Origin of the sequence: Thiomicrorhabdus indica (assembly GCF_004293625.1) — a bacterium.
GTDB lineage: Bacteria > Pseudomonadota > Gammaproteobacteria > Thiomicrospirales > Thiomicrospiraceae > Thiomicrorhabdus > Thiomicrorhabdus indica.
In genome coordinates, this window is sequence record NZ_CP033040.1 from 2531029 (window position 1) to 2588699 (window position 57671).

Sequence of the window (57671 nt, forward strand, 5' to 3'; positions counted from 1 at the left end):
TTGAATCGGCTAGCCAACAGATTAATGAAATAATTACGCTAATTGACAGTGTTGCTTTCCAAACCAATCTACTGGCTCTCAATGCCGCTGTCGAGGCGGCACGCGCTGGTGAAGCAGGTCGAGGGTTTGCGGTTGTTGCGGGCGAAGTTCGAAATCTTGCCGGCCGGTCTGCTGATGCTGCACATCAAATCAAAGTACTCATCACCAATACGGTCGGTCATATCGATAAAGGAAATGAACTGGTAAACCAATCGAATCAAGCACTGCAAGAAATCGACCAAGCGATTAGCTCGGTCAATGAAATCGTCTCGGAAATCAGCTCATCAACCGCCGAGCAGGCAACGGGAATTAGTCAAGTCAATCACGCAATCAGTGATATGGACCATACCACACAAAACAATGCGCATTTGGTGGAAGAGTTGACGCATCACGCTTCGGATGTGAATCAGCAAGCCGCTGAACTTGAAAAGACCGTAGCTGGCTTCCAAACATTGGAAAGCAAGCGCTTGAAATAAATCCATAGTTACCGGCTGATCGCGCTCATGCTTTAGAGAACAATCCATACCGGCCGGTAACTTTACTCAATTGTTGTAACGCACTCAATGATTATGGAACAGCCGTTTCTTTGACTTCTCTTGGATTAAAGCTCGATAACACACTTGCCATTTGCTCATACACCGCTTTCGCATCGGGTGAATCTGCCGGTGGCGTATGAATCTGCACCACCACATATTGGTTACCTGGGTCTTTACCTAACCCACGACCTTTAATTCGCATTTTCGCACCTGACTGCGTACCTGGAGCAATCGACATACGCACCATCCCTTTAAGAGTTGGAATATCGACCTTCGCGCCCAAAGCTGCTTCCCAAGGTGTTACTGGCAAATCGACATACACATCTTTGCCATCGACACGGAAATCTTTGTGTTTTTGCAGATTGATTTCAATAATCACATCACCATTCGGCCCACCATTAAAGCCTTGATGACCTTTTTCGCGGACTCGAATCTTTTGGTCCTGTAACACACCGGCCGGTATTCTGACTTTAATCGGTTTGGTGTCATACGAATGGCCGTGCGAATCTTTGTGCCCCACTTCAACATTAATGGTTCGCTCAGCCCCTCCAATCGCTTCTTCGAGTGTTACCATGACTTTAATGTGCTGGTCTTCACCTTTTCGAGGTCGAGCTTGACGCTGGCCACCAAAGCCACCCCCAAAACCTCCTGCACCACCAAAGCCACCGCCCTGACCAAACATATCACCAAAAATATCGCCGAAATCAGCGCCTCCAAAACCTCCTGCGCCACCTCCAGCTTGCTGGTAATTCGATCCAAACTGGTCATACATCGAACGTTTTTCAGGATCACTTAACGTTTCGTAAGCCTCAGAAATTTCTTTAAATTTCGCTTCATCACCGGTTTTTTTATCTGGGTGATACTTCGCTGCTAATTTACGGTACGCCTTTTTAATCTCTGCATCGCTGGCAGTTCGTTGGACACCCAGCGTTGCGTAATAATCTTTGCTCATGCTTGTCTTCCTAAGGTTTTCTTTATTGATCGCTCAATATGGGCAAAATTTCACTTTTCAAGTCTCCAGAAACAACAAAACCCCAAAATTGGGGCTCGAAGCACAAGAATCATCACTTTTTGCAAAAGTTACGGCTCGCACGAATACGACTTCCTTGTGAAGTGAATAGTGATGTTGCTTAACGAATTTAAAGGACTTGTAATCTCGTTGTTTAAACTCGCGGAGCGAGTGAGTTCGAGATTACCCTTTGATAAGTTTAGCAACACCCTATAAACGTAACAGGAGCTGTTTTCTTTCTTGGCTCTTCGCCAAGTTCTTCGTTTAGTTCGTTTCTTTTCCAGCGCAAAAAAATGAACGAAATTCTAGAAATCCATTCTTAGATTCAATTTAACATTACGTCCTTGAGCAAGGGCATAACCTTTATAAGTATCCAAGAAATCAACATAATCTTTATCGAACAAATTCTCAACCGAGAACGCTAACTGTAAGTTTTGCTTGTCGAGAGGAAGTTGTGCCGAATAACGTAAGTTCCACAAGTTATAAGCATCCGTTGAAGCCGTCCCAACCGACATTTTGTCAAATTGTGAAAACGGCTCGAAAGGGAATACTGCATCTTTCGACGCAAGAAATTTGCCTTCAAGCGTTAACTTTTGCTTTTTCAGTGCCATGAAGTCACTCGGCAAATAACTGACCGCAGCGCGTAGATTATTTGCTGGAATTAATGGCAAATCTTGTCCAGTTTTGTCATTTTCGCCGTCAATAATTTCCAACGCTAAGTTGGTTTGCCATTGCGGTGTCCATTTATGATCTAGGCTAAATTCAAAACCACGAATGGTCGCATCTGTTTGTTCGGCTTGCATTTCAGCAATCGCACCCGGAGCGGTCTGATCAACGCGTTCACCTTCATTCGGTGCACCTTCTTTGGCACGGTAGAAACCTGTATTTGCCAGATAAATATAGTTATCAATGGTGTTTTGATAAACCGTCGCCACCATCGCGGTTTGTTCAGACTTCCAGCGTAAAGACAAATCTGCATTTAAGGCGATTTCTTCTTCCAAATCAGGGTTACCGATTTGATAAGCCTGCACACCACCATGCTCACCACCGGCATACAATTCAAAAATACTCGGCGCACGGAACCCACGAGCTAAATTCCCTGCTAGGCTCCAATTGTCATTTAAGCGATACGTCGCGCCGAAAGACCCTGACCAAACTGCAAAATCACGTTCATTATTCGAAGCATCAAAAATTCCGGCTTCTTCGGTAAAGTGCTCATTATTGCCATCTAAAGGCGCAGAAACATCCACCCAGTCATAACGCGCACCAAACTGCACTAACCACTGGTCATAATCAGCCTCTTCAAACAAATAAACCGCTTTTTTATCCACATCGGCACTTGGAGTTAAGTGCCCTGAAAGTAAACGCTGTTCTTTTTTCGAAACTTCAAAGCCGACTTCCCCTTCAAAATCACCAAGTTTTGGGTGTTCCGCAGCAAATTTCCAATCGTGGCGCTTCACCTCTAAATCTAAATAACCTTCTTCACCCTTTTCTTCTGCCATCGTTTCAAATGGCATATCATGCGAAGCCTCTCGACTATTCGAGGTATAAACCCAACTCGGTTTAAATACCCAGTCACCTTGATAAAATTCCGCACTTAATTGCGTTTCATCATTCTCTAACGCTTGCCCTGTCGCCACAGGTTCAAAGCTACTCATTGGAGTAGACGCAGTAATCCCCAAATAGTTCTGGTCGGCTTGCCAATGGGTATGGCGTAAAATCACTTGCATATCATCATTTTGATAACCTAGCCCAATATGCGCGGCTTTGTTTTCAAAATTAGTATTGGGCACTTCACCCACAAATAATGGTCGAGAATCAGCCGGTGAGCTTGGGGTAGGACTACTTGCTGTACTGGAATCAGCCGTTTCAAAATTATCACCCTCACGAATACTCACGCCAGCGGTAATTCCCCAATTTGCATTACCGCCTCCAACTTTTGCCCCAAAGTGCTTTTCATTATTGTTGGTGTTATATTCCGTCGCAACTTCACCGTGGGCTGGCTGCCCAAATGGAACTCGAGGACTCAATACATTGACGACTCCGCCTAAAGCATCCGAACCATACAGCACACTCTGCGGACCTCGAACCACTTCGACTCTATCTGCCAAATAAGCATCGACATTCGGCAAATGACGCGTCCCATACGCTTGGTCATCCATTCCTGCGCCATTGGAAAGCACTTTAACCCGGTCGCCCATCAAGCCACGAATCACCGGTTTACCGGATTGCGACCCTGCGGAGAGATTATTCACTCCCGGAATATCTTCTAACATTTCACCCAAAGAACCGCTGTCTTTAGACATTTTGTCATCGCCAGATAGCACATCAATTTGTGAAGGAACTTCAAACGCATCATGTTCATGAATTGGAGACGCTGAAATCGTAATATTTTCTAATGTAGTATTCGGGTTGGTATTGGTCGCCGATTTTTGAGTAGTCGTTTCGGCAAAAACAGTCACAGGTGCATAGGCCAGCACCAACGCTGCAATCAAAGGTTTGCGTTGCATAATATTTCCTAAATTATTTCTTAAATTAAATCGTTAAAAGTGGGTGAGATTCAATTTGAGCTGCTAGAAATTTTATGAATATTCAGCAGCTCTAGGAAAGAGGGGGAGCACGACTTTGAAAAGCCTCAAAAGGCGCAAGATTACCGGCCGGTATCGCGGATAAAAGCGGTTGCGATTGCACACGCTCAACGGTAAAAACAGCAACAAATCCATAATCTGGAAATGCGGGTTCTGCCGCATTCTCGAATGCATCGCAATAAACACCATGATCGTGAAATTCATGAACTTCAGCATGAATGGTTCCTGCCATTTGTGCGGCCACAAATAGCACTAAACCCAAAGACCACTTCCACAGTGGAATCCGGCTTAAAATCACCCGAAAATAGCGTTTATCAAAAATCATAGAAACAAATTATATTGAGTTTCAAAATGAAATGACATCAATGCTTTCACAAATGAAAGCAAAAATATCGAAAGTTAGCGAATATCTAGAAAACCGCTTAGATTCTGCTTTGGAAACAAGCATTACTCATAGAAATTTCAAAACGCCTATTGCAATCAATGCTGAATTGAGACGTGAGATGTTATTGATTCTGATGGATTAAGGATTTTAACTTGTTGACATGCGTATCCGCTTGCCAGTCCGTCGCTCCAAACAGTGCGTAGCGAATCTTGCCAGTTTTATCGACGACAAAACTACTGGGATACGCCATAACTTTCCAACTTTGCGCCGTTTGACCGGTTTCATCTAACAGAACGGGAAAGTTCAATGGGTGCGCTTGCATAAACTTTTCAATGTCTGCTTTAGCCTCACCTAAATTAACAGCCAGTATTTCAAAGTTCTTGCTTCCAAGTTGCGACTTTAACCCTGCCATCGATGGCATCTCATGGACGCAGGGCGGACACCAACTCGCCCAGAAATTCACCAACACCACCTTACCTCGATACGAACTTAAATCGAAAGTTTTGCTCTGCATATCTTGCAAACTCAACGGTAAGTTTTGTGCACCGCGATAAACTTGCAATTCTAAAGACTGGTTCGATTTTTCTTGCTGAGATGACATTTTTACCGGCCGGTCAAGTTCTGCTGACTTTAAAACTTGACGATTTTCCGTTAAATAAGGCGTTAAAGCTTGCATTGCCAGTTCAATGTCCTTCGAAAATTTCTGACTAAATTGCTGTTCAAATGAGTTCGCATCCGGCCGAAAATAGAAACGATCTCGCACCTTGGGTAACATTTTCAAAAACACTTCAGCCCCACCTTTGCCAAGTTCAGATTGCACAGACGCTAATTGCCAACGCCAAGGTGACAATTCTCCTTGCAAAATAAAAACTGGTAAATTCGTTTGCGAAACATGAGGCCAATAAACCGCTTTTTCTCCGGGAGCCGGTGTCTGCGTGAGTAAATCTGGATTAAGCAGAATCACACCGACTGGCGGCTTGGCCGTTTGGTAAAAATCTCTTAAGGCCGTTAAAGCTAAAACGCCAGCTTTGTTCCCTGCGACCACATAATCGAAGGTATTTTGTTCTAGTATCTTGGAAATCCAACCGGCCGGTATCTTTTGTAAAGCACTGGAAGTCGGCGCTAAAAACAACGCCTCAAATGGATCAAAAAAAGTCGTTGCCACACTTTGTTGAGCAAGTTGCTCCGCAATGCGTTTTTCCTGTGGCAATACTCCATATTCTGACGGAACCCATAAAATTTTCTTGGCGACCTCTCCGGTCGGAACAACTTGAGAAATACTTAATTCTATATCATCAATTTCAAGAGCCTGATTTTGCCAATTAAAGGAATCATTCGCATAAACACTCACACTTAACAACCATAAAACGATAAAAACTCTCATCTACTTTTTCACCTTTTGCAACGATTCCAAATCCAAACGTTGACGTTCATCGAATAATTTCCGCGCTGCTAAATTAATGGCGATAATTGTGCCGGTTGCCGTTGACGTCGCAATCAATAACATAATCATGATTTGATACTTCACCGCTTCCATAGGATCCACGCCTGCAAGAATCTGGCCTGTCATCATGCCAGGCAAAGAAATAATTCCCGCCGCCACAAGCATATTAATCACTGGAATCATGGACGCGTGCAAGGCTTGTTGTTTAATAAACTTCATCGACTCTTTGGCAGTATAACCCAGCGCTAATTGCGCCTCAATTTTGGCTCTGAGTTGCTTGGAATTGCGCGTTAAATTATCTAACCCCACACCTATCGCTGTCATACTATTTCCCAGCAGCATCCCTAATAACGGAATCGCATATTGTGGCTGATACCACGGTTCTGGCTGAATAACGACCGTCAACACTAAAATCAACAACACCAAAGCTGTGACCGATAATGACCAAAGCCCAATCAAAATCGAGCTGAGTTTTTTAAAACGGTATTGCTGTCGTTTTGAAATTTCATAGCCGGCGGCGAGTAACATAATCGCCCCAACCAAAGCCACCCAAATAGGGTTATCGGCATAAAACACCCAACTAAGCCATACCCCCATGAATGATAGCTGCACAACGGTTCGAACATTTGCCCAAAAATACTGTTTCACATGAGTAAAACCATTGAGCCATAGCAAAAAACCGGTCAAAAACACCAATACCGATAGAATCGCTAGATCCCAATAGCTAATTAAAATCATCTGGGTTTGCATGCAAAACCTCTATTTTTGGTTAAAACTTGTTTTGATATAAATCTTCAATGGAACAACAAAACGTCGGACAAGCTAAGCGTTCACGCTGTTGCGCATCATGACTAATCCAAATCGCTGCACGATTTTCTTCAGCCTGCAAATATTCTTGTAACAATTTTTCAACCAGCAGAGTGCTCTCAGGATCCAGATTTGCTGAAGTTTCATCCAGCAACAAAACGCTCGGATTAAATGCCAAACCTCGCAACAAAGCCAAACGCTGTTTTTCACCACTGGACAACTGATCTGGATGTTGCTCCAAAATCATCGTTTTCAAACCAATTTTCGATAACTGATCCGTTGTAGGAACTCTAACAAAATGTTCTGCGACCGTTTCCAACCACCAAGCCGTTTCGGCTGAAAAATACATCACTTTACGTCGCCAAACCGGCGCAGGCATAGACTCTACCGGCCGGTCTAAAAGTGTGATTTCACCTTCAGAATCAATTAAATCAGCCAAAGCCTTTAACAACTGCGATTTTCCAGTGCCTGAAGGCCCATATAACAACCACAATTCACCAGCCTTTAACTGCCAACTAATTGGATTTTGCATTCCTTTAGCTTTAAGGTTTTCAATTTTTAATAACATTACAATTCCATTTGTTCAGATCTTTACAATTTTCAAAGAAATTAAAAAGAAACTGAACTGAAAAACTTTTCTATGAATTTCGCCTGTTTATCTTTTTATTGCCTAAACAAAATAGGCAAATAAAATAAACAAAAAAAGAACCTTTGAGATGAAATTTATCTTTCAAGTTAAAGACGAGTCAGATTCGCATAAGCGAGCACCAACCATTTTTGCCCTTCCGAAGCAAAATTCACCTGAATGCGCGCATGATTTCCACTGCCCTCAAAATTCAACACGGTCCCTTCACCAAACTTGGGATGAAGCACTTGTTCTCCCGGAGCAAATCCAGTTTCATTAGTTCGCGCCCCTAGCCCCATATTCGGCTCTGAAAAATTATTATGCGATTGCGTTGGCGAAACCGAACCATTCATGCGAACCCATTCAATATATTCGCTTGGAATCTCCTTAATAAAACGAGAAGGAGCAGGGAAAAACTCTTTACCATGCAAACGACGACGATTAGCAAACGTCATCACCAATTGTTTTTCTGCACGCGTAATTCCGACATAAGCCAATCGACGCTCTTCTTGCATTCTTGAGGCATCTTCTTGCGACTGTTGTGATGGGAATAAACCTTCTTCCACGCCAATCATAAACACCAATGGAAACTCTAAACCTTTCGCCGAATGCAATGTCATTAACTGTACGCACGATTCCCATTGATCGGCTTGCTGATCACCCGCTTCCAAAGCCGCTTGAGCCAAGAAGTCCGCTAAGGGAGACATGGGTTGATCTAACAAAAACTCTCCAGCCGGTTGATTTTCAACTTGAGAATTTGCCGCTGCCTGCTCGGTTTGCATTCCTTCCAACGTTTCGGGTTCCGCGGGCTTAAACAAACTTGCGGCATTAATTAATTCATCCAAGTTTTCTAAACGACCTTGTCCTTGCTCAGATTTGTCTTTCTCAAAGTGCACCTGCAAACCAGAATCTTGAATTACTTGAATGACCTGTTGTTCCAAATCCAAATCATGAATTCGTTCATCCAAGTTTGCGACCAACTCAACAAAACCATTTAAGGCTGTTTTCGCACGAGCAGTTAGTCCATTTTCAACTAATAACTTGGAAGCCTGCCATAGGGACATTTGCTGGTCTCGTGCAACTTGTCGAATACTGTCCGCCGTTTTTTGACCAATCCCTCGTGGCGGATGATTAAACACACGTTCAAATGCAGCGTCATCTTCACGATTTTCAATCAGCCGTAAATAGCCCAATACATCTTTAATTTCCGCTCGATCAAAGAAACGCAATCCGCCATAGACTCGATAAGGAACGCCTTCCTGAATTAAAGATTGCTCAATTAATCGTGACTGCGCATTTGAACGATATAAAACCGCGCATTGATGTCGTTCACCTCCCTGCTGAACCCATTTTTGAATTTGATGCACCACATAACGCGCTTCATCAATTTCATTAAAGGCTTCATAGACTTCAATTGGCGCCCCTTCTTCGCCTTCAGACCACAGCTCTTTTCCCATTCGAGATTCATTATTGGCAATTAACGCATTGGCCGCTTTCAAAATCGTGTTGGTCGAACGATAGTTTTGCTCTAGACGCACCATCATGACATTGGCAAAATCTTGATCAAACTGCTGAATATTTTCGACTTTTGCACCTCGCCAACCATAAATTGACTGGTCATCATCACCCACGACAAATAGGCGGCCATTTGCTCCTGCAAGCACACGCAACCAAGCATATTGAAGACTATTGGTATCTTGAAACTCATCCACTAGAATATGGCGGTAACGGCCTTGGTAATGCCTCAACAAATGTGGGTTTTTCAACCACAACTCATGCGCTCGTAATAATAATTCAGCAAAATCCACCAAGCCGGAACGTTGACACTGTTCCTCGTAATTTCGGTAAATCTCAACCATTTTGGCGACAAACGGATTGTGACCGATTTCAATGTGATGCGGACGACGCCCTTCTTCTTTCTCACCATTAATAAACGCTTGTACCTGCCGAACCGGCCATTGGTTTTCATCCAACTCCATCGCTTTTAATAATCGCTTCAAGACACGCTTTTGATCATCCGAATCCAAAATCTGAAACGATTGCGGTAAACCGGCTTCTTGATAATGCTGACGCAAAACCCGGTAAGCAATTCCATGAAAGGTTCCCATGGTCAAACCATTCGCCGATGGACCAATGAGTTCTTGGACACGCCCTCGCATTTCATTGGCTGCTTTATTGGTAAAAGTTACCGCCAAAATATTATAGGCAGAGAATCCTAAAACCTTGGTGAGCCAAGCGATACGATGCACCAGAACACGGGTCTTGCCACTCCCTGCCCCAGCAAGAATTAAAGTATGACCATCTTCAGCCGTCACTGCTTGACGCTGTGCATCGTTTAAGTCGTCGAGAATGTATGATATATCCATAAAAGCGTTCGAGTCTTCTGTATTTGCGTTCAAAATGCATATGTTACAGAATTCAAAACGAATCTGGGCTAAGCACTCAAAAGTTTTTCAATAAAACTTTTACCGGCCGGTATCTCATATTAGAAAAATAAACTAAAATTTTGCTTGAATTGAGTAATTAAATAATGTAATAATTGCTCAATTCAAATTTTTGAATCAGATAAATTGAATTCTCAAGGATAAAAAATGGCATATCTATCTGCCGTAATTCCATCCTCAAATTTCATAATATTAATTTCATAATAAAAAAATAAACAGGCTCCATACTCTGCCTTACCTTTTGATGTTATTTTCAACATCACGAGCGAGTCTATTTGTATGAGAAGTTTGTCACGAGAAGGAGAAAACATGATTTCGACAAGTGATGCGAATTTTGAAGCGGAAGTTCTACAATCTGATGTCCCAGTACTAGTGGACTTTTGGGCTGAATGGTGTGGCCCTTGTAAAATGATTGCCCCTATTCTAGATGAAATTGCATCTGAATTTGATGGCCGCGTAAAAGTAGCGAAACTAAACATTGATGAAAATCCTGCAACGCCACCAAAATATGGTGTACGCGGAATCCCTACATTAATGCTGTTCAAAAATGGTGAAGTCGATGCAACGCAAGTGGGTGCATTGTCTAAGTCACAACTGACTAACTTTTTGAACGATAACCTATAATCGTTATCCGCACTGGCCAGTGAAAACTGGCCAAAACTAAGTAATTTCAATTTCCCAATCCCCGTCTGAATCTATCCTCCCACACCTGCGTATCCAAGGATTAATGGATTCAACACGCAAATAATAAAACTACGAGACTTATGAATTTAGTTGACTTAAAAAAACGTTCTGCAGCTTCTTTGATTGAATTAGCTAATGAGATGGGCCTAGAAAACGTCGCCCGTCTTCGCAAACAAGATATTATTTTCGCCATCCTAAAATCACACTCTAAAAATGGTGAAGCCATTTATGGTGAAGGTGTGCTGGAAATCTTACCGGATGGTTTTGGTTTTTTACGTTCATCGGATGGCTCTTACTTAGCCGGCCCTGATGACCTTTATGTTTCTCCTAGCCAAATCCGTCGTTTTGGCCTTCGTAAAGGGGATACGATTCAAGGAAAAATCCGTCCACCCAAAGATGGTGAACGCTACTTTGCATTATTAAAAGTTGAAAAAATCAACTTTGAAGATCCTGAAGTTGCACGTAAAAAAATTGCCTTTGAAAACTTAACACCACTTCACGCCGAAGAACGCCTTCGCATGGAATTAGGTAATGGTTCAACAGAAGACATCACTTCTCGAATTATCGACATTGCCTCACCATTTGGTAAAGGACAACGTGGATTGATTGTTGCCCCTCCAAAATCGGGTAAAACAGTAATTTTGCAACAAATGGCGCAATCCATTGCGGAAAACTACCCTGATTGTCATTTGATTGTTCTCCTGATTGATGAGCGTCCGGAAGAAGTGACTGAAATGCAGCGCACTGTAAAAGGTGAAGTGATTTCATCAACCTTTGATGAGCCTGCTCAACGACATGTTCAAGTCGCTGAAATGGTGATTGAGAAAGCCAAACGCTTGACTGAACACAAGACAGATGTCGTCATTCTTTTAGACTCCATTACACGTCTTGCTCGTGCTTATAACACTGTCACACCAGCCTCTGGAAAAATCCTATCCGGTGGTGTCGATGCCAATGCACTTCATCGTCCAAAACGTTTCTTCGGTGCGGCACGTAATATCGAAGAAGGCGGTTCATTGACAATTATCGCAACAGCGTTGGTAGATACCGGTTCAAAAATGGATGAAGTCATTTTTGAAGAATTCAAAGGTACCGGTAACATGGAATTGCATCTTTCTCGCAATATCGCGGAAAAACGCACCTTCCCTGCCATCAACTTGAATAAGTCTGGAACTCGTAAAGAAGAGTTGCTAATGAATCAAGAGGAATACCAAAACATTTGGATTCTTCGTCGTTTCTTGGGCGGCATGAACAACGAAATTGAGGCGATTGAAACCTTAATCGATCAAATGAAAGTAGCCAAAACCAACAGTGAACTGTTTGAGGCAATGAAGCGCTAAACTTTTTTGAAGTCAGCAACGATCTTGCAAGCGCAATCAATCGGCATTAAGTGTTTGTTCAAAAACAAAAAAATTTAAAAGTTGCTTGCTTTTGAATGTTTTATCACTATAATGCCATTTTCTTTTGAAATTAACATTAATGGACCGTCATCATGAAAGCAGACATTCATCCAGAATATAAAGAAGTTGTTTTCCAAGATATCTCAACTGGCGAAACTTTTTTGACTCGTTCGACTCTTGAAAAAACTTCTGGCGAAACCATTACTCTAGACGGTAACGAATACCCGCTAGTTCGTATTGAAGTTTCTAGCGCATCTCACCCTTTCTACACAGGTAAGCAAACGCTTGTCGATACAGAAGGTCGTGTTGAGAAGTTCAAACAGAAGTACCGTCGCAAGTAATCCAGTTTTTACTGCGAAGCTACGAAAAACGCGGGTGTACATCAGTACATTCGCGTTTTTTTATGTCAAAAACCCTTAAACAATCCATTTTTTTCATTTTTTCTGGCTAAGAATTCGTCTAAAATCAAAAGCACACTTTGATTCAATGATTTTTTTTGACCGGCCGGTAAAAACCTACATGAAACTTATTCACACCTTACTAATATTATTCAGCATCAGTTTTTTCTCCCCAAATATTCTTTCAGCGGAAAATTGCCAAAACTTTATGCCGGATAAGTCCGAGTTGATATGGGCCGATGTCGAATTTGCCATCAGTGGTGACACCTTAGTCATTCAAAACCAAAAAGCCCGGCTCATTGGCCTCGATGCTCCTCAAAAAGAACGCAAACAAAAATTTAATACGCCTGGTGAACCTCTGGCCGACGAGTCACAAGAATATCTGAACAAACTGATTGCGAACAAAGACTTAAAAATTGGTGTTTTGTATGACAAGACAAAAGTGGATAAATTCGGACGCCAGCTCATTCACGCTTTTTTTGAAGATGGCACCAATGTACAAACTGAAATGCTCAAAGCAGGACTGGCTATTTATCGTCCAGAATTCAATAACAACCGTTTTGCCAATTGCTTGATAGAGGCTGAACAGAAAGCACGAGATGGAGAATACCAACTCTGGGATCTACTCAAAAAAAACCCTGAACTCCACTATCCTCTTATCGAAAGCAGCGAGATCTTCGCTGAAGATGAAGGCTACAGAATTATTCGCGGTAAGGTCGTAAAAGTCGATAAATCTTCACGCTATATCATTATTAACATGGACACAACGGGCGTTCGCATCCCCAAACGCGCATGGAAAAATTTCAACTACGAAAATTTACAAAGTTTAAAAGATAAAACCATCGAGGTTCGAGGTTTGGTTTACCACTACAAAGGCTCGATGTTCACCGTCATCGAAACCCCTTTCGCAATCAACAATTGCGCTCAACAAAAACTTCGTAAACTCTATCAACAAAAACCGAATAAACCGGCTCTCTAATCAAACCATTGGTAATTATCAGGCTTTAAGCTAGAATAACCGACCAATTTCATTAGATTAGAGAAGGGCCTGAGCATGGCAGAACTACAGAATGACCGCTTTTTACGTGCTTTATTAAGAGAACCAGTTGACCGTACTCCTGTCTGGATGATGCGCCAAGCTGGCCGCTATCTTCCTGAGTACCGTGCTACACGAGCAGAAGCAGGTTCGTTCATGGATCTGTGTCGCAACAAAGAGCTTGCGTGTGAAGTGACTTTGCAACCTTTAGAACGCTTTCCGCTCGACGCTGCCATTCTATTTTCAGATATTCTAACCATTCCTGATGCAATGGGCTTAGAGCTTCGTTTTGCGCAGGGTGAAGGCCCTATCTTCGACAAGCCTGTTCGCACAATGGCTGATGCGAAAAAGCTATTCGTACCTGATATGGGATCTGATTTAGGCTACGTCATGGATGCCGTCTCTACCATTCGCAAAGCTCTGGATGGACGAGTCCCTCTTATCGGCTTCTCAGGAAGCCCATGGACTCTGGCAACTTATATGGTTGAAGGCGGTTCTTCCAAGACTTTTTCGAAAGTCAAAGCCATGATGTATGATCAACCTGCAACCCTTCACCATATTCTGGATGTATTGGCAGACTCGGTTATCCAATATCTAAATGCACAAATCGAAGCCGGAGCCCAAGCGGTTCAAATATTTGATACTTGGGGTGGCGTTCTAACACCACGCGATTACCAAGAATTTTCATTGCGCTATATGCAAAAAATCGTTGATGGCTTAAAGCGTGAAAATGAAGGACGTAAAGTCCCAGTCATTTTATTCACTAAAGGTGGCGGCCAGTGGCTTGAGAATATGGCGGCAACCGGCTGTGACGCATTAGGATTGGATTGGACAACGGATATTGATGCGGCACGAGCTCGTGTCGGTGACAAAGTTGCTCTTCAAGGAAATATGGATCCATCTATGCTTTACGCATCACCTGAACGAATCCGTCAGGAAGTAGGATACATTCTTGAAAAGTTTGGTAAAGGATCTGGTCACGTATTTAACCTCGGTCATGGTATCCACCCAGAGGTTGACCCTGAACACGCGAAAGCATTTATTGAAGCAGTCGTAGAGTTATCGCCCAAATACCACAGTTAATCTTTTAAAAAACGATAGGCATTCTCTAAGACTATCAGAGAATGCCTATCTCAATCACATGTCTTCTGGCACAAATAGATAACCATTTCGCCCGTGAGCTTTCACATAATAAAGTCCAGCATCTGCACGGCTAATTGCATGCTCCAAATCGCTTTCATCTTTTAGTATCGAACCACCAATACTGACCGAGATTGAACCGCTAGGCGACTCTATATTCTCAGAAACCAAACGCCCAATATTTTTCGCAACTTTCTCTAACGATTGGTCTGAGTCTACAGCCATGAGCAATATAAATTCCTCCCCACCCCACCGGACAAACAAATCACTGTCACGAATATTGCGGTAAATTAAGTTACTCATTTCACTCAAAACACGATCGCCTTCTGCATGACCAAAACTATCGTTCACTTTTTTAAAGTGATCAATATCAAGCAATAATACGCCAGCTAAAGCCTTTTCTCTTTTCACAAAACGCATAAAGACGCTAAGATTCATTTCAAGAAAATCACGGTTGTAACAGCCCGTTAGGGGATCATGAGAAGCTTTGTATTGCCAGCGCTGCTTCTCAAGCTGAGAGTCGGTCACATCAAAAAAGCTAATCAAATAAAACTCATCATCAAATTCACTCATTTCCACCTTAAAGGTTCGTTGATGCCCAAGCGCATTCGTCATTGCCACTAAACGCTTATCAGGCGACCACTTTCTCAAGGCCTCAATCCAATTTTCACCCTCTTGCAAACGCCCTAAATGAAAATAATCTGACATCTTCATAAAGTGTTTACCCAAACAACCCGATGCCTGAAGCTTCTCCGTACTATGATCTTCAATATCAAAAAAGTCATAGTAGGCTTTATTCGCATACTGAATCTGTTTAGCGTTCGAGATGATGACTATATTCGACTGTGAGTCGATTAATTTTTGAAGACGATTTAAAGACTCGAAGTGTTCAGTTTGGTCGTTCATCAAACCTTCAATCAACCAACTGCCATCATCTGCACTGACTTTTCGAATCAAGTCGATCACATGGAATATACGACCATTTTTATGTCGAATCCGGTATTCCAACTGAAGAGGTCCATCAGAAAAGTCATGCTTAGACAGCTCTAAGCGGACACGATGCTGGTCTTGCGGATGAATAAAGTCAAACAGCGTTTTGGTTGGCTCATTCAACAACTGGCTTGCGGAATAACCTGTATAAAACTCTATCGCTTGGTTAACAAAGCTCCACTGATAACCTGTTTCCAGTTTGAATCGGTACACCACAATGGGCAAATCTTCTAGCAACTTTTTGTATCGATCTTTCAAACGACGGAGATTTTGTTCATTTCTGCGCAAAGCAGTAATATCGTGAATCGTTCCAACAGAGCGTACAACCTCACCTTGCCCATCAAAAACATGTTCACACTCTTCCACCACGTAGCGCTCATTAGCGCCTGTCGTCATAACACGATGTTCAATCTCATAGTTTTCTTGATTCTCTAACGATTTGTTATATGCCTGCTCAACACGATCACGGTCTTCTGGATGAACACAGCTCAAAAAACGTTCGAACGTCGGTATAAAGCTTTGCGGAGCATACCCCATAATTCGGAAAACTTCGTCACTCCAATAAAGCCTATTGTGTTTAACATTAAATTCCCAAGTGCCAACATGCACAATTTCTTGTGTTTTAGCAAACAGCTCATTCTGGGCTTCAATTAAATGATTTTTGATTTGCAGCTGTTGCTCATCTCGCTTTAGTACATAGAGCAAGAAGGTTAAAATCAAAGCAATAAAAACACTCACAGCCCAAAACCCAAAAAACTGCATTTGAATTTCACTGTGTTCTCCATGCTCTTTGTGCACAATAATATAGCCCACAGTCTCAAGGCTAATTGGATTTTTAACCGGCAAAAAACTCAACAAATGGTCTTGCCCATTTGCGCGGATAAAGCTAGTTTTAATCCTTTCAGAATCTAGCCAGTTTTTTAATTGTGATGTCTTTCCCCAACCCGACAGAATTCGGTTTAAATATTCACAACACTGCTTTGTGTCCAAATTACGTTCATACAGGAAATCTTTCGAAAAAGGCGTTTCAATATAGTTTGATCTTTCCGATTTAAAGACTTTTCTCTCTACAACATCCTTCAAAATGATAAAGCCAACTCGTTGCTTTAATTCCTGCGACATTTCAGAAAGAATCGTGTTCATTGCCACCGAAGTTTCTACTGAACCTGCTGGCTTGTCATTCCAAAACATCGGAAATACAAATCGAAAACCATTGTAAATTCGACCTTCTTCAAATCCAGTAATAGGCTGGCCTGTACGATTGACATAAGCCACCGTGGAACGAATAGCCGTCAGATTATCGCCAAACTTTAACGGCCTATGAAAACGTAAAAAACTCTCGTTGTTGTGCAAATGAAAGTGGAGCTGTTTAAGACGAAAGGATTCCATCGATTCATAGACTGGCAAAAGGCTACGATAAATTTGCTGACGAATTTCATGTTGGCGCTCAGGTGTTGCCTCGTTCGCCTCATATAACGCCTGACGGTACACCGGCCGGTTAACAATATTGTTAAACACCAAAGTTGCACTTTTATAAAACCCTTGCTCAACCGCTTGTTTGGTGACGTTAATCAAAGACTCTTGATTTTTAATCTCTTGTTGATGACGGTCAGAAGAAAGCATATTGAACGCTAGACTCGATAGGATAAAAAATAGCAAGAATGTCCCAACATATAGCCATTTATTGATTTTAACTGGCGTAAAATCATTCTCCAAAACAGGAACATCTGGTGAGTTTCCTAATATCCGACTAATACGGTTTTTCATTTGACCCTTACCTCAATTGGAAGGTATTGGTTAGTAAGCAAACCTTCAAGCGAAGAAGTTTTTTTCATCATTTTACGTTCAAAAAGCATCGCTTGAAGCGCAACCGATGTTTGTTCCAAATCACTACCGGACTTCAAAAGTTCAAAATTTTCATACAAGTTCGGAATGAAAATTCCTCCTAGCGCCTTTTGTAATTCAGCTACCGATAAACCCGTACGTTTTGAAATAATTTCCATTGCTTTAGAATGATTTTTTTCCATAAACTTCAGTGTTGTAAAATGCGCATCTAGCAATGTTCTTACAGCTTTCTCTCTTGATTTAAGCAACTCTGTTCTGACTGCCAGTACATCAACAATCATATTCGGAATTTGGCGACTATCAAAAATACGAACTCCGCCATGCTTTTCAATTGCTGATGAGGTCGGCTCATAACTAATCACGACATCCGCTAAATCATTTCTCCATACACCTTCCATACGATTAATTGGAAAATTTACCAATGAGACATCATCCAACTGCAAACCAGCTTGCTTTAAGAGCGACAACAGAACAATTTCACCTACGGCACCTTCTTCATAAGCAATACGCTTGCCCTTTAAACTAGAAAGCGTTTCAATCGAATGACGAGCATAAACGGAGTCCGCGCCAGCAGACTGATCCATCACCAAAACTACTGTCAAATCCACCCCGCGACTTCGGGCCTGAATCACCTCATCTAATGTCAAGGTTGCAGCATCTACCAATCCCGTTTCCAAACGCTCTAAAGAATCACTGGCCGATTGTGTGATAAAAATATTGATTTCATCGTCAATAAAACCCAGTTGTTGCGCCAATGGAATCGTCTCGTAACCGATCCATGTATGAGTGGACAATTTCAAAGGCTCATTTTTTGAACAGCCACACAACAATGTCACTGATGAAACAAGAGCAATGGACAGAACAGCAATGGCTTTTGACACACGCATTTATGGAATAACCTTAGATATTGAGCACTAATTTAAAAATAGTAACAAGTTTAAAAAATGATGTCGCTATTTCGGAAATAAATCTTAACCAGACTCAGCAATTTTAAAACCCAAATCAAGTTTAAAACAAGCAAAACCAAATTCTAGAATTCTAGAATTCTATCGAAAATTAAAAGGCAGAATTAACGAAGTAAGAAGCTGAAAACGTGCCAAAGATGCTTTTGAATTACAACTTACCGGCCGGGGATTGTTCCAATGAGGAGTTACATACATTCAATTGTAATTGAAAGCGAAAGCTCGAGCCTTGCTGAGGGAAAGAATCAACTTCTATAGGCTCCCCTCCCATCATTTTCACCAGCTTCTGACTTATGCTTAAACCAATCCCTGTACCACCAAATTGATGGGTTTCTATAGATTCAAGTCGCTGAAAATGGTTGAAAATGGTTTGAGCTTTTTCATTTTCCATACCTATTCCACTGTCAGAAATTTCAAACTCGACCTTACAACTCCCCGAGGCCATCCATAACAATCGAATTTCAGCACGAACTTGAGCGCCCTCAGGGGTATACTTAAACGCATTATGCAGTAAGTTTTCTAGGACACTCGACAAATGCTTATAATCAAACTCTAAGCATTCCGGCAATTTTGGATCTACCGAAAATGTATAGTCGATATCTTTTTTGTGCGCTTCAGTACAATAAGATTGAAAAAAATCCTTCATGCTTTCTTTAATAGGATGCGGGCGATTTTCGATTTTAGCCCGACCACCTTCAATATCAGCAAATGAAATCAAAGCATTAATATTTTCCAATAAACTTTCACTGTTCTTTAAAACCAACTCGATTACTCGCCGGTCACGTGGTTGCATATTTTCAGGTTGCAGCATCTTCACCCCCCCCATCACGGCACTAAGGGGTGAACGAAGTTGATGTCCGATATTCGTCAAGAAGTACGCTTGAGCCTGGGTAACCTCTTGAACTAATCGTCTCGCCTTCTCAAGCTCCGTCACATCAAACTGAATACCAATAAACTCTGGTTGTCGCTCATCACCTGAAACTAGAAACATCAAAGTTTGCATCGTTAACTGGACAGGTTTACCTTTCATCACAATGCTCTCAGATAACAACCCCGTCCAACTATTGTTGTGCCTGAGTCGATGCCAAATTTCACCATAGATGGCTTGATTCAGCATTGGGTGAGGCTGACCAATCAAACTTTCTTTTGATACGCCTCGAGCCTGACAATAAACATTATTCACATAAGAAAATTCACCCTGAGAATTCACTTTAAAGACCCCAAACCCCTCTTCAATGGCTTTTTGATAGCGAACATAGTCATCCATAGATTGAAACAACACTCGTCTAAACACAAAGAAATAAGCCAAAACACCGACAACAGTGAAAAAAAACAAAGACATGAATGCACCTTGCCAAGCCTGATCTTTCATAGACTGCATAGCAATTTCTCTGGTTTCTTTTAGTTGCTGATTGATAGAAGTTTTTAGAGCATCCAACGGTTGAAAAAACTGATTCAGTGGAAACTGAGCTAACTGATCAATTTCTCGGTTTGACGCATTTTGCTTTTGTAAAAGTCGCAATAATGACAGCTTTTGCTGCTGCTCTTTCAAAGCTTGACGCAACTTAAAAACCGCTTCGCGTTCAGACAGACTCAAATTTTCGATGGATAAATAGAGGTCAAGCAAACGATTCAATTCATTAAAATCACTTTGCAACTCAAGTAATGCCTCACGCTTCTGTTTGCTACCGGCCGGTAAACTTAACCAAAGATTAAATTGATGTACATAATGACCAAGCCCCAAATTCTCTTGAAGCTGTGCGTAAAGAGATTGTTTATAGTCAAATCGCTCAACGACATTTAAATGTCTACTGATGTTCTGATTGGAGCTTTGCGTGTATAAAGCGATTGAAAGGAGATTCAAAGCAATAAACGCGACAAGATAAATTATGAGCCATTTTCGGCTGGAGGAGTGCTTTATCTTATCCAAGCTAAAAACCCTAAGCTTACCGGCTGGGAAACCGTCTCGCGTTAATAAAAACTGCCATGTGATATGCAAAAAACGCAAGATTCGCGTGATTTAGTTTTGTAATCCATAAAGATTTTAACAAATCATAATGGAATAAACATTATGCGTCTAGTGTCACACGACATTTTCAGCCAATCATTCGCCTGCCCTTAATTCCATAAAATAAAAAACTAGACTATCAAATTTAATTATATTAGAATTTTCTAATATTAACTTTTTCTTATATCAAAACTTGGAGATTTCATTATGAAAACTTTTGCAGCGATTATCCTTCTTTCACTTAGCGCACTTTCAACCACTAGTTTTGCCAGCTCTTGGGAGTTTGATGGTCAATCAAAAATCGGCGGCGAGCGTTGCCAATGCACTTGGTCTTTTGACAAGTAAATACAAAAAAGCCAGTGATGGAAAATCCATCACTGGCTTTTTTCTTTAAGCTGACCCGTCCTAAATAAGATTGACACTTTTTCTGAACCGAAAAGGAAAAAGTAATGTCTTCAAACACTAAGCGCACACAGCGCGATTATTCCCTCGCTTTTAAATTGTCCGTTGTAGACCAAGTCGAAAAAGGCGAAATGACTTATAAACAAGCGCAAGCACATTATGGTATCCAAGGACGATCTACCGTTTTAGTTTGGCTTAGAAAGCATGGTAAGTTAAATTGGTCTGACGCCAACGCCATTAACCGACATCTTCGAGGAATCATTATGCCGACGACTAAAGCTGAAAAGACGCCAGAGCAGCGCATTAAAGAGCTTGAACAAGAACTCGCCGAAGAAAAACTCAAAGCCCAATTCTTTGAAGGCGTCGTCAAAGTCATGAAAGAGGACTTTGGAGTTAGCTTGACAAAAAAGCGGTTAGCCGAGTTATCGATCAAAAACAGATCCAAGGGCTCAACATAAGCAATGCTTGTCGATTCTTACAGATAAGCCGTCAGGCTTACTACCAAGGATTACAAAGGCAGCGGCTCAAAGAAAAGCAATACCGGATGATTCTGGATTTTGTACAAGCGATACGTATCAGCCAGCCGCGGATTGGTACCCGAAAGCTACACAACTTGCTATTAGCTAAAGCCCAAGAAGGATTGAAGATTGGACGAGACAAGTTGTTTGACTTGTTACGTTGGCAGCGTTTATTAGTGCCTAATAAGCGAGCCTATCATAAAACCACGCACAGTCATCATCGGTTTTATAAGCACCCCAATCTCATCAAAGAGCAGGGGCAAAGGCGTTTAGCCAAAGCGCCAGAGAAACTCTGGGTTGCAGACATTACCTATTTACCAGTACAACACGGCCAGGCCTATCTCAGCTTAGTCACCGATGCCTGTTCTCGTAAGATCGTTGGCTACCATGTGCACGACACTTTGCATGCTCAACCAGTCCTTCAGGCATTAAAGAACGCAGTGAAAAATAGATTAGGAAAAGGGGCACTCATTCATCACTCGGATAGAGGGATTCAGTACTGTTCAAAACCTTATCAAGTGTTCCATGAAAAACATGGCATTATCTGTTCGATGACGGATGGTTATGATTGCTATCAAAACGCTTTGGCGGAGAGAGTGAACGGGATTCTGAAGAATGAGTTTTTATTAACCAAGCCAAAGGATGTTGATCAGGCTCGACAAATGGTGAAAGAGTCGATTGAAATCTACAATACTCAACGTCCACACTTGGCGTTAAAATACAAAACGCCCGATGAAGTTCATCGAGCGTTTTTTACCTGAAAAAAGTGTCAACTTATTTCAGGACGGGACAAGCGCTACCGAAAATACTAACCGATGTGCTTCAACATTGCTTTAACCACGGCCGAAGAATGCTTCGCAGCTTTTGGCAAATATTGCTCAAAAGTGACCTTATTCTCTTTCCCAGCAATATCCGACAATGAACGAATAATCACAAAAGGCGTGTCAAACCGATGACAAACTTGCGCAACCGCAGCCGCTTCCATTTCACAAGCAATCATTTCTGGGAAGGCTTCACGAGTTGCATCGACATCCTCAGGCTGGTGCATAAAACGATCACCGGTTGCAATTAAACCATGCATATGAGCGACTTCGCCCAATTCAGTAATCGCTTTTTTTGCCGCATCAACCAAAGTTGAATCTGGCAAAAAACACGCAGGCATGCCGGGAACTTGACCGCGTTCATAACCAAATGGAGTGACATCAACATCATGATGACAGACTGACTGGCTGATAACGATATCACCAACCTCTAAATCTGCATGGAAACCACCCGCAGAGCCTGTATTAATGACAGCCTTAGGCTTAAAAAGCTCTAACAGTAAGGTCGCACTAATCGCGGCATTGACCTTGCCAATACCCGATTTCAACAATACAACCTCTAGGCCATTAATTTGCCCTTTAAAGTAATCAAATCCAGCATGTACCTCTGCCGTTGGAGATCCCATCGCTGCATGCAAAATGGAAACTTCTTCATCCATCGCACCAATAATTGCAACTGTCATAACCGGACCTTAAACCTCATTACCTAAAGAACGAAGCGTTTCAGCACTCATTTTTAAGTCTTCATTTTTGTTGACACCAATGCCATTCTCAATAATTTCTTTTGCAATGTCTTGTGCCTCTTCCAACGAATGCATCATATAAGTCCCACATTGATACTCGTTGAGTTCAGGGATGTCTTCCATACGTTCAACGGCAACGACATCATTCATAGCCTTCATCCAAGCATCAGCAACACGCTCTTCGGAAGGAGCACCCAAAAGACTCATGTAAAAGCCTGTACGACAGCCCATTGGCGAGACATCAATAATTTCGACACCATCACCATTTAAATGATCACGCATAAAACCAGCGAAAAGGTGTTCAAGCGTATGAATCCCCTTCTCACCCATCATGCTTTCATTAGGCTTATTGAATCTTAAATCAAATACCGTAATCGTATCACCAGACGGTGAACTCATGGTTTTCGCAACTCGTACCGCTGGGGCTTTCATAATTTTATGGTCTACTGTAAAGCTATCGAGAAGAGGCATAATCTTTCCTTATTTCAAAATATAAATAACTACCGGCCGGTGAAAAAACGTCAATACAATCAGAATGGTTGACCATTCTTCAACGCTTTTAATGTGCCGATGCGTTTAATTGTTCTTTAATCTGCCAACCATTATCGGTTTTGATAAATAGATATTCGCGTTCAAATTCTAAAACATCCCCTGCTTCAAATGCAGGTAATGTCATGGTCATCATGCCAATTTTCAAGGTATTCGCCATTTTTTCCATACCTGACACCTCAGGGTCGCTCATTGTCGATTTTGCAAAGTCTTCTAACGAGAGTTGCGCGCGCCCCATGACTGTAACTTCTGCAACATAACTTGTGTCATTCTTTTTATAACCATTTTTTTTGACAACATTCTCAGCTAGAAACAAACCCTGGTATTCCTGATTAAAGAAATTCTGAGACATCTCTTGAATTTGTGTTTCAGTGGGCTGACTCACTCCCAAACAACCTTGCATAAAGAGAGTAAGCCCTACCAGAAAGGCTCCGAACCAAGTTTTGAATAAAAGTGCTTTAGTCATTTCTACCTTCCTTAAAATATAAATCGTCAACCCTAAATAACTTTAATAACTTTTTTGGATTTCATTATAAGGGAAGCACTCAAGCAATCCGAGAAATCATTAACCATACTCACACACACACTCTAATCACCTGAAAATACAAAGGTATTCATTTAAATGAACTTTAAATACTTCATTCATAATTCATTCGTTGATTACCTTCTCTTAAAACTATAGAATCAGAGTTAATAAGAAATTAATATTTAACGTTTTTTGGCTATTTGGGGAAAGAGCCATGACATAATTTCAATGGAACCTCTCTCAGCATGAATAATATTCAAAACAAGCGTCAATACGAAAGAAAACACGTTAGGCTCAAGGGCAATTTAATCAGTGAAAAAGTCCAAAGAAAAATTACACTTGTTGACTTATCTGAAAATGGTCTCGGGTTTTTAACAGATCACACCCATAAAATCGGCGACGTTATTGATGTGGAATTAACACTTGCTCACAACTGCGTGATTAATCTCAAAGTCGAAATCAAAAATATGATCACGGATATTTTTGCAAACCGCATAGGTGCAAAAATTGTTGAGATACCTAAGAACTATTTGGACTACATCCAACAGTTCTTCAAAAAGCAAAGAAGCCCGTTAATGCAAACCCTTTCCGCTTAACTTTTTGCTACTCTAAACGAAAAAGCCGAAACGACCTGTTTCGGCTTTTTTTATTGGCTTGGAAAAGATAAAACCCAATACTTAACGCATTGTCACTAACTCTTCCGAACTTGATGGATGAATCGCAATGGTTGCATCTAAATCGGCTTTCGTCGCATTCATCTGAACCGCAACGGCAAAACCTTGTAACATCTCATCCGCGCCATCTCCAACAATATGAATCCCAACAACACGCTCTTCTTCACCGACAACCACCAACTTTAAAGCAGTCTTAATCTGATGCTTGGTGAATGCATAACGCATAGGGGTAAATACGGATGTATAAACTTTAACATTGTCATGCCCAAACTCTGCTCTTGCATCATGCTCTGCCAACCCTACCGTTCCAACTGGCGGATGTGAGAAAATCACCGTCGGTACCGCATGCAAATCCAAAATTAACTCAGGTTTGTTATTATACAAACGCTCGGCTAAATACCGACCGGCACGAATCGCTACTGGTGTTAATTGAGGCTGTCCTGTCACATCTCCAATGGCATAAATATTATCCACCGAAGTTTTATGTCGCTCATCCACCTCAATAAAACCGCGTCCATTCGCACTAAGCCCAACATTTTCAAGTTTTAGCGGCTCAACCAGCGTTTCACGCCCAACCGCCCAAACAACCTGATCAAAGCCACCGATATGCTGATCATCTTCACTATGAATGGTAAGAGTGCCATCTTCGGCGCGCTCTAATTTTTTAACCTTGAAGTGATACTCTTTATGAATGCCACTTTCAATCATCGAATCCGTTAAGGTTTCGCGAATCATGTCATCAAAGCCGCGTAACACTAAATCTTTACGACTCACCAAAGTGGTTTGCGTGCCCAATGCTTGGAAAACACCGGCCAATTCAACCGCAATATAACCCGAACCAATGACCGCCACTTTTTTAGGTTGCTCAGTCAATGCAAAAAAACCATTCGACGTTATTCCTAAATCGGCATTTTCCGTTTCATTGGGAATCAGTGGTGTGCCACCTGGGGCAATGACAATCGTTTCAGCGGTATAATGCTTGCCATCCACTTCAACGGTATGTGCATCAACGAATGAACCCCATCCCTGAAGGACATCCACGCCTTTATCAGCCATATAGCCGTTATACCAAGTGTTGATATTAGTAATGTACTGTTCACGCTTTTCAACAAGTGTCGCCCAATCAAATCCTTTTTTCTCGACATCGAAACCAAAATCCGGTGCATCACGCAGAGCCTCAGCGATATGTGCACCAAACCACATGACTTTTTTAGGAACACAGCCGATATTGACGCAAGTTCCACCAAGTTTTTTCGCCTCAACCACCGCACATTTTTTTCCATATTCTGCTGCGCGTTCTACCACTGACAAACCGCCACTACCAGCACCAATTGCAATCATGTCATAATCGTATTTCATTCAAATGTCCTTTTCTGCAATCGCCCGTTAAGCGCGACTTACAATTTTGAAAAATAAAAAAGGGCTCATAAAGAGCCCTTAATAAGAAAGTGCTTCGAGCAATTATTTGTTTAGGTAAGCTTCTAAATCTTCAGAACCGCCCACATATTCGCCTTCAATAAATACTTGAGGAACTGTCCCAGCATTCGCTACTGCACGAAGTGTACGAGAAGTCACACCACTGTTAGAAATCATGATTTCTTCATAGTAGATATTATTGTCTTCTAGCAATGACTTCGCTTTCGCGCAGAATGGACAACCTTTCTTAGTAAAGATTGTCGCTGCACGTGGAGCTTTTGCATTAGGGTTAATATAGTTCAACATCGTATCTGCATCAGAGACTTCAAAAGGGTCCCCCGGTACTTCTGGCTCGATGAACATTTTCTCAATAACGCCGTCCTTAACAAGCATTGAGTAACGCCATGAACGCATCCCAAATCCTAGGTCTTCCTTGTTAACAAGCATTCCCATGCCTTCAGAAAACTCACCGTTTCCATCAGGAATCAGACGAACATTGTCAGACTCTTGATCTGCTGCCCACTCATTCATAACAAATGTATCATTCACCGACATACAAACGATTTCGTCTACACCGTTCTCGAAGAATGTAGGCGCAAGCTCGTTGAAACGTGGTAAGTGAGTCGATGAACAAGTTGGCGTAAACGCACCCGGTAGAGAGAAAACCACTACCGTTTTACCTTTAAAAATTTCATCCGTTGTCACATTCACCCACTCATTGTTTTGACGAGTTGGGAAAGTAACGTTAGGGATTCTTTGACCTTCGCGATTTGGTAATGCCATTCAATTTTCCTCGTTAAAAAAAGACTAATTATTTTAAGCGCAAACTCTTGTACCACTTGCCTAAAAAACTGTTATTGGAGTGATACTGCGCGCAAAAGGGTTTTTATTCATCGTTATTTAAGTTCGCCCGCTTGCCAACTTGATACGTATCATAGCTAAAACTTTTAATTTAATAAAATTGATTAATTAAATTTAATTAATAGAATTTAACTATAACAACTTTCATCAAACTAAGCCATGAGCAAACCTATAAAACGAAAATTTCAGATTCTATATTAACGGCTTCTCGCCACAAAAAAAGACTTTTGAAAATTTATTCACGGTAGATAAAAAACCATAAATAAAATAACGCTCGACAAACCTATTATTGCAACGAATTACCTTGCATCAAACGCATAAAAGGCTCTAACAAATCTTTCTCTTGAGCATATTTCATCAACACACCCAAAACCGCTTGGTCTTCGTGCTTAGAAGCAATTCGAGCAGCCAATTGAAATTCTTTTTCAACCACTGAACCTTTAAAACCGCCCAATTCAACCAGTGCAGCGACGACACCTACATTTTGCAGTAAACAAGCTGCCTGCAAAGCAGACACCGGTTCACCTGCACTATCTTTTCCAACCTCTAAGCGCGGCGAAACAAAATGCTCCTGCACCAAAACCATTGTCATCCAATAGTTCATTTCCGGCTCAGCTTCACTCTCAATCGCATGCACAAGCATTTCTTTAGGATCGGTTTGGTGGCGCTGCACCATGGTTTTTACAATCTTTGAAAAAGACTCTCGATTTTTTTCATCAAAATTTAATAAATTCATAGAACTCTCATTTATTTACCGGCCGGTTATTTTAACAGGACAACGAAGTGTTTAGGCTTCAGCTAATGCCTGAGCGCAGGCGACTGCTGAAGCCCATGCCCACTGAAAGTTATAGCCACCAAGTTGTCCAGTGACATCAAGCACCTCTCCAATAAAATACAACCCTTGCTGATTGTTTGCTTCCATGGTTTTTGATGAAACCGCATCGGTACTCACGCCTCCCAATGTCACTTCTGCTTTATCGTAACCGCCGGTTCTAGCAGGGTAAAGCGACCAGTTCTGGCATTGCTGGGCGTATTCTTTCAAAGTTAAATCCGGCAGATTTGCCAAATCCGATTCCAATGGAAACCACTCAAGCCAAGCTTGCGCCATGCGCTTTGTCCAAAATTTCGACAACCAACTAGCAAATGACTTTCCAGACTTTTTCAGAGCCAATAACTCGGCAAACAAATCCACTCTAAAAAATGGATTTAGGGTAATCGGCTGACCTTCCAACCAATAATTTGAGGCTTGCAAAATAGCCGGCCCACTCAAGCCCTGATGTGTCATCAATACCGCTTCAGAAAAACAATGCCCATTGGCACAAACCTGCGCATCAAACGCCATACCAGTCAAATCAGCAAAACGAGTCTGCCATTTTCCTTCAAAATTTAACGGCACTAACCCTGGGCGTGTCGACACAATTTCAAGCCCAAACTGTTTAGCCACTCGATAACCGAAATCAGAAGCTTTTAGCTTTGGAAACGACAAAGCACCTGTGGCAACCACTAAATTTGTACAAGAAACTTCACAACGACCTTCAGAGCTCTCTAATTGCAAACCATACCGGCCGGTAGAGTTCTCTGTAGAGTCACCGGCCGGTAAAGATTGAATGCTCGTTATTGAGGTTTTCAGCAGAAACTCAACTTGCGCCCAATCACATTCCGTTCGCAGAATTTGAATCAAATCTGAGGCACGTTTTTTGCAAAAGAGCTTCCCCAACTCACGTTGTTCAAAATCCAAACCATGCCGTTCAACCAGTTCAATAAAAGCCGAACTTGGATAGCGAGATAGCGCACTTTTCACAAAATGTGGATTTTGGCAGATATAGTTGTCGGCAGAGACATCCAAATTCGTAAAATTGCATTTTCCACCTCCCGAAATTCTTATTTTCGCAGCCGCTTTTGGCGCATGATCAATGACTAACACTGATTTCCCAGCGTACCCGGTCTGCGCTGAACACATAAGCCCAGCCGCACCAGCACCAATAATCACCACATCAAAATGTGTTTTGGTTATTGCAACCATTTCTCTCCCAGATCATTGACCCAATTTGCCTGTTTGTCTTACCAAAGCATTTAAAAAGCCGTTGTAAACGACCTGTTAACTTCGATATGTTTTAAATCTTTTAGTCGTGTTTATACCCTTTGGGTGCAAACCACATTCAACTTTAATAGAGTCGACTAATATAGGTTTTCCCAGATTAAGCCGCGCGCTTCGACTTCAACGACCATTTTTTTAATGCCTTGTTCAACCAAGTTTTTCTGCCCTTCTGCACCTAACTCAATTAAACGTTTTCCCTCATCGGTAATTTTCGGCAAACTGAACAATCGCAACTCAGGAAACTCTTGTTCAAACGCCTCCATAAATTCAATCCATTCCGATTCTTGACCATCATGGATCAAAATAGCCTTCTCAATTTGTTGCTCACCAAAATACTGAGAATAATAATTATCCAACACCCATTCCATCATAGGCTCAGCCATTTTGGGAAAACCCGGCATAAAATGATGATTCGAGATAGTGAAACCGGGAACCCGATTGAAAAAATTGGGGATAACTTGTGCACCCTGTGGATACTCTGCCATTTTTACCCTTTGCGGATAGGCTGCTTCACCAAATTGCGCTTCAATTTCTGCAACCGCTTCTGGGTGGCGTTTCAGTGGAACCTGCAAAGCCGCTGCGGCGCATTGACGAGTGCGATCATCCGGTGTTGCCCCGATGCCGCCAAAGCAAAACACGCAATCGCCATTGGCAAAGCTCTCACGTAATGTGGCTTCCAAACGATTTGGTTCATCTCCTAAAATCTTCACCCAACTTAACGCCAATCCTCTAGGTCGTAAAAGTTTATTCGCATTGTGCAAATGTCGGTCTTGACGCTTTCCAGACAGGACTTCATCACCAATAATAATCAACCCAATTGTCAGGGGTTGAGCCGTAGAAGAGTTGTGTGTATTTTCCGTTGCCATACGTTTTTACCCATCAATTTGCGAAAATTCACTGAGTCAGTAGACTTCTTAAAGCACAACATAGTAAAGTTCTGCAAGAAGCCTAGTATTATAAACACAGTTAAAAACTACCGGCCGGTAAAGCATGCATACAACACCTCATCAAACACCCTTGCCGAGCGTTCTAGTTATCGCAGGATTCGATCCATCCGGTGGCGCCGGTTTTTTGGCCGACACCAAAACCATTCATGCCAATGGTGGCTATGCCTGTAGCGTGATGAGTGCGATTACTGTGCAAAACACCCAAGGCGTTCAAAAAGTCGAAGCAGTTGAATCGAAGTTATTTAGCGCCCAACTAAAAGCTTTGGCAGAGGATATCCAATTTGATGCCATCAAAATCGGCATGCTGGCAAACCTCGAACAAATAGAAATCTTGACAGAATTCTTAGAGCAAAACACAAAAACTCCTGTCGTACTCGATCCGGTTTTAGTCAGTAGTAGCGGACGCGCCTTACTTCCAGAAAACGCCCTGAATAGTCTGATTGAAGATTTAATTCCCCAGGCTACATTACTCACCCCTAACCAACCGGAGGCCAAATTACTTTTACAAAAAATTCACCGGCCGGTAAAGAAAAACCTCCTAAATGACGCAACAGTTTTTCAACAAGCTTTACAAGGCTTGAAATGCAAAAATATTTTATTAAAAGGTGGGCATCCTGACATCACACCAGACAAAAGTTCAGAAGCGACCGATTGGTTATTTTCTTGGGAAGCAAATCAACCAATACAGGAAACATTTTCATCGCCTTGGTTAGAAGTCATTCACAACCACGGCACAGGTTGCACACTTGCCTCGGCCATTGCCACTCAATTAGCCAAAGGGGAAAACTTAGCAACAGCTGTGGCATTAGGAAAAAACTATTTAACTCAAGCTTTACAAGCCGCTGACCAACACCAACCTAACTACCACTCTTTACCGGCCGGTAAGGTTCGCCATGGCAGCTTATGTCATAATTTCACACAGCATAAACACAAATAATCGACACGAATAGTCACTGGAACAAACCAAGGCTCGGCTCTATTTTCGATTGAAAAACAGTTAAAGGCTGAACAATCAAGTTAAAAAATCAAGATGAATTATTAAGATGCTTTACCACTGCGCCACTGACGAATAACAAAACGCGCAGGGTGACAGGCATTTCTGAGTGATTCTGGGGCAATGCTCTCCCGACCATCAATTTCTGCCAATAACCATTCAGCAGCTAAAAACACTGACATTAAACCTCGCGGCCCATGACCGTTGTTCACAAACAAACCTTGCTGATAGCGCATTTCTGGATAGCGATAGACTGCGTGAGTGTGCGATTGTTGCAAATAATTTTCTTCCACCCAATTCCAATCCGGAACTTGCCCAATGACGGGTAAATGATCAGGCGTTGTCGGGCGAAATGCAATCCGCCCCCCAACATGTTCAGCCTCAGTACAATCTTCACTGAGCCAACCTGCAACCACTTGTTGCACATTGGCAATATTCTCTCGATGCGCTTCCTCCGAAAGATCGGTGGTTAGACTCGGTGCTTCAAAAGTTGCGCCGGTTACCCATACATCTGCCGCTGTTGGCGAACTATAGCCTTTATGCGTGATTGGCACATTTAACTGGCTTTTCACAGCATTTGATGACAAATGTGTAACCTGACCCTTTACCGGTCGAATAGAAAGCTTTAATTTCTCATGTAATTTACTAGCTAAACTGCCTGTCGCAAATACCAAGCATTCTGTTTCAAAATCACCTTGCGATGTCTCTAATTTCCAAAGCCCATTAACCTTTTCAAAATCATGTACCTCACAAGATAAAACCAGTTCAATATTTGGATGCTTTAAGCAATGCTCGATTACGGATTTGGGATAAATCCAACCACTATTTGGATAAAACATTCCTGGCAAATGTGTCTTAACGCCCAAAACTTGACTCGCCTCATCAGGCTCAAGCCAATTCGCATAATTTTCTGGCAAAGGTACTCGTTTAAGCGCTTCCAACAATCGTTTATGCATGATTGGCATCGCCGCCAATTGCAACATACCGGATAAATCACCTTGTGCTTTCTTACTTGCTAGCCAAGGCAATAACCAACGTTGCGTTGCGTTATATCCCAGTTGGTAAAATTGTGAGCGCAAATTCCAATCCACAGTCACTAGAGGATGTAACGTTCCCGCTAAATTTCCCGATGCCTGAGTCGCAGTCTCTGTTGCAGACTCCAACACCTTCACTTTAAACCCAGCCTGAGCCAAGGCGTAAGCGGTGGTTGCACCTGCCAAACCAGCACCCACGACTACAGCGCTTTTCACTCGTCCTGCTTGAGAGTTTTTCGGGCAATTTGCAACAAACCAAGGGGTTTTGGATGCACTTGAACGCAGATGCTTAATCTGTCCGAAACACATCTCCCGTTTTTTGCCATAACCAGAGTCTTTATGAACATCAAATCCAACCGCTTGTAATCCTCGACGAACCTCACCAGCTGCAGTAAAAGTCGCAAAAGTTGTTTTCTGGTGACTGAGCTTTACCATTGCCTGATAAAGCTTTGGGTTCCAAAGCTGAGGGTTTTTGATTGGCGCAAAGCCATCCAAATACCAAGCGTCGACTTTTGCATTAGGGGCACACTCCGCCAATCCTTGCAAAGCATCCCCTAACCACAAGCTTAAACGCACACGCCCTGAAAACAGCAGAACCTCGTGCCAACCAGGTAATAAATCAGGGTAATGATCTATCAATATGTCCGAATAAGCCGACAATTCCGGATAGGCTTGTAGTGAACGCTGTAAATCCACTTGACTCATTGGATGCTTTTCAAAAGAAATAAAATGCAACTGTGTCGCTGGTGACAAACCGTTACCGGCCGGTAACGCCTGCTCATCAATAGCTTGCACATTAAACCAAGCTCGCATCGTCAATAAAAAATTAAGCCCCGTACCGAACCCCGTTTCAGCAACACGAAATACAGACTTTTGACGGAAATAAATTTGCTCACTTTCCAAAGGGAAAGACGCACCTAGTAGGCCATCATTAAACGCCTTCAGTCGTTGCTCAATTTGATTATGCTGCAAAAACACATAATCACTTTCCGCTATCGCGTCCTCAGTCGAATAGTAAAAATCATCAAACTCAATCGCCAAAGGCGTTTCATCACGCCAATCAAGTTGTGCAGTTTGAAGGATTCTCAGCTTTTTGCTCATTCGAAGTTTTCCAATTTGAAAATTTGTCTTACTTGGTGTCTTATCGGCCGTTTGCCAATTCGCTAGGACAGTTGCAAGCGGTCTAATTTTTGGCATTATATTCTATTGGACGTAATTCGAAGTATGGAGGCTGATATGTCAAAAACCAATTCAACGCTTATTGAAGACGAGCAATGGCAAGACAAACTGACCGATGAGGCATACCAAATCTGTCGTTGTGGCGGAACAGAACGCGCCTTTACAGGAAAATATTGGGATCATAAAGCCACAGGTATTTATTTATGTGCTTGCTGTCAAACACCCCTTTTTGCTTCTAGCGCCAAGTATGACTCAGGCTCGGGCTGGCCAAGCTTTTGGCAACCTATCAATAAAGCCGACATTCTCGAAATTGAAGATTTCTCTCATGGTATGCATCGTACAGAAGTTCAATGCGCAAATTGTCATAGCCATCTTGGACACGTTTTTCCAGACGGCCCTGAACCGACTGGATTACGTTATTGTATTAATTCAGCCTCCTTGGAATTTGAAGAGCAAACAGCTGAATGAATTTACATAATTTCCGACGACAACTTAAAGCTGCTCATCACCGCAGCCTTTGCATCATCAGTGGCTCCAAAGCCTGGCAATGGCAGAAAATTGCCCAGCTTTATCAACCACCCGAGACCATCACTTGGATTGGACAAACCATTCCAGAGACATTACAGACAATGGGAGCAAACAACCAATACATTGCCCCAGAACGCTTGAAATATCACCTTGGCCAAGAAGTGGACACAGCTATTTTAGACATCGAAACTGGATTCAACGCTAACCAACTTGGCATTCTGAGTGGCATGATTAAAGCCGGTGGCCTCTTGATCTTACTGGTGCCAAACAACGAATGGTGGAAACTGGAAAACTCTGCAATTCAACGCTTTTTAAACACACCTTTACAACCAAAAGACGCATTTAGCCACTTTTATCAACACCTACACCAAACTTGGCAAGATTCCAACTGCCTTTGGTTAAGTGAACAACCCCATTTTGAAAAAGCCTTCACTCCTCAAATACCAGCCGGTAAAACCTGGACCAGAGAAGACAATTTTGAACTGACATCTGAACAACAGCAAGCATTGAAGAAAGTCCATAGCGTTGCTTTTGGTCACCGTAAACGCCCCCTCGTTTTAAGTGCAGACCGTGGTCGAGGAAAAAGTAGCCTTTTAGGCATTGCAGCCATCGAACAGTTGCTTGAAGGAAAACAGCATATTGTGATGACTGCCAGTCGATTTGATCAGGTAGCTAAAGCTTTTGAGCAAGCAAACAAATGGCTTAAAAATTTTCTAACCACATCCAAATTACAAAACACGAGCCAACAAATTGATCTGCGCCAAGGTGAAATCATTTTTACCTATCAACAGCAAACAAAAACTTTGGAATTTATCGCGCCTGACCAACTGGTTCTAGAGCCAACCACCGCAGACGTTTTAATGGTCGATGAGGCAGCATTTTTGCCAACACCCCTATTAACCGAGTTGCTCAAGCGTCACCATAGAATGGTATTCGCAACCACTTTGCATGGCTATGAAGGCTCCGGCCGTGGGTTTGAATTACGTTTTAAACAAAGCTTGAACCAACTGACACCAGATTGGAAAAACTTCCATATTCACCAACCTGTTCGCTGGGCTGACAACGATCCTCTAGAAATTGCAACCAACCAAGCGTTATTACTTAACGCAAATCTATCATCCGCAAAACCACCAAAAAAATTCTCGCTTCAATCTGCGCTTGAAAAGGGTCAACTAACCATCAAAAACTATACGAGCCAACAACTTCTTGCCAAGCCCGAACAACTCAAAGCCATGTTTACTCTCTTGGTCCAAGCACACTATCAAACCAGCCCAAATGACCTACAGCATTTATTGAGTGCTCCTAACCTAAGAATTAGTGCCTGTTTATTTGACAATACACCTGTAGCAATTTGCTTAAGCATTGAAGAAGGCGGAATAAATTCCACCAACCAACAATTACAAGGGCACTTAGTTCCTCAACTTGTTAGCCGCTTCTATGCTCTACCAGATTTCCTAACCCTTAAAAGCTGGCGTATTATGCGCATTGCCGTTCACCCAGAATGGCAAAATCAGCAAATAGGCTCCAATTTAATCCAATTCGTTTTAGCACAGGCCAAAACCAATAAAATCGATTATGTCAGTGGCAGCTTTGGGGTGACACCAGAGCTGTTTCGGTTTTGGCAAAAACTGGAGTTCCGAGCCCTTCATATCGGCAACAAACGAGATAAAGCCAGTGGACAACACAATTTAATTGTGGCTAAGCCAATGAGCGCACTGTCTCAAAAATATATTGCAACCATACAACAAACATTTGAGCAGCAGTTCCCACACCTTTTAATGGAAAGTTTGCCCTATTTAGCCCCACAACTCGTTTGGCAATTACTTGCCAGCTTCCGTTTGCCTCTCGGGTTTCACCAATCTAAAAGCGTACTTGAAGCATTTGCTAACCAGACACAATCATATGATGCTCTAAGTGGGCAACTATGGAAAAGTAGCTTAACATTCGGTCGAACGATGCAGTCTTTGAACCATCAACAACAAGGGGTCTGGTGCGACAAAATTCTAAAAAAACAAAACTGGCAAATTGTCGCTCACCATTACCACCTAGCAGGCAAAAAAGCGGTTGAGAAAAAATTATTAGAAACCGCAAAAAATATTCTGGAAGCGCTTCAAAACCACTAAATACCTAACATTCGTATAGAGTCCATTTCGCACCGGCCGGTACCTGTGCAGCCTACTGTAAAAACCGCTAAAATAGCGCAATATTTCCAAACACTCTGTTAAAAGCTGTAAACGTTTATGAACAAGCTCAACCCTATATTTTCTTTGATTGTAAAACTCAATCAAACCACCCAAACACTTGTCGGACATACCATTGCATGGGGAACCCTCACACTCGTTATTGTGACTGCGGCTGTTGTCATTTTGCGATATGGTTTCGATTTCGGCTCAATCGCTTTCCAAGAATCTATTATGTATAACCATGCTTTAGTGTTCATGCTAGGGATCTCCTATACATATCTCAAGGATGAACATGTTCGTGTCGACCTTTTTTACAACCAATATTCTGAACGTAAAAAGTACTGGGTTGATTTAATCGGCTCACTGTTCCTGACTTTACCGGTCACTATTTTCATTTTCTGGGCAAGCAGTGACTATATTGCCGCAAGCTGGTCCATCTCCGAAGGCTCTCCAGAGGCAGGAGGGTTGGGCTATATTTACCTCTTGAAAACCCTCATTGTCATTATGGCTGGGCTACTGATGTTGCAAGCTTTAGCAATTATCTCGCAATCAATTCTAGCGCTAAACGGAATAACGGCGATTAAACATGAAAATCATATTCAAGGGGGAAAACTCTAATGGAATGGCTATCCCTCTTATTGTTTGCACTCCTTTTTATTGCACTTCTTATTGGCTTCCCCGTTGCTTTAACCCTTGCTGGAATTTCACTACTTTTCGCGCTCATTGCCAACCTGTTCGGCGCATTTGATATGGCATTCTTGCAAAGTATCCCAAACCGCATATTTGATATCATGGGCAACGAGACTCTGATTGCAGTGCCGTTATTTGTCTTTATGGGCATCATGCTAGAGAAGTCGAAAATTGCGGAAAATCTTCTTACCACCATGGACGAATTAATGCGCGGTATTAAGGGCGGCTTGGGGATTGCTGTAATTTTGGTTGGAATGTTACTGGCAGCCAGTACAGGCATTGTTGGCGCAACAGTTGTGACCATGGGTCTGCTCGCTCTCCCCACAATGCTCAAACAAGGCTATTGCCCAAAGCTTGCCAGTGGCACGATTTGCGCCTCAGGCACTTTAGGCCAAATTATTCCACCGTCTATTATTCTGATTTTATTAGGTGATGTTTTATCGTCTTCCTATCAACAAGCCCAGCTCAATCAAGGTATTTTTTCACCAGAAACTCTTGCTGTGGGAGACCTATTTGTCGGAGCACTGTTTCCTGGAATGATGCTTGTGGTTTTGTATATGCTGTATGTGTTTTACCAAGCAATTCGCCATCCCGACAAAGTACCAAATCACATTGGCAACCCTGTTCCGGCAGGTCTTGGCCTCAGAATTATCAAAAGCCTGTTACCTCCATTACTGCTGATTTTCTTGGTTCTGGGTTCTATTCTGGGCGGTCTTTCCACACCAACAGAAGCCGCCTCACTAGGCGCAATAGGAGCTTTGCTGTTAGCCGCAATCAACCGACAACTCAGCCTTGCAACACTGCAAGACGTCATGCGTAACACCACAAAGATTACTGCCATGATTTTCTTGATCTTTATCGGAGCGGCATTTTTCTCACTGGTATTCCGAGGACTTGGAGGGGATGACTTAATCCATGACTTACTGTCTGATTTGCCTGGAGGCATCTTCACAGCGATGCTCATCGTGATGGCAATCATGTTCATTCTTGGCTTCTTTTTAGACTTTATCGAAATCACCTACGTGATTGTGCCCGTGGTCGCACCTGTTTTGTTAATGATGGGTGTTGACCCAATCTGGCTTGGAATAATGATTGCCATTAACCTTCAAACGGCATTCTTAACCCCACCGTTCGGTTTCGCACTGTTCTATCTGAAAGGCGTTGCACCACCAGAACTGAAAACTATGGATCTTTATAAAGGAGTCATTCCATTCATTGCAATCCAACTTGGGGTGCTAGTCACCATCGCCATCTGGCCAGAAATAGTGACATGGCTACCGTCCGTCATATACAACAATTAACGCTTTCCCAAACAGCCAAATGGTGTTTTTCACTCCACACCATTTGGGGTTTAAATCTTCTATGACCGGCCGGTTGTTTTTTGAACAAACTAAATTTGCTTTTTTTCCAATCACTTAGTATAATCCGCGCCCTGCATTAATTGGTAAATAAAAAAAATTTGGGTTTTCGATAAACCTAGCTAATTGATGCCACAGACAAGAGCCATTTGCTTTCTTCCGACTTCGCTACGCGATGCTGTTTTGCTGCAAAGGTGCTCGTTTTATGAACACAAATTTGCCCCAGAATAGCTAACTCATTCGCGAGCTCTTAAATTCGTGACATTTTGAGTCGTTCGGCCGTGCGTTTAAACCTCTTCGCACCATTTTGCCGCTTTTCGTAAAAACCTCTATTCCGGGCAAGTCTTATCGTCAAAAATTGACGTAATTAATAAGGACTCCCAATGAGTGATATCACTTTTAAAGACTTAGGTCTCAAGCCAGAAATTCTTACTGCTATTTCTGAAATCGGTTATGAAACTCCTAGCCCGATTCAAGCACAAGCCATCCCTGCACTTCTAACAGGGAATGACATTCTAGGTATGGCACAAACAGGTACCGGTAAAACTGCAGCTTTTGCCCTACCAGCATTAAGCAACGCTGACACCCATTCAAAAAACCCACAAGTTTTAGTACTTGCCCCAACTCGTGAATTAGCGATTCAGGTTTCTGAAGCATTCCAGAGCTTCGCGCACCACATGAAAGGCTTCCATGTACTGCCAATTTACGGTGGTTCGGACTATGGTTCACAAATCCGCGCCCTAAAACGTGGCGTACAGGTTGTGGTGGGAACACCAGGCCGTGTCATGGATCACATGCGCAAAGGTACCCTAAAGCTAGATGATCTAAAACTTTTGGTTTTGGATGAAGCAGATGAAATGCTTCGTATGGGCTTTATTGACGATGTGGAATGGGTACTTGAACACACGCCAGACACGCGTCAAATTGCTCTTTTCTCTGCGACAATGCCACGTGAAGTTCACCGTATTGCCACCAATCACTTAAATAACCCAACCGAAGTGATTATTAAGCAGAAAACAGCAACTGCTACGACTATTACTCAAAAATACTTGATGGTTAGCGGTGGTCACAAATTGGATGCGCTGACTCGTATCTTGGAAGCAGATTCGGCAGACACCGACGGAATTATCATCTTTGTTCGCACTAAAAATGCAACGGTTGATTTAGCAGAAAAACTTGAAGCTCGTGGTTATGCAGCAGCAGCTTTAAACGGTGACATTGCACAGAACCAACGTGAGCGCATTGTCGATCAACTGAAAAAAGGTAAGCTTGATATTTTGGTGGCGACAGATGTGGTTGCTCGTGGCTTAGATGTACCGCGTATTAGTCATGTGGTTAACTATGATATTCCACAAGACAACGAATCTTATGTTCACCGTATTGGCCGTACAGGTCGTGCAGGTCGTTCAGGGATTGCCATTTTGTTTGTCACGCCTCGTGAACGCCGCCTACTGAAGTCAATTGAGCGCACCACCAAGCAAAAAGTTGAAGAAATGCATTTGCCGACCACTCAGCTGATTAATGACAACCGAGTTGAACGCTTTAAGTCTCGCATCGTTGAAGCACTTAACATGGATGAATTGGACTTCTATCAAGATTTAATCGAGCAAGTTGAAAACGAACAAAATGTTCCAGCAGTTGAAATTGCTGCGGCTTTAGCACGCCTAATGCAAGGTGATGTCCCTTTCTTTATGCAAGATAAACCAATTCGTGAAGTTTCAAACCGTGATCGTAATGAGCGTGACAGTCGTGGTCGTGGAGACCGTGATGGTCGTGGCCGAGGTCGTGGCCGTGAAGATGGCGAGCGTCGTCCACGTCGTCGTCAAACCGATACACCAGATGCAGGCATGACACGCTACCGCCTAGAAGTGGGTCGCACTCATGGTGTACGTCCTGGAAACATCGTTGGTTGTATTGCAAATGAAGCAGGGATTGATAGCGAAAACATTCGTCAATTAACGATTGAAGATAACTATTCAATGGTCGACTTACCAGAAAAAATGCCAAAAGATGCTTTCAACGACCTGAAGAAAGCTTGGGTTTGCGGACAGCAGCTAAAATTAGCGGAAGTTTCTACTCAAGGAGCAGGTAAGAAACGTTTTGCGAATAAAAGTGGCAATGGTGGCGGACGTAAGTTCTCTGACAAACCACGTAAGTCTTTTCCAAAAGATTAACTTTTAGCTCTATCTAAAGCTTAGAAGTCCCCTTCAACGACAGTGGTTGTTGAGGGGGTTATTGGTTTTAGGGGCATTAAAAATGCGAGACACTAATCAAAATACTTATCCAACTCTTCATAGACCACTTCAATATACATAAGTTTTGGACCACCGCCCATCACCACAGCCATCATAGCGGCTTCAAGAATTTCTTCTTTAGAACACCCCTGATCTACACAGCCTTTCACATGAATCGCAATGCACCAAGAGCATTGAAATGCGACGCCAAGTGATAGCAACATAAGATGTTTCGTCTTTTCATCAATTGCACCATCCGCTTCAGCAATTTTCACAAAGCCTGCGAACTGCTTAACCTGATTTGGCATGTCTTTCATTAGACGTCCCATCATCGTACCGGTTTCTTGTAAACGTTCCATATTTCCCTCCAAAAATTAATAAGTCTTTTTACGCAAAGGCATTTCTATTAGACGCTTAATTTAGAAAAGATGGAAGTTCTGCTTCAAGAATTTTTTGTGACAGCTATTTCAGATTTCGCTCAAACAATTTATCGAGCTCTCGGTTGCCTACCTCAATGTACGACAGTTCTGACTTTTCAAAACAACTACTGGTGCATCCAACCGGCATTTTTGATGGCTGTTTTATATTGCTCAGGGGTCAGAATGGTTTTGAGCTGATTAAAAACTTTGATTTCTTCAATAGCCAACTCACGCTTCATTTGCATTAATTTCTCCAATTGACCGGACAATTCTTCCGGTGTTTTTCCTTGTTCGACAAACCCCATGATTACAGTTTGTTCAAATGACTTAATTTTCTGACGCATAGGTAAAACATTTTTCGGCACATACTGAGTAATCTTTTTTAACGCCTGTTTTTGCTCCCCAGTAATTGCTAAGTCACCTTCTAAGGCTTTAACAAACTTTGGTACACTGCGTGGACGAAGCTCATAAGAAATCAATGAATAACTGTTTTTACAAATCTGCTGCACCTTATTTTTTTCAGTTTGATACCCGCCTGCATAAGCATTTACTCCACTCAAAAAGGTCGCAATCAGTAAAAAACCAAATGCAGATAAAATGGTGGGATGAAGGTTTTTGATTAAAAATTTCATAACGTCTCTCTTTTTTCAATTTTTGATAAAACTTAGGGAACCTCTAAGCCTGTTGACCATTCAAAATTAGGTACTGCTCAAGCCATGTTTTTTGCATGCCATACAATGTTTATTTAAAAATAAACACGAACACCGGCATGAACGTAAGTCCCAGGATCAGAACCTAGCTCGGTATCGATTTCTTCATCAAATAAGTTTCGTATCCCTCCGAACAGTTCCAGGTTTTGGTAACTCTTAGGCAGATAATCAAAGTGTACATTCACTAGTTGGTAAGCTTTCACGGTCAAATAACGGGTTTGACCATTCGCAACCTCACTATAGATTTGGTCGTCAACATACTGCATATCGACACGAGTGTTTAACTGAGGAGTCACTTGATAACTAGCCGTAATACGAGCAATTTTTTCAGGCGTAAACTCCAAGGAGTTTCCGGTTTCTTTATCTTCGGAGTCAATCAAATTGACTGCAAATTCCAACGTTAAATCATTGTTCACATTTAAACCTAAGCTGGCATCCACACCTTTCATAGTGACATCTTTCGCATTGCGGAAACTTAAATAATCAGCGGTTGTGAGCCGCAAAATATTATTTTCAATATTTGTTCGGTATACGGATAGATCGTAAGACCAATGTTTATTTCGTCCACTCAATCCTAACTCATAGTTTTCACTGGTTTCAGATTCAAGCTCAAACGCCTGTTTATTAATGGAAACATCGACAACATCTGATCCGACAAAGCGTTTGCCTTGAGGATTAAATCGGTTGATAAACATCTCTTGGCTATCTGGCGCACGGAAACCTTGAGCATAGCGAGCACGCAAATTCGCCATTTCATTAAACTGATACACCATACCTAAATTTCCAGTGACATCATCACCGCCACTGCTGGTATCGTCATAACGAACGCCGGAAATAATTGACAAGGGCTCAGTGACTTGCCATTGATATTGCGCAAAGATTGAGTCGTTTTCCAAAATCTTAGTGGTCATTCGACCAGAACTGTCAAAAAAAACCGCATCACGTTTGTCTTCAAACGATTCCAAACCGACTAAAATCTGATGAACTTCATTTGGCTTCCAAAGGCTGTTCAGGCTGTGCTGCTGAATAGTAACTTTTCCATCGCCAGTCAAACCCGCAGAATCCGATTGCGATGAATACCCTAATTCTCGCCAAAGAAGTGTGGTGATCTCATCCTGTTTTTTGTAATACGAAATGTCCGATTTCCAATCAAAACTCAACTTATCAGACACTTGGTATTTAGCGCCCACTCCAAACTCAAAACGCTCATTTTCAAGTTGCTGAATGACCGGAATATTTCGAGTTTTGATCGTGTTACCGCTTGCTCGATAATTGCTCTCATAGAGATTGGCAATACTGATTCTATCTTGCTCTTCAAGCATTGCAGAAAAACGCGCACTGAGCTCTAAATCATCATTGACTTGGTGCGTGATATTCGTTCCGACATTCACCACTTCGGTTGCAGCGCGATAGGTAGTATCGACAGCATAAGCATCTGCTAAATCGCTTTTTAATTTGGCAAAGCTCCCCGAATCCGGCAGCTGAGATGGTTTTTTTGCGGCTCCAGCTTGCATCACAGCAATATTAGCCATTTCCTGCTCAGTGTAATCTTCACGATTTTGTGCGCTAAACCAAGCACTGTATCCAGTTTTTCCATGCTTGCCACGAATGTCGGCTTCCAATTGCATCTGCTGCGCTTGACTACCTGCCGCGCCTCCACTTAAAGAAATTGACGACTCCACACCATCTTGCGACGTTTTGGTAATAATATTAATGACTCCCCCCAAGGCATCCGATCCATAAAGCGCTGCCATCGGGCCTTTGACCACTTCGATACGTTCAATGCTGGCCAAGGGGATTCGTCCTCCATCAAAGTTCTTCGTAAATTCAGTCGCCACGCGACGCCCATCAATCAACAACAAAACACCTTTGGCACCCACACCACGAATCGATAGATTACTGCCATCAGGATTCATAAACACAGCATCACTATGGCGCAAAATTTCACTTAAGGTACTTGCACCCGTTGCTTTGATTTCCGCTTCATCGATCACTTCGACTGACACATTCGACGCCTCAATTGTCTGTTCAGTTTTAGAGGCTGAAGTAATTGTGACCGTCTCTAATGAAGTTGATGAGGAAGCCGCAAACAGCTGACTAGAAAACAGAGATACAACACAGGCTGCAACAGGGGTTAAACGCATAATGACTCCAAATCACCACTTACTGAATATTAATGATAATAATTTTTATTTATATTAAATAGTAAATAAGAATCACAATCAATAGCAATATTAAAAATATTTAGATATCCATAAAAATATTTAAATCTCTACCGGCCGGTAAACAATAGGTTTTATAAATTGACGAGCAACTTACTTGCTAAAAGAAATGGAAACTTGGAATGGTGCGTGGAAAATCGATCAAATGAACTTCACACCGATCACACCTAGATTGGGAATTAAGTCAAACTCACCTTTTTCAAGTAACCCTCAAAGACAGGAAATGTAAGCACCGTAACAGAGTTTTGTCTCGAGTAATTTGAAGAACTCCTACTCTGGAAATCCGCCCATCTTAGAAAAAAAGAGGGCAGAATTGAAACTTAAGGAAACCCTATCAACATCATGATTTTATATTTAGGGAAAGGTCAACTCTAACAGTCCATAACCCTGTAATTACTGGACTCATTAGTGCTACTGTTGGCCTCAAAGCGCACACAAGCTTCAAAACAGCGCTCGGTTTGTTTGAGCTGAAAATCCCAACCCATGCGTTGACAAATGCGCTCTACGATAATTAACCCGTAGCCATAGCCACGAGGTGGCTGATGTTCGGATTTTTGTTGGTAGGGATTTGCAATACACAGTCTACAAGCGCTCCAACTGACCTTGATATCCTGTTGCGAATAACTGGCGGCGTTTTTGAGTAGGTTGCGCACAACGATGACAATAAAACTACTCGGTGCCAAAATGTTGTGACAAATCATTTGGGTCTGGCCATTTGGCAAATGAAGCTCGGGGTTTGGGAATACTTTGGTTTCATTAAGTTTCGGTTGCATGGACACCGGGATATTGGGAAACCATTGTTTGAGCCATTGATATTCTTGAGTGAGAATTGTATGTAAATCGTTTTCTTGATAGTGCGATGGATCGATTTGATCTTTTCCTAACAGCAAAAAAGTATCGGTTAACAAGGCAATCTCATCACAGCTTTCGATAATGCGTCGCCGTGCTTTTAACGCACGTGTATCTTCTTGTTTAAGCCGGTTGAGCAGTTCTGCCGAACCCCGAAGTACCATTAAAGGGGTGCGAATTTCATGAGCACTAAAACGACTGAACTCTTGTTCTCGTTGAAAAAATCCTCGAATTTTCTGCTTGCTGTTTAACAGAGCGTATTCGATGGCTTGAAACTCTTCGAACTGAGTGGTGACTGGAAAATCAGGTGAGTCAGGACGGATATATGGGATTTTCGCTAACACTTGTTGAATTGGGCGCATAATTTGCCGAAAGGTCACATAAGCATAGCCGACCAAAATAATAAACATGACAATGCCAAGTATGAGGACCCATTGCAGTAACTGTGCTTCGTAACTGTCTAGGTAATCGTCGGCATTGTCCTTAAAAACCAAATAGAACAATCCGTCTTGTTGTGGAAGAGAACGCACTAAAAAATGCTTATCCTCTGGGCCTAGTTGATGTTCATAAAATCCTGGCGTTTGATAACTACTCAGCCAATTGGGGAGCGTATCACCACTAAAAAAGAGATCAAATTTATAGGGATTGGGTGCTGTTAAGTTAGTCTCAGAACTAAAAAAATTTTGTTCATAGAGGTTGGCTTCAGCATCTAACCAGTGATGTAGGCTAATCACTTCAATTTGATCTTCAGCCTCGATCACCAGCCAAACAAACAAGCTAGAAAACAGCAGAATCATCAAGCTATTGATCCACAATAGCCGATTGACGAGTTTCTTGGGGGCTTGCTTGGAGAGTTGTTGTTTGGGAGCTTGCTTGGGTTGCATTTTAATGGGTTGCCTTTTAATCATGTGGTTGAGTTGTTGGCACCAGACAAAAGCCTTGAGAATGCACGGTTTTGAGCAATGAGCCATTGGCGTCACTCAGTGCGGTGCGAATGGCGTACAGATGGCTGCGCAGGGCGTCACTTTTCGGGGGTTCATCCCCCCAAAGATACTCAATAAGCTCGGATCGGGTGACGACATTCGGCGCTTTTTGCAGCAGTTTTTCAACAATTTTTAGCTGCTTTGGGGCAAGTTTCACCGGCCGGTCTTTCCAAAATAGTGCGAGCGGATTGCGCTCTAGGCGCAGGTCATGGAACTGCAAAGAGTTATCGGCTTTATGGGCTCCACGTTTGAGCAGTGCGGAGAGTCGTAACTGTAATTCCTCAAGCGCAAAAGGCTTGACCAAATAATCGTCACCTCCGGCTTGAAACGCACGTGTCTTGTCTTCAAGAGAATCTTTCGCAGTTAAAAACAACACTGGCCCTTGCCAATCAAGTTGTTGTCTCAACTGGCTGACAAATGCAATGCCATCGAGTTTGGGCATCATAATGTCGACAATCATAATGTCGTAAGTGTTTTGGCTGCAAAAGGTAAAAGCCGCTTCGCCATGATAGGCGCAATCAATTTGGTAGTCGTCGAGTTCTAGATAATCGACTAAGGTGCCCATGATTTGCACATTGTCTTCAACAATCAGTAATTTTATCGACATTCGATCACCTTTTTATGGAATAGGGACAATGGAAATCGAATCCACTTCGATTTCAGGGTCTTCAAAATAATCTTTGTCGATTTTGCCATGAATTTCGATCAGGGTTTTTTCATCAAATGGCTCCCGAGGAAAGGCGTGATTATCAATCTCGACGCGAATGGTATTTTGGCCATCTGAAAAAGTGTAATCTTCATGGGTGATTTTATGAATTAAATAGCCTTTGAGCATCACCGCTTGGTTATCGACTGGGTCATCCAGAATGGTTTTGAGATCGGTGAGTGCATTGAGCACGGGGCCTTTATATTGCGCATTGGCGGTGAATGCGAATAGGCTAGTGAACAGGCCTGTGGCCAAAAACATGCCTATCAATGGGTTGCGTTTTTTCATGCCTTATCCTCCAAAGTGATGAGTCAGTGATTAGTCGTTGTTTGCCATATTGAGTTTAGCGAAACGGGTGTGAATTAAATGTGAACATTGTGCACAACCAAGAGCACAGTACCTGTAGTGCAGCAGTTCAATAGGCCTTCAGTCCTGCAACTTTTAAAACTCTAAACCTCTGAAGTTCTGAAACTCTAAAACGCCAAAAACTTAAAAACCTGCAAGCATTGCAAATCGGCATAGCTGTAAGCAGGCCTTCACAAATTATTCACAGACCGGCCGGTAAGATTTACTCAACTTAGTTTGTTTTTTAACCTTTTTCTTACTCAAGTCTTATTCAAGGAGTTTTTATATATGAAACGGTCTACGTATTATTTTGCTTTTGCCGGTAAAAAACCACTCATGTTGGTGTTGTCTGCTCTGTTTGCCAGCTCTTTATCGGGTTGTGGCTCAGGAGGAACAACTGAAGATCCTAGTCAACCAATTCAGCCAATTAACCCAGTGGTTTCAAAGCAGGTGATTGGCACCATTCAAACGGTGGATACCCAGGCCAATCAAATCACCATCAACCAAACCACTTACCCGCTAGAAGGGGTTGAGGTGAGTTATCAAACCCAAAGCTTAGATGCGAGTGCTTTAGCCTTTGGCATGCCAGTCATTTTCGACACTCAAAGCAATAAACTTCAACTAAATCCTAATATTTCTGGGATGGTGCAAAATTTACAAAAAGGTAGCAATGCGGTCACATTTACCGTCAATCAAATCAATTTGACGGCCTCACAGGATATGCTGAGCAGTCTGATGGATATTGAAAATGGCGATACGGTGTTAGTGCACTTCACCCCACAGGTGAATGGCAGCAATCATGTGGAATCTTTGATTGAAATTGAATCAGAAGGGTTTAATGGATATGAAATTGAAGGGCTAATTACAGCCGTTGACCTAGTGAAAAAACAATTAATTTTAGGAAACACCCCGGTGAATTATCGCACTGCCACAGTTGAAGATGGGGGCATCGCTGCAGGTCGTTTTGCTGAGATTTTTGGAAATTTTGCTGCCAATGGTTCAGGTGTGTTTCAGGCTCAAACCATTGACATCGAAACCACCGAAACCCTGGCCGACAGTGTTGAATTTGAAGGTACCATTAGCTGGGTCAACCAAGAGCAAACCTTGTTTGAACTTAATTCACGCTACCAAATCGCAGTCAATGCCAATACTCGGTTTGAAGATGGCAATGCATCGAATTTACTGGTCGGGCAAGTTGTGGAGGTCGATACTCAATTACAACAGGACGTTCGAGTGGCCACCGAGGTCGATTTTGAAACCACATTCATCACTGATCCAGATTCAGCAAAAACGCAAACCAATACTGCGTTTCAAGTGCAAGGTGTGATGTCTTATACAAACAGTCGTTTAACCTTTAATGGCTTTGAATTTGTGGTAGAGCCGACCACGCAGTTGGATGATGGTCTGACTTTACAAACCCTGAATAATCAAAATTTGCAGTTAGAAGGGGTTGAGCGAGCCAAGATTTATTATGTTCGAGAAATTGAGAAAGCCGACAATGATTTTGAAATCGAGCTTGAAGGAATCGTGCAAAATGGCATGTTGTGGGGGTATTCGAGCAATGATCAATCATTGAATGCTTTTGAGGGGCAAACCGTCGAGCTGGAATGCCGGTTAGAAAGCGTCAATCAAGTATCGCTGTGTCAACGAGATTAAATGACCTCAGAAAAGAAAAAGGTCAAGTGGAAAGCATTGCTTAGTCATTTAACAAACACATAAAAAAAGCGTTACAGAAAACTTAGCTAGGCTGAATCAACTGTTGTTTTTTTGCTTTGGAAAGTTGTTTAATCGCATATTCACGCTGACTAGCCGTTTGGCGATTCGTTGCAAATTCTTGGTAAACAATGTGGCAAGGTCGGCGAGATTGGGTATATTTTGCACCGCCCTTAATTTCGCCATTATGCTGGCGAAGACGTTTCTCAAGGTTATTGGTGATGCCGCAATAGAATGAGTTATCTGCGCAACGCAAAAGATAAACAACCCATTCAGATTGAATAACTGAACATGGTTTAGGAACAGTAGAACTCATCAAAATCAGTTAATGAAAATTATAAAAATCGTCCGTCTTCTAAATGGAGACGGAACCCATTTAGAACTCATAACGATTCTTACCATTATGCTTAGCTTCATAAAGCTTTTCATCAGCAATCTTAATCGTATGTTCAAAATCAGGATGCCCATCAAACTCTGCAATGCCAATGGATGCCGTTACCTTAATTTGGCGATTATTTTCTAACTGGATATCAATGGCTCGAATTTTATTTAAAAGTTTATCAGCCGCAAGCGTTGCGTTCCCTAGACTGGTTTCCGGCATAAGAATCAAAAACTCTTCTCCACCATAACGAAACGCATAATCGGTCACTCGAAGTGATAATTTCAATGCCTGTCCAACATATTGAAGAACGCGATCCCCTGCTTGATGTCCGTGAATGTCGTTAATTTGTTTAAAATTATCAATATCAATCATCAGAATACTAAAAGGGTTACCGGTTTTTTTAGCCAATTGAGATTCATTCTGCAAAATAGGTGACATGAATCGACGCTCAATTAAACTCGTCAAAATGTCTTCTTTAGTCGCTTTATCTAGGTGTTTATCGGCAATGTGGCTCAGCATCCAACCAATTTCACTGGCTAAAGCGTTAATTTTTTTAATCAAGTCTTGACGATTTCCGTTCTTATCTTGAATCGCACTCAATTCAACTTGAAGCTCGCCCAAATTCATTTGTATGGTTGAAATTGATTTTTGATCCGTGCAAATTAATCCTAGCTTATGACGTATCCACAACGAAAATTCTTGATGCTCAATATCCCACAACCGGCCATCACCGGATAATTGATCGGCCATAAACTGAGTCATCCAACCAAAAAGCGACCCTTTTACCCTTTCGATTTCAATGGCCAATTCATGAGCTGAAGTTCGATTGCGGAACTCCTGTGCAGAACGTTGGTTTTCAACATGCCCTTCTAAAAAAGACTCATTAATCAAATTTAAACTCGCGTCCATTAGCTGGCTAATCAAAATCACCAGAGGGACTTTTTGTTCGACGCAAATGTCCTTGTCTTCTTGGATAGCATCAAAAAAGGTATGTTTAATAATAGTCATTGCGCTATTTACTAACTGCATGGGCACATCAATACGCGCATGAACATCACCAATCTGACGCTGTTTATTGACTAAATCGACGGAGTCTTCTTTAGAAGTTTTAGGACTCAAGGTCTGTAACAGCCAGATTTTCAGCTCTTTTTGCAGGTGATTTTCAACGAGCTCATTCGTAAAAAAATGCTGGGTCGATGGGTCATTAAGTAGCACCTGATAGAACGCCTGAACCGAAGTTTCAATGACTTTCTCAATAAACAACTGATGATCTTCTAAAACTTGATTATTTTCCGGAGTATAGATTTGGCTAATAAAGTAAGTTTTAAGTGGCTGTGTTTTTTGAAGCATTGTGTCTTTCCTAATGAACCAAAATCTATGAGTAATCGAAAAAATCGCTCAACTTTTTAAGTTAACGTTGTGTATTTGAGGTACGCACCCAGTGACCAGATTTGCCACCTTTTTTCTCAAGTAATTGCACTTGGTCAATTACCATTCCCTTGTCTACGGCTTTACACATGTCATACAACGTTAATGCCGCAGCAGACGCGGCAGTCAGAGCTTCCATTTCCACGCCTGTTTGTCCAACCAGTTTGCAAATAGCAACAATTTCTACCGATGAATTTTCAAAATTTGGTGTCAGTTCGACTTTGACTGAAGTGAGAAGTAAAGGATGGCACATTGGAATAATATCCGGTGTACGTTTTGCCGCCATAATGCCTGCAATACGCGCTGTCGCAAGGACATCGCCCTTTTTATGCTTGCCTTCTGCAATCATGGTTAAGGTTTCCGGTAACATATTGATCACGGCCATTGCTCGGGCTTCACGTTGGGTATGTTCCTTGTCACCCACATCAACCATTCGCGCCTGACCTTTCTCATCTAAATGTGTTAATTCATTTGCCATGTGTTATTCAACCTTTCTCCTAAATTTTAGTGGTGCATAGTTTACCCCATTCAACCGCACACTTTACAAACTCTAACGCCAACAACAATGAAAGCTATTGGTTGAAATAACGCATTTATTTACCGGCCGGTAACTTATTTCGACAACCTATAACTCCATGCGCTCAGCAATTAAATTAATCATGTCTTGCATATAGGCTTGCTTAGTTAATGCTTTGGGCGTTGCCGCATACAGCTTGCTCCAGAGCCCACTCTCACTCAATGAACGCGTTGGCAAATGCTGAAAATCCGTCTGCTTTTTCACCAACCACTTTGGCAAAACACAGATTCCACGACCCGCTTCAACACGTTGCAACATCATAATCGTCAGTTCAGAAAAAGAAATCGCTTCAGGTCGAATCTTAGCCGGATGAAGAAACTGCTTAAACACATCAAGCTTTTCTTCCGGCACAGGATAGGTAATAAGAGTTAAGTTCGAAAAATCTTTGGGCGTTAAAAATGGTTTCGCGAGTAATGAATGATCTAAAGGCAATACCGCAACCAGTTCATAACTAAACAGCGCGGTGTAATCAACCCCTTTTAGAGGCTCTGGATCCGAAGTCACCACAAAATCGAGCTTTTGCGATGGGAGTTTTTGTAGTGGAGGTTCATGAAAACTCGGCACAATATCCAAATCGACACTTGGCCATTGAGTTTGGTAAGGTCTCAATAACGGCAACAACCATTCAAAACACGTGTGGCAATCAATGCCAATCCATAAACGCCCAATCTCTCCCTGCTGTAAGGCAACTAATTGGCGTTCCAATTGCTGCATTTGCGGCAAAATGTTTCGCGAACTTTCCAGAATAAGTTGACCGGCCGGTGTAAATTGCAGTGGATGCGTCTTGCGTTTAAATAATTCGGTTTCTAACTGCGTTTCCAACAATTTAATTTGATGCGATAGCGCGGATTGCGTCATATTTAATGACTCTGCCGCTTTCACCAAATTCCCTTCCCGACTCAACGCTTCAAGCGTTTTCAGGTGTTTTATCTCTAGCATAATATCGTGCCTGTCGTATGTTATTCAAAGTTAGCAACTCAAAATCGCGCTAGCCAAACATGAGTTTAATTCATATTAAATTGAAATAAAGTCGTTTTTATTCATCTAAAGAATTCAGTAACATTCTTAATCATCAAAGAACAGTTAGCAGCTAGACGAATAAGAAGGAATCTTATCCATGAATCAAGATTTTACCTACAGCATTAAAAGTATTGTTTTCGATGAGAACTATATTCCATCTGACAACACGCGCATCACCACCAATTTTGCGAACTTAGCCCGTGGCAAGTTTCGTCAGCAAAATCTTCGCAACGCCCTCAACATGATTAATAATCGATTTAATGCCATAGCAAATTGGGATAACCCCAAATTGGATCGCTATTCGATTGAACTTGAAATCATTCATGTCGACGTTGATGTCGAAGGCAAAGGAGAAACTTTCCCAACCATTGAAATCTTGAAAACTCATATTATCGATCACAAAACCAAGCAACGGATTGAAGGATTAGTAGGAAATAACTTCTCATCCTATGTACGTGACTATGATTTCAGCGTTCGCTTGTTCGAGCACAACAAAAATACATCTGAATTTAGCGTGCCAGAAGATTTTGGTGACCTGCATGGAAAAATGTTTCAAGCGTTTATCCATTCAGAGGCTTATCAACAACACTTTCACAAACCACCCGTGATTTGTCTGAGTGTTTCTGATAACAAAACTTACCATCGCACCGAAAATAAACACCCCGTTTTGGGCGTGGAATATCACCCAAACGAGTCGTCATTAACAGAGCAGTATTTCAAAAAGATGGGATTGCAGGTTCGTTACTTTATGCCGCCGAACAGCGTCGCGCCATTAGCGTTCTACTTTTTTGGCGACCTGCTGGCGGATTACACGAATCTGGAATTGATTAGCACCATTAGCACCATGGAAACCTTTCAAAAGATTTACCGACCTGAAATTTACAACGCCAATACGGTTGCAGGCGAGTGTTATCAGCCGAGTTTGAAACACGAAGACCATTCGCTGACTCGCATTGTTTATGACCGTGAAGAGCGCAATCGTTTAGCGATTGAGCAAGGTAAATTTGCCGAGGAAAAATTCATCAAACCATATCAAACCGTTCTTGAACAGTGGGCGGCCAATTACGCCTAAAAACTAAAAAAACGAACCAAAGAAAGCTATTTTTATGAAAAAACTATTCCCCACATCTACCGTCGGAAGTTTACCAAAACCATCATGGTTAGCGGAAACAGAAAAACTTTGGCCGGCATGGAAATTAGAAGGCGATGCTCTTATTGAAGCCAAACAAGACGCTCTGCGTGTCACCTTACAAGAGCAGACCGAAGCCGGTATTGATATTGTCAGTGACGGTGAACAGACTCGCCAGCACTTTGTTACCACCTTCACAGAAAATCTTGAAGGCGTGGATTTCGAGAAACGCCAAACCATGAGAATTCGTAATCGCTATGATGCAGAAGTACCAACGATTGTAGGAGCCGTCAGCCGAAAAAAATCGGTGTTTGTTGAAGACGCAAAATTTTTACGTCGACTCACTGACCAACCGATTAAATGGACGCTACCCGGACCAATGACGATGATCGATACGCTTTATGACGGTCACTATAAGAGTCGTGACGAACTGGCAATGGTGTTTGCAGAAATCCTAAATCAAGAGGCCAAAGAGCTGGCAGAGGTAGGCATCGACATTATCCAATTTGACGAGCCGGCATTTAATGTTTTTATCGATGAAGTAGATCAATGGGGTGTTCCTGCACTTAATCGGGCAGTTGAAGGACTGACATGCGAGTCCGCGGTGCATATTTGCTATGGCTACGGCATTAAAGCCAATACCGATTGGAAAAAAACGCTCGGTGCAGAGTGGCGTCATTACGAAAAAACTTTTCCGAGCATCCAGAAATCGAATATCGATATTATCTCGCTGGAATATCAAAACTCGAATGTGCCAATGGAGCTGATGGAGCTAATTCGCGGAAAAAAAGTCATGGTCGGTGCCATTGATGTCGCTAAACATGAAATTGAAACACCCGAAGAAGTCGCCAATACGTTGCGTAAAGCACTACAGTTTGTCGATGCCGATAAACTCTACCCTTGCACCAATTGCGGCATGGCACCGCTCCCCCGCCATGTCGCGAGAGACAAACTAAAAGCGCTACACGATGGCGCAGCGATCTTGCGTAATGAATTTTCAAATTAAGGTGTAATTTGATGTCTGCACAACTCATTCAAATTCTTGAAACCTCTTTCTTTACCGACGACATCCTATGTCTTCGGTTAAAAGCGAATACTCCGATAGAATTTCACGCAGGACAATATATTCTTCTGGGTCTTGATCCAGAAGAATTAAAACCTTTTTCTATCGCGGCTGCCCCCGATGGCAGCGGCGAGATAGAGTGTCATATTCGCAAAAATAGACAGAGTCCATGGATGCAAGCCCTGTTTACTAAACAATCGGGAGACACACTCTATTGGCAAGGTCCTATAAATCATGTGAGCTTAGCTAAAAATAACTCCCTGCCAACAATCTTTGTTGCCGGCGGTACCGGTTTTGCCTTAGTGAAAGCACTCCTTGAAACACAATTAGCGGATCAATTAAGCCATCCCATTCATATTTATTGGGGTGTTCGCCAAGCTGTCGACCTTTATCAACATAACTGGCTGGTTCAATTGTGCCAACAACATAGCAATATAGACTACACCCCCGTCATTTCAGAACAAGAGCACAATTGGCACGGCACAACCGGATCCGTTCATAAAAAAGTTCTGCAAGACTTCGCAAGCCTTGCAGAACATCTTGTTTACCTTTGCGGGCCTCCTGATATGCAGAAAGCAGCGAAACCGGCATTTTTAGCCGCTGGCCTAAATGAAAAAAATTTCATCTCCTAGAAATAAAATGAAACAGCCTACCTCTGAGTTTATTAAGGGTTTCTCTATTGAAATAACCCCAAAAGGAGCTTTAAACGTTGAGCATTTCGCTGATTACCTAGAGCCTAATACTCGCGTCTATGTCACCTCTCTGCCCGGATCAGATTTTTCTGAAACCATAACGACCTGTAAGCGGTTAAAGAAAGAAGGCATGGTTCCTGTGCCGCATTTTACCGCGCGTCGTTTTAAAAATCGTACCAATCTAGAGTTCGCTCTTGCACAGGTATCTGGGCAAGCAGGCGTTAATCAAGTCTTAGCATTAGCAGGAGCCGACAAACAGGCTGCTGGGCAATTTTCAGACACCATTTCGATGTTGGAAACCGGTCTTTTTGAAAAATATGGCATTCAATCCATCGGGATTGCAGGACACCCTGAGGGAAATCCGGACATTGAAGAAGCCAATTTGCGGGAACATGGTTATAAGAAGATTAAATTTTCCGAAGTGACAGACATTGATATGTATATGGTTACGCAGTTTGTCTTTGAAGCGCAACCGATTATTGACTGGATTGAAAACATTCGCGACGAAGGTAATCCGCTTCCACTGGTGATTGGCATTCCAGGCATTGCTTCACTCAAATCACTTATTAGTCATGCTAGGGCTTGCGGAATTGGCGCATCAAAAACCGTCTTGATGAAACAAGCTAAAAACATTCATAAACTGCTCTCTCTACAAGAGCCAAATAAACTTGTTCAAGATCTTGCGACATACGCAATCAACACCCCAGAGGCCAAAATAAACGGCTGTCATTTATACCCTCTAGGCGGTTTCACGCGTACAGCCGAATGGAGTCGTGCCATTGCGAGGCATTGCTAAATTCATTGCTAATCACACGAATGATCACGTATTAATTGATGACAGTAAAACATGGTATTCAATTGAGCTATCTTCTTTAGAAATCCTAAAACGCATTTTATGCTTGCCTACTTAAGAAATAAAAATTGTCCATCTATGCTTATCAAACACTTAGCAATATCTACAAGCCAATGCTAATATAAATAATAAACCTTATCATTTTCAACAAAATACTTGCCCAATGAAAAATATCATCCTAACTGATGCTGATTTCCAAGAGATGATTCCGCCAAACCCATCATGTAGCTGTAAGGTAGTTGATCAACCCTTTTGCTGTATGAAAATGAATTCCGAGCAAGTTGATCATCAACTGTTTTTTATGCACAGCCAAACAACAACTCAGCAAGCGGTTAGAATATCTATGACTTCTGATTATTTCTCTGCTCATATCGGTATCGGTTTTATGCTGAATGGTCAAAAAAACCATTTTTTACAAGGCTGGATAGCCCCATTGCAAATTGAAGCAAACCAGTTGATTTTTTGTTATGCGCCAATCATGAGCGGCTATACCGAATATTTCGCTAACCGTAACACGATTTCCAGTGGTTTTTACTTAGATTTAGCACTTTTAGAACAGCTATTGCAAACAGATCCACGCCCTCAAGTTCAGGCTCTATTTGAGCCAATTTACAAAGACCCAAGTCAAACTTTTCTACTTACCGCAACAATAAGCCCAGCAATGCTCACATTACTGAATGAGTTACACTCTCAAAAATCAATCGGACTTTTTAATGGCTTTCAACGCCGCGCCAGAATGTATGAATTATTACACTTGACCGTAGAGCAAATTATTCATGAACACTGCGCAAAAATTGACCAACTCAAATTACATACAAGTGATATTTTAAAACTGGAACAAGTAAAGACTATTTTGAATGAAAACATGCAAAAGGCTCCCAGCCTTGCGCAAATCAGCAAACAGGTTGGCTTGAATGAATATAAGCTTAAGCGAGGCTTCAAACAAATAAACCAAAAAACTATTTTTCAATATTTAACAGAACTACGCATGCAGTACGCCGCCCATTTATTACTCCACACGAAACAACCGATTGTTGAGATTTCTCAAAAGGTTGGTTACAACAATCATGGTCACTTTTCAGCTGCATTTCGCGAATATTTTGCCAAAACACCATCTACATTCAGAAAAGAACAAAATTAACTTTTCTTTCATTAAAGACTATTGATTGAACGCAAAACGTAATCCAATCCACCCTCTCTATTCAAATCGAGAGCATTTCCAACACTATTTAATCCTTATTTGAGCAGAAAATATAAATAGAAATCATTATCATTCGCTTTATGATATTAAAGTTAATATAAGAGACAAATGAAATGAACCTTCCTTTCCAACGTAAGCACTTAATTGTTTTGTGTCTAAGTATGGCCATTCCTGAATTGGCATTTGCCAGTGACGCTGCTGAAATGAGCAAAATTGCTCAAACCACTGAAACCGAATTACAAGGTGTAACCGTTACTGCCAATAAAATTGAAGAAAACATTAACGATGTACCTCAAGCAATTACTGTCATTGATAGTTTTGATCTTGAGGAAAAAGGTATTCAAAACGTAAAAGATATCATTCACGAAATTCCGAATATGTCGACTACTCCTATGGGAGGAAATGAAGTCGGGTTCCGTGGCTTAACAACGTCAACCTTTACTAATAACAATCCTGTTGTCATTTATATCGACGGCGTAGCAACCACCAATTATGTAGGATTTGATGCCTCTATGGCCAACGTTGAACGAGTGGAAGTATTACGTGGGCCCCAAGGCACGCTATATGGCAAAGATGCGATTGGTGCGGTCATTAATATTGTTACTAGAGAACCTTCCAATAGCTGGCATGGAAAACTGAATACTGAACTCGGTAGCCGTAATCATAACTTTGCCTCTTTTAATAGCAGCGGTGCTTTGATAAAAGACAAGCTATTTGTGGGAATCAATGGTCAGATACAACAAGAAGATGGCTGGATTGAAAACACTTATCCTAACGTGCAAAAAAACGCCAATGCTCAGGATAAACGCAAACTTGGAGCTCATTTACTCTATAAACCGACAGATCGCCTAAAAGCCAAACTCAATATCGCCCATGAAACAAATGAAAATGGTTGGGGTGATAAATACGCAGCGCCTGCGGGCACGAACTTATCAGAGTTTAATCGTGATGATGCAGAAAAAATCGCGCGCGACATCGAAACCCTAGAAGAAACCACCATAAACTCACAAAGCCTAAGTCTTGATTACGAGGCGGATTTGTTCAATATTCAATCAACAACCGTCCATAAAAAGTATGAAATGGATGGCATTTATGATGCAGACTCCGGCATTGACCCTCACTACATGGGGCTGACCATGTTTAATTATGCTGACACAGATACCCTCTCTCAGGAGCTAAGATTTTCCAGTAAAAACTCGATTGGATTTCGTTGGGTTGGCGGCCTTTACTTAGATAAAGAAGATCACTCACAAGCACCTTATGGCATGGAGTTTCCTGACTTTT

52 protein-coding genes (2 of these 52 only partly in view) are annotated in these 57671 nt (G+C 42.0%); 23 read left to right on the forward strand and 29 right to left on the reverse strand.

Annotated elements, in window-relative coordinates; translation table 11 throughout:
* Window positions 1-515 carry the 3' end of a methyl-accepting chemotaxis protein gene (locus tag D9T12_RS11080; protein ID WP_165395104.1) on the forward strand. The gene continues 2119 nt to the left of window position 1, outside the view, so only the last 515 of its 2634 coding nucleotides appear in the window; the start codon falls outside the window, past its left edge; it ends in the stop codon at window positions 513-515.
* Window positions 516-606: 91 nt separating this feature from the next.
* Here D9T12_RS11080 and D9T12_RS11085 read toward each other — a convergent pair whose 3' ends face one another.
* The 3 genes from D9T12_RS11085 to D9T12_RS11095 form a co-directional block, all read right to left on the reverse strand.
* Window positions 607-1527: a DnaJ C-terminal domain-containing protein gene (locus tag D9T12_RS11085; RefSeq protein ID WP_130538229.1), complete on the reverse strand. Its 921-nt coding sequence runs from the start codon at window positions 1525-1527 to the stop codon at window positions 607-609.
* 362 nt (window positions 1528-1889) lie between these two features.
* Window positions 1890-4094 carry a TonB-dependent receptor gene (locus D9T12_RS11090; protein ID WP_130538230.1) on the reverse strand — a complete coding sequence of 735 codons (2205 nt, stop codon included), beginning with the start codon at window positions 4092-4094 and terminating at the stop codon, window positions 1890-1892.
* A 91-nt stretch (window positions 4095-4185) separates the two neighbouring features.
* On the reverse strand, window positions 4186-4434 hold the full coding sequence (locus tag D9T12_RS11095) for a hypothetical protein (protein WP_130538231.1): 249 nt from the start codon (window positions 4432-4434) through the stop codon (window positions 4186-4188).
* A gap of 115 nt (window positions 4435-4549) precedes the next feature.
* On the opposite strand from D9T12_RS11095, the gene D9T12_RS12445 reads away from it, so the two are divergent.
* Window positions 4550-4699 (forward strand): hypothetical protein, encoded by a 150-nt coding sequence (locus D9T12_RS12445; RefSeq protein WP_165395105.1) that lies wholly within the window; start codon window positions 4550-4552, stop codon window positions 4697-4699.
* On the opposite strand, the gene D9T12_RS11100 is transcribed toward D9T12_RS12445, so the two are convergent.
* The 4 genes from D9T12_RS11100 to uvrD all read right to left on the reverse strand — a co-directional run bounded on the left by D9T12_RS11100 (window position 4679) and on the right by uvrD (window position 9799).
* Window positions 4679-5941 (reverse strand): TlpA disulfide reductase family protein, encoded by a 1263-nt coding sequence (locus D9T12_RS11100; RefSeq protein WP_130538232.1) that lies wholly within the window; start codon window positions 5939-5941, stop codon window positions 4679-4681. The two genes, D9T12_RS12445 and D9T12_RS11100, sit on opposite strands and share 21 nt — an antisense overlap.
* Window positions 5942-6751 carry an ABC transporter permease gene (locus tag D9T12_RS11105; protein ID WP_240693184.1) on the reverse strand — a complete coding sequence of 270 codons (810 nt, stop codon included), beginning with the start codon at window positions 6749-6751 and terminating at the stop codon, window positions 5942-5944. It abuts the gene before it with no gap.
* 19 nt (window positions 6752-6770) lie between these two features.
* Window positions 6771-7376 (reverse strand): ABC transporter ATP-binding protein, encoded by a 606-nt coding sequence (locus D9T12_RS11110; RefSeq protein ID WP_130538233.1) that lies wholly within the window; start codon window positions 7374-7376, stop codon window positions 6771-6773.
* A 167-nt stretch (window positions 7377-7543) separates the two neighbouring features.
* Window positions 7544-9799 carry a DNA helicase II gene (gene uvrD / locus D9T12_RS11115; RefSeq protein WP_130538234.1) on the reverse strand — a complete coding sequence of 752 codons (2256 nt, stop codon included), beginning with the start codon at window positions 9797-9799 and terminating at the stop codon, window positions 7544-7546.
* A gap of 387 nt (window positions 9800-10186) precedes the next feature.
* Here uvrD and trxA point away from each other — a divergent pair, with 387 nt between their 5' ends.
* From trxA to hemE, 5 genes are all read left to right on the forward strand, one after another.
* Window positions 10187-10501: a thioredoxin TrxA gene (trxA, locus tag D9T12_RS11120; protein ID WP_206199100.1), complete on the forward strand. Its 315-nt coding sequence runs from the start codon at window positions 10187-10189 to the stop codon at window positions 10499-10501.
* Window positions 10502-10641: 140 nt separating this feature from the next.
* A complete protein-coding gene (gene rho, locus D9T12_RS11125; RefSeq protein ID WP_130538236.1) occupies window positions 10642-11901 on the forward strand; it encodes a transcription termination factor Rho in 1260 nt (419 codons plus the stop codon).
* A gap of 152 nt (window positions 11902-12053) precedes the next feature.
* A complete protein-coding gene (locus D9T12_RS11130; protein WP_130538237.1) occupies window positions 12054-12302 on the forward strand; it encodes a type B 50S ribosomal protein L31 in 249 nt (82 codons plus the stop codon).
* A 145-nt stretch (window positions 12303-12447) separates the two neighbouring features.
* On the forward strand, window positions 12448-13338 hold the full coding sequence (locus tag D9T12_RS11135) for a thermonuclease family protein (RefSeq protein WP_240693185.1): 891 nt from the start codon (window positions 12448-12450) through the stop codon (window positions 13336-13338).
* Between the two features lie 75 nt (window positions 13339-13413).
* The gene (gene hemE, locus D9T12_RS11140; RefSeq protein WP_130538238.1) at window positions 13414-14478 is read left to right on the forward strand and encodes a uroporphyrinogen decarboxylase; all 1065 of its coding nucleotides are present in this window, start codon (window positions 13414-13416) and stop codon (window positions 14476-14478) included.
* Window positions 14479-14532: 54 nt separating this feature from the next.
* On the opposite strand, the gene D9T12_RS11145 is transcribed toward hemE, so the two are convergent.
* From D9T12_RS11145 to D9T12_RS11155, 3 genes are all read right to left on the reverse strand, one after another.
* The gene (locus D9T12_RS11145) at window positions 14533-17292 is read right to left on the reverse strand and encodes a diguanylate cyclase (RefSeq protein WP_130538239.1); all 2760 of its coding nucleotides are present in this window, start codon (window positions 17290-17292) and stop codon (window positions 14533-14535) included.
* Window positions 17289-18257, reverse strand: coding sequence for an ABC transporter substrate-binding protein (locus D9T12_RS11150; RefSeq protein ID WP_130538240.1), 969 nt, complete (start codon window positions 18255-18257; stop codon window positions 17289-17291). The genes D9T12_RS11145 and D9T12_RS11150 overlap by 4 nt, the downstream gene beginning before the upstream one ends.
* A gap of 226 nt (window positions 18258-18483) precedes the next feature.
* Window positions 18484-20262, reverse strand: coding sequence for a PAS domain-containing sensor histidine kinase (locus D9T12_RS11155; RefSeq protein ID WP_130538241.1), 1779 nt, complete (start codon window positions 20260-20262; stop codon window positions 18484-18486).
* 285 nt (window positions 20263-20547) lie between these two features.
* On the opposite strand from D9T12_RS11155, the gene D9T12_RS12450 reads away from it, so the two are divergent.
* Window positions 20548-20685, forward strand: coding sequence for a hypothetical protein (locus D9T12_RS12450; RefSeq protein WP_165395106.1), 138 nt, complete (start codon window positions 20548-20550; stop codon window positions 20683-20685).
* Window positions 20686-20789: 104 nt separating this feature from the next.
* Window positions 20790-22021 (forward strand): IS3 family transposase gene (locus D9T12_RS11160; RefSeq protein ID WP_130536334.1). Its coding sequence is split into 2 segments (ribosomal slippage): window positions 20790-21144 and window positions 21144-22021, totalling 1233 coding nucleotides; the frame shifts between segments, so codons are not numbered across the junction.
* A 47-nt stretch (window positions 22022-22068) separates the two neighbouring features.
* Here the strand turns inward: D9T12_RS11160 and mtnN are convergent.
* From mtnN to D9T12_RS11175, 3 genes are all read right to left on the reverse strand, one after another.
* A complete protein-coding gene (mtnN, locus tag D9T12_RS11165) occupies window positions 22069-22764 on the reverse strand; it encodes a 5'-methylthioadenosine/S-adenosylhomocysteine nucleosidase (protein WP_130538242.1) in 696 nt (231 codons plus the stop codon).
* A gap of 9 nt (window positions 22765-22773) precedes the next feature.
* Window positions 22774-23295 (reverse strand): S-ribosylhomocysteine lyase, encoded by a 522-nt coding sequence (gene luxS, locus D9T12_RS11170; protein ID WP_130538243.1) that lies wholly within the window; start codon window positions 23293-23295, stop codon window positions 22774-22776.
* An 88-nt stretch (window positions 23296-23383) separates the two neighbouring features.
* A complete protein-coding gene (locus D9T12_RS11175; protein ID WP_130538244.1) occupies window positions 23384-23839 on the reverse strand; it encodes a hypothetical protein in 456 nt (151 codons plus the stop codon).
* A 305-nt stretch (window positions 23840-24144) separates the two neighbouring features.
* Between D9T12_RS11175 and D9T12_RS11180 the strand changes: the two genes are divergently transcribed.
* Window positions 24145-24495 (forward strand): PilZ domain-containing protein, encoded by a 351-nt coding sequence (locus D9T12_RS11180; RefSeq protein WP_130538245.1) that lies wholly within the window; start codon window positions 24145-24147, stop codon window positions 24493-24495.
* 81 nt (window positions 24496-24576) lie between these two features.
* Here D9T12_RS11180 and gorA read toward each other — a convergent pair whose 3' ends face one another.
* The 5 genes from gorA to D9T12_RS11205 all read right to left on the reverse strand — a co-directional run bounded on the left by gorA (window position 24577) and on the right by D9T12_RS11205 (window position 29814).
* Window positions 24577-25932 carry a glutathione-disulfide reductase gene (gene gorA / locus D9T12_RS11185; RefSeq protein WP_130538246.1) on the reverse strand — a complete coding sequence of 452 codons (1356 nt, stop codon included), beginning with the start codon at window positions 25930-25932 and terminating at the stop codon, window positions 24577-24579.
* 102 nt (window positions 25933-26034) lie between these two features.
* Window positions 26035-26772: a glutathione peroxidase gene (locus tag D9T12_RS11190; RefSeq protein WP_130538247.1), complete on the reverse strand. Its 738-nt coding sequence runs from the start codon at window positions 26770-26772 to the stop codon at window positions 26035-26037.
* A gap of 364 nt (window positions 26773-27136) precedes the next feature.
* Window positions 27137-27586 carry a hypothetical protein gene (locus tag D9T12_RS11195; protein WP_130538248.1) on the reverse strand — a complete coding sequence of 150 codons (450 nt, stop codon included), beginning with the start codon at window positions 27584-27586 and terminating at the stop codon, window positions 27137-27139.
* Window positions 27587-27637: 51 nt separating this feature from the next.
* Window positions 27638-28873, reverse strand: a complete 1236-nt coding sequence (locus tag D9T12_RS11200; protein ID WP_130538249.1) for a BaiN/RdsA family NAD(P)/FAD-dependent oxidoreductase — start codon at window positions 28871-28873, stop codon at window positions 27638-27640.
* A 155-nt stretch (window positions 28874-29028) separates the two neighbouring features.
* Window positions 29029-29814, reverse strand: coding sequence for a competence/damage-inducible protein A (locus tag D9T12_RS11205; protein WP_130538250.1), 786 nt, complete (start codon window positions 29812-29814; stop codon window positions 29029-29031).
* 124 nt (window positions 29815-29938) lie between these two features.
* On the opposite strand from D9T12_RS11205, the gene thiD reads away from it, so the two are divergent.
* The gene (thiD, locus tag D9T12_RS11210) at window positions 29939-30832 is read left to right on the forward strand and encodes a bifunctional hydroxymethylpyrimidine kinase/phosphomethylpyrimidine kinase (protein ID WP_130538251.1); all 894 of its coding nucleotides are present in this window, start codon (window positions 29939-29941) and stop codon (window positions 30830-30832) included.
* Window positions 30833-30933: 101 nt separating this feature from the next.
* Here thiD and mnmC read toward each other — a convergent pair whose 3' ends face one another.
* Window positions 30934-33024: a bifunctional tRNA (5-methylaminomethyl-2-thiouridine)(34)-methyltransferase MnmC2/FAD-dependent 5-carboxymethylaminomethyl-2-thiouridine(34) oxidoreductase MnmC1 gene (mnmC, locus tag D9T12_RS11215; RefSeq protein WP_130538252.1), complete on the reverse strand. Its 2091-nt coding sequence runs from the start codon at window positions 33022-33024 to the stop codon at window positions 30934-30936.
* Window positions 33025-33159: 135 nt separating this feature from the next.
* On the opposite strand from mnmC, the gene msrB reads away from it, so the two are divergent.
* From msrB to D9T12_RS11240, 5 genes are all read left to right on the forward strand, one after another.
* Window positions 33160-33570 (forward strand): peptide-methionine (R)-S-oxide reductase MsrB, encoded by a 411-nt coding sequence (gene msrB, locus D9T12_RS11220; protein ID WP_130538253.1) that lies wholly within the window; start codon window positions 33160-33162, stop codon window positions 33568-33570.
* Window positions 33567-35753 carry a GNAT family N-acetyltransferase gene (locus D9T12_RS11225; protein ID WP_130538254.1) on the forward strand — a complete coding sequence of 729 codons (2187 nt, stop codon included), beginning with the start codon at window positions 33567-33569 and terminating at the stop codon, window positions 35751-35753. The genes msrB and D9T12_RS11225 overlap by 4 nt, the downstream gene beginning before the upstream one ends.
* A gap of 117 nt (window positions 35754-35870) precedes the next feature.
* Window positions 35871-36431 (forward strand): TRAP transporter small permease subunit, encoded by a 561-nt coding sequence (locus D9T12_RS11230; protein ID WP_130538255.1) that lies wholly within the window; start codon window positions 35871-35873, stop codon window positions 36429-36431.
* Window positions 36431-37804: a TRAP transporter large permease gene (locus D9T12_RS11235; protein ID WP_130538256.1), complete on the forward strand. Its 1374-nt coding sequence runs from the start codon at window positions 36431-36433 to the stop codon at window positions 37802-37804. The genes D9T12_RS11230 and D9T12_RS11235 overlap by 1 nt, the downstream gene beginning before the upstream one ends.
* Window positions 37805-38244: 440 nt before the next feature.
* Window positions 38245-40035, forward strand: a complete 1791-nt coding sequence (locus D9T12_RS11240) for a DEAD/DEAH box helicase (RefSeq protein ID WP_130538257.1) — start codon at window positions 38245-38247, stop codon at window positions 40033-40035.
* A 92-nt stretch (window positions 40036-40127) separates the two neighbouring features.
* Here D9T12_RS11240 and D9T12_RS11245 read toward each other — a convergent pair whose 3' ends face one another.
* The 6 genes from D9T12_RS11245 to D9T12_RS11270 form a co-directional block, all read right to left on the reverse strand.
* Complete coding sequence (locus D9T12_RS11245) at window positions 40128-40454, reverse strand: carboxymuconolactone decarboxylase family protein (protein WP_130538258.1); 327 nt, start codon at window positions 40452-40454, stop codon at window positions 40128-40130.
* 185 nt (window positions 40455-40639) lie between these two features.
* On the reverse strand, window positions 40640-41146 hold the full coding sequence (locus D9T12_RS11250) for a Spy/CpxP family protein refolding chaperone (protein WP_130538259.1): 507 nt from the start codon (window positions 41144-41146) through the stop codon (window positions 40640-40642).
* A 113-nt stretch (window positions 41147-41259) separates the two neighbouring features.
* Entirely contained in the window at window positions 41260-43368 is a 2109-nt protein-coding gene (locus D9T12_RS11255; protein WP_130538260.1) for a TonB-dependent receptor plug domain-containing protein, read from the reverse strand.
* 449 nt (window positions 43369-43817) lie between these two features.
* Window positions 43818-45179 (reverse strand): sensor histidine kinase, encoded by a 1362-nt coding sequence (locus D9T12_RS11260; protein WP_165395107.1) that lies wholly within the window; start codon window positions 45177-45179, stop codon window positions 43818-43820.
* 16 nt (window positions 45180-45195) lie between these two features.
* Window positions 45196-45885, reverse strand: a complete 690-nt coding sequence (locus tag D9T12_RS11265; protein WP_206199101.1) for a response regulator transcription factor — start codon at window positions 45883-45885, stop codon at window positions 45196-45198.
* Window positions 45886-45897: 12 nt separating this feature from the next.
* Window positions 45898-46272 carry a YgiW/YdeI family stress tolerance OB fold protein gene (locus tag D9T12_RS11270; protein ID WP_130538262.1) on the reverse strand — a complete coding sequence of 125 codons (375 nt, stop codon included), beginning with the start codon at window positions 46270-46272 and terminating at the stop codon, window positions 45898-45900.
* Window positions 46273-46617: 345 nt separating this feature from the next.
* Here D9T12_RS11270 and D9T12_RS11275 point away from each other — a divergent pair, with 345 nt between their 5' ends.
* The gene (locus tag D9T12_RS11275; RefSeq protein WP_130538263.1) at window positions 46618-47985 is read left to right on the forward strand and encodes a DUF5666 domain-containing protein; all 1368 of its coding nucleotides are present in this window, start codon (window positions 46618-46620) and stop codon (window positions 47983-47985) included.
* 82 nt (window positions 47986-48067) lie between these two features.
* Here D9T12_RS11275 and D9T12_RS11280 read toward each other — a convergent pair whose 3' ends face one another.
* The 4 genes from D9T12_RS11280 to D9T12_RS11295 all read right to left on the reverse strand — a co-directional run bounded on the left by D9T12_RS11280 (window position 48068) and on the right by D9T12_RS11295 (window position 51368).
* Complete coding sequence (locus tag D9T12_RS11280) at window positions 48068-48358, reverse strand: GIY-YIG nuclease family protein (protein ID WP_130538264.1); 291 nt, start codon at window positions 48356-48358, stop codon at window positions 48068-48070.
* 60 nt (window positions 48359-48418) lie between these two features.
* Window positions 48419-49774, reverse strand: coding sequence for a GGDEF domain-containing protein (locus D9T12_RS11285; protein ID WP_130538265.1), 1356 nt, complete (start codon window positions 49772-49774; stop codon window positions 48419-48421).
* Between the two features lie 61 nt (window positions 49775-49835).
* On the reverse strand, window positions 49836-50330 hold the full coding sequence (gene moaC, locus D9T12_RS11290) for a cyclic pyranopterin monophosphate synthase MoaC (RefSeq protein ID WP_130538266.1): 495 nt from the start codon (window positions 50328-50330) through the stop codon (window positions 49836-49838).
* Between the two features lie 147 nt (window positions 50331-50477).
* On the reverse strand, window positions 50478-51368 hold the full coding sequence (locus D9T12_RS11295; RefSeq protein ID WP_130538267.1) for a LysR family transcriptional regulator: 891 nt from the start codon (window positions 51366-51368) through the stop codon (window positions 50478-50480).
* Window positions 51369-51546: 178 nt separating this feature from the next.
* Between D9T12_RS11295 and D9T12_RS11300 the strand changes: the two genes are divergently transcribed.
* The 6 genes from D9T12_RS11300 to D9T12_RS11325 form a co-directional block, all read left to right on the forward strand.
* Window positions 51547-52521, forward strand: coding sequence for a DUF1852 domain-containing protein (locus tag D9T12_RS11300; protein WP_130538268.1), 975 nt, complete (start codon window positions 51547-51549; stop codon window positions 52519-52521).
* Between the two features lie 34 nt (window positions 52522-52555).
* A complete protein-coding gene (locus D9T12_RS11305; protein ID WP_130538269.1) occupies window positions 52556-53584 on the forward strand; it encodes a methionine synthase in 1029 nt (342 codons plus the stop codon).
* An 11-nt stretch (window positions 53585-53595) separates the two neighbouring features.
* On the forward strand, window positions 53596-54273 hold the full coding sequence (locus D9T12_RS11310) for an NAD(P)H-flavin reductase (protein WP_130538270.1): 678 nt from the start codon (window positions 53596-53598) through the stop codon (window positions 54271-54273).
* Between the two features lie 7 nt (window positions 54274-54280).
* On the forward strand, window positions 54281-55129 hold the full coding sequence (locus tag D9T12_RS11315) for a methylenetetrahydrofolate reductase (protein ID WP_165395108.1): 849 nt from the start codon (window positions 54281-54283) through the stop codon (window positions 55127-55129).
* 322 nt (window positions 55130-55451) lie between these two features.
* Window positions 55452-56327 (forward strand): helix-turn-helix transcriptional regulator, encoded by an 876-nt coding sequence (locus D9T12_RS11320; protein WP_165395109.1) that lies wholly within the window; start codon window positions 55452-55454, stop codon window positions 56325-56327.
* A gap of 173 nt (window positions 56328-56500) precedes the next feature.
* Window positions 56501-57671, forward strand: the 5' portion of a protein-coding gene (locus D9T12_RS11325; protein WP_130538273.1) for a TonB-dependent receptor. It continues 995 nt past the right edge of the window; 1171 of the gene's 2166 nt are visible here — the first part of the coding sequence; the start codon lies at window positions 56501-56503; its stop codon lies beyond the right edge, outside the window.

Excerpts from the sequence above, each read along its gene's own strand:
- hemE (WP_130538238.1), top strand. The coding sequence starts at position 13,414 with ATGGCAGAACTACAGAATGACCGCTTTTTACGTGCTTTATTAAGAGAA.
- D9T12_RS11230 (WP_130538255.1), top strand. The coding sequence starts at position 35,871 with ATGAACAAGCTCAACCCTATATTTTCTTTGATTGTAAAACTCAATCAA.
- D9T12_RS11320 (WP_165395109.1), top strand. The coding sequence starts at position 55,452 with ATGAATTCCGAGCAAGTTGATCATCAACTGTTTTTTATGCACAGCCAA.
- mnmC (WP_130538252.1), bottom strand. The coding sequence starts at position 33,024 with ATGAGCAAAAAGCTGAGAATCCTTCAAACTGCACAACTTGATTGGCGT.
- D9T12_RS11105 (WP_240693184.1), bottom strand. The coding sequence starts at position 6,751 with ATGCAAACCCAGATGATTTTAATTAGCTATTGGGATCTAGCGATTCTA.
- luxS (WP_130538243.1), bottom strand. The coding sequence starts at position 23,295 with ATGCCTCTTCTCGATAGCTTTACAGTAGACCATAAAATTATGAAAGCC.
- D9T12_RS11150 (WP_130538240.1), bottom strand. The coding sequence starts at position 18,257 with ATGCGTGTGTCAAAAGCCATTGCTGTTCTGTCCATTGCTCTTGTTTCA.
- D9T12_RS11280 (WP_130538264.1), bottom strand. The coding sequence starts at position 48,358 with ATGAGTTCTACTGTTCCTAAACCATGTTCAGTTATTCAATCTGAATGG.
- D9T12_RS11285 (WP_130538265.1), bottom strand. The coding sequence starts at position 49,774 with ATGCTTCAAAAAACACAGCCACTTAAAACTTACTTTATTAGCCAAATC.
- D9T12_RS11315 (WP_165395108.1), top strand. The coding sequence starts at position 54,281 with ATGAAACAGCCTACCTCTGAGTTTATTAAGGGTTTCTCTATTGAAATA.
- gorA (WP_130538246.1), bottom strand. The coding sequence starts at position 25,932 with ATGAAATACGATTATGACATGATTGCAATTGGTGCTGGTAGTGGCGGT.
- D9T12_RS11310 (WP_130538270.1), top strand. The coding sequence starts at position 53,596 with ATGTCTGCACAACTCATTCAAATTCTTGAAACCTCTTTCTTTACCGAC.
- D9T12_RS11275 (WP_130538263.1), top strand. The coding sequence starts at position 46,618 with ATGAAACGGTCTACGTATTATTTTGCTTTTGCCGGTAAAAAACCACTC.
- msrB (WP_130538253.1), top strand. The coding sequence starts at position 33,160 with ATGTCAAAAACCAATTCAACGCTTATTGAAGACGAGCAATGGCAAGAC.
- D9T12_RS11270 (WP_130538262.1), bottom strand. The coding sequence starts at position 46,272 with ATGAAAAAACGCAACCCATTGATAGGCATGTTTTTGGCCACAGGCCTG.
- D9T12_RS11175 (WP_130538244.1), bottom strand. The coding sequence starts at position 23,839 with ATGACTAAAGCACTTTTATTCAAAACTTGGTTCGGAGCCTTTCTGGTA.
- D9T12_RS11180 (WP_130538245.1), top strand. The coding sequence starts at position 24,145 with ATGAATAATATTCAAAACAAGCGTCAATACGAAAGAAAACACGTTAGG.
- D9T12_RS11085 (WP_130538229.1), bottom strand. The coding sequence starts at position 1,527 with ATGAGCAAAGATTATTACGCAACGCTGGGTGTCCAACGAACTGCCAGC.
- rho (WP_130538236.1), top strand. The coding sequence starts at position 10,642 with ATGAATTTAGTTGACTTAAAAAAACGTTCTGCAGCTTCTTTGATTGAA.
- D9T12_RS12445 (WP_165395105.1), top strand. The coding sequence starts at position 4,550 with ATGAAAGCAAAAATATCGAAAGTTAGCGAATATCTAGAAAACCGCTTA.
- D9T12_RS11255 (WP_130538260.1), bottom strand. The coding sequence starts at position 43,368 with ATGCGTTTAACCCCTGTTGCAGCCTGTGTTGTATCTCTGTTTTCTAGT.
- D9T12_RS11190 (WP_130538247.1), bottom strand. The coding sequence starts at position 26,772 with ATGGCATTACCAAATCGCGAAGGTCAAAGAATCCCTAACGTTACTTTC.
- D9T12_RS11250 (WP_130538259.1), bottom strand. The coding sequence starts at position 41,146 with ATGAAATTTTTAATCAAAAACCTTCATCCCACCATTTTATCTGCATTT.
- moaC (WP_130538266.1), bottom strand. The coding sequence starts at position 50,330 with ATGGCAAATGAATTAACACATTTAGATGAGAAAGGTCAGGCGCGAATG.
- D9T12_RS11200 (WP_130538249.1), bottom strand. The coding sequence starts at position 28,873 with ATGGTTGCAATAACCAAAACACATTTTGATGTGGTGATTATTGGTGCT.
- D9T12_RS11205 (WP_130538250.1), bottom strand. The coding sequence starts at position 29,814 with ATGGCAACGGAAAATACACACAACTCTTCTACGGCTCAACCCCTGACA.
- D9T12_RS12450 (WP_165395106.1), top strand. The coding sequence starts at position 20,548 with ATGAAAACTTTTGCAGCGATTATCCTTCTTTCACTTAGCGCACTTTCA.
- D9T12_RS11145 (WP_130538239.1), bottom strand. The coding sequence starts at position 17,292 with ATGAAAAACCGTATTAGTCGGATATTAGGAAACTCACCAGATGTTCCT.
- D9T12_RS11245 (WP_130538258.1), bottom strand. The coding sequence starts at position 40,454 with ATGGAACGTTTACAAGAAACCGGTACGATGATGGGACGTCTAATGAAA.
- D9T12_RS11295 (WP_130538267.1), bottom strand. The coding sequence starts at position 51,368 with ATGCTAGAGATAAAACACCTGAAAACGCTTGAAGCGTTGAGTCGGGAA.
- D9T12_RS11195 (WP_130538248.1), bottom strand. The coding sequence starts at position 27,586 with ATGAATTTATTAAATTTTGATGAAAAAAATCGAGAGTCTTTTTCAAAG.
- D9T12_RS11260 (WP_165395107.1), bottom strand. The coding sequence starts at position 45,179 with ATGCAACCCAAGCAAGCTCCCAAACAACAACTCTCCAAGCAAGCCCCC.
- mtnN (WP_130538242.1), bottom strand. The coding sequence starts at position 22,764 with ATGACAGTTGCAATTATTGGTGCGATGGATGAAGAAGTTTCCATTTTG.
- trxA (WP_206199100.1), top strand. The coding sequence starts at position 10,187 with ATGATTTCGACAAGTGATGCGAATTTTGAAGCGGAAGTTCTACAATCT.
- D9T12_RS11110 (WP_130538233.1), bottom strand. The coding sequence starts at position 7,376 with ATGTTATTAAAAATTGAAAACCTTAAAGCTAAAGGAATGCAAAATCCA.
- D9T12_RS11130 (WP_130538237.1), top strand. The coding sequence starts at position 12,054 with ATGAAAGCAGACATTCATCCAGAATATAAAGAAGTTGTTTTCCAAGAT.
- D9T12_RS11135 (WP_240693185.1), top strand. The coding sequence starts at position 12,448 with ATGATTTTTTTTGACCGGCCGGTAAAAACCTACATGAAACTTATTCAC.
- thiD (WP_130538251.1), top strand. The coding sequence starts at position 29,939 with ATGCATACAACACCTCATCAAACACCCTTGCCGAGCGTTCTAGTTATC.
- D9T12_RS11100 (WP_130538232.1), bottom strand. The coding sequence starts at position 5,941 with ATGAGAGTTTTTATCGTTTTATGGTTGTTAAGTGTGAGTGTTTATGCG.
- uvrD (WP_130538234.1), bottom strand. The coding sequence starts at position 9,799 with ATGGATATATCATACATTCTCGACGACTTAAACGATGCACAGCGTCAA.
- D9T12_RS11265 (WP_206199101.1), bottom strand. The coding sequence starts at position 45,885 with ATGTCGATAAAATTACTGATTGTTGAAGACAATGTGCAAATCATGGGC.
- D9T12_RS11090 (WP_130538230.1), bottom strand. The coding sequence starts at position 4,094 with ATGCAACGCAAACCTTTGATTGCAGCGTTGGTGCTGGCCTATGCACCT.
- D9T12_RS11240 (WP_130538257.1), top strand. The coding sequence starts at position 38,245 with ATGAGTGATATCACTTTTAAAGACTTAGGTCTCAAGCCAGAAATTCTT.
- D9T12_RS11235 (WP_130538256.1), top strand. The coding sequence starts at position 36,431 with ATGGAATGGCTATCCCTCTTATTGTTTGCACTCCTTTTTATTGCACTT.
- D9T12_RS11300 (WP_130538268.1), top strand. The coding sequence starts at position 51,547 with ATGAATCAAGATTTTACCTACAGCATTAAAAGTATTGTTTTCGATGAG.
- D9T12_RS11225 (WP_130538254.1), top strand. The coding sequence starts at position 33,567 with ATGAATTTACATAATTTCCGACGACAACTTAAAGCTGCTCATCACCGC.
- D9T12_RS11305 (WP_130538269.1), top strand. The coding sequence starts at position 52,556 with ATGAAAAAACTATTCCCCACATCTACCGTCGGAAGTTTACCAAAACCA.